This is a genomic window from Dietzia papillomatosis NBRC 105045 (assembly GCF_001570845.1).
Classification (GTDB): domain Bacteria; phylum Actinomycetota; class Actinomycetes; order Mycobacteriales; family Mycobacteriaceae; genus Dietzia; species Dietzia cinnamea.
In genome coordinates this window covers 1-49298 of the sequence record NZ_BCSL01000028.1, presented here as the reverse complement: position 1 = coordinate 49298, position 49298 = coordinate 1, and the positions used below count along the sequence as shown (strand labels likewise).

At 72.1% G+C, this 49298-nt stretch carries 45 protein-coding genes; 24 read left to right on the top strand and 21 right to left on the bottom strand.

Translation table 11 applies throughout. The features are described from left to right. The first annotated feature begins 118 nt into the window (after positions 1 to 118). Complete coding sequence (locus DPA01S_RS11025) at positions 119 to 376, top strand: HPr family phosphocarrier protein (RefSeq protein WP_007629212.1); 258 nt, start codon at positions 119 to 121, stop codon at positions 374 to 376. A gap of 173 nt (positions 377 to 549) precedes the next feature. Here the strand turns inward: DPA01S_RS11025 and DPA01S_RS11020 are convergent, their stop codons facing one another. Continuing rightward, entirely contained in the window at positions 550 to 1500 is a 951-nt protein-coding gene (locus tag DPA01S_RS11020; protein ID WP_232303109.1) for a dihydrodipicolinate synthase family protein, read from the bottom strand. Positions 1501 to 1857: 357 nt separating this feature from the next. Here DPA01S_RS11020 and DPA01S_RS11015 point away from each other — a divergent pair, with 357 nt between their 5' ends. Both DPA01S_RS11015 and DPA01S_RS11010 read left to right on the top strand, forming a co-directional pair. Beyond that, positions 1858 to 3303, top strand: coding sequence for a protein adenylyltransferase SelO (locus tag DPA01S_RS11015; RefSeq protein WP_061916212.1), 1446 nt, complete (start codon positions 1858 to 1860; stop codon positions 3301 to 3303). Positions 3304 to 3442: 139 nt separating this feature from the next. Continuing rightward, positions 3443 to 4279, top strand: coding sequence for a hypothetical protein (locus DPA01S_RS11010; protein ID WP_061916209.1), 837 nt, complete (start codon positions 3443 to 3445; stop codon positions 4277 to 4279). On the opposite strand, the gene DPA01S_RS11005 is transcribed toward DPA01S_RS11010, so the two are convergent. From DPA01S_RS11005 to DPA01S_RS10990, 4 genes are all read right to left on the bottom strand, one after another. Further along, a complete protein-coding gene (locus DPA01S_RS11005; protein WP_061916206.1) occupies positions 4251 to 5909 on the bottom strand; it encodes an FAD-dependent oxidoreductase in 1659 nt (552 codons plus the stop codon). The two genes, DPA01S_RS11010 and DPA01S_RS11005, sit on opposite strands and share 29 nt — an antisense overlap. Before the next feature lie 30 nt (positions 5910 to 5939). Further along, positions 5940 to 6935, bottom strand: a complete 996-nt coding sequence (locus DPA01S_RS11000; RefSeq protein WP_061228143.1) for an AurF N-oxygenase family protein — start codon at positions 6933 to 6935, stop codon at positions 5940 to 5942. Positions 6936 to 7101: 166 nt separating this feature from the next. After that, complete coding sequence (locus DPA01S_RS10995; RefSeq protein ID WP_153038721.1) at positions 7102 to 7755, bottom strand: TetR/AcrR family transcriptional regulator; 654 nt, start codon at positions 7753 to 7755, stop codon at positions 7102 to 7104. Then, positions 7752 to 8780: an AraC family transcriptional regulator gene (locus tag DPA01S_RS10990; protein WP_061916203.1), complete on the bottom strand. Its 1029-nt coding sequence runs from the start codon at positions 8778 to 8780 to the stop codon at positions 7752 to 7754. The genes DPA01S_RS10995 and DPA01S_RS10990 overlap by 4 nt, the downstream gene beginning before the upstream one ends. A gap of 90 nt (positions 8781 to 8870) precedes the next feature. Here DPA01S_RS10990 and DPA01S_RS10985 point away from each other — a divergent pair, with 90 nt between their 5' ends. Both DPA01S_RS10985 and DPA01S_RS10980 read left to right on the top strand, forming a co-directional pair. After that, positions 8871 to 10436 (top strand): flavin-containing monooxygenase, encoded by a 1566-nt coding sequence (locus tag DPA01S_RS10985; RefSeq protein ID WP_061916200.1) that lies wholly within the window; start codon positions 8871 to 8873, stop codon positions 10434 to 10436. Further along, positions 10433 to 11266 (top strand): SDR family NAD(P)-dependent oxidoreductase, encoded by an 834-nt coding sequence (locus DPA01S_RS10980; RefSeq protein WP_232303108.1) that lies wholly within the window; start codon positions 10433 to 10435, stop codon positions 11264 to 11266. Before DPA01S_RS10985 ends, DPA01S_RS10980 begins: the two co-directional genes overlap by 4 nt. Positions 11267 to 11320: 54 nt before the next feature. Here DPA01S_RS10980 and DPA01S_RS10975 read toward each other — a convergent pair whose 3' ends face one another. The 3 genes from DPA01S_RS10975 to DPA01S_RS10965 are packed head-to-tail and all read right to left on the bottom strand — an operon-like array spanning position 11321 to position 15014. After that, on the bottom strand, positions 11321 to 12388 hold the full coding sequence (locus DPA01S_RS10975; protein ID WP_061916194.1) for an ABC transporter ATP-binding protein: 1068 nt from the start codon (positions 12386 to 12388) through the stop codon (positions 11321 to 11323). After that, positions 12381 to 14009 carry an ABC transporter permease gene (locus tag DPA01S_RS10970; protein ID WP_061916191.1) on the bottom strand — a complete coding sequence of 543 codons (1629 nt, stop codon included), beginning with the start codon at positions 14007 to 14009 and terminating at the stop codon, positions 12381 to 12383. Before DPA01S_RS10970 ends, DPA01S_RS10975 begins: the two co-directional genes overlap by 8 nt. Then, on the bottom strand, positions 14010 to 15014 hold the full coding sequence (locus DPA01S_RS10965) for an ABC transporter substrate-binding protein (RefSeq protein WP_083961770.1): 1005 nt from the start codon (positions 15012 to 15014) through the stop codon (positions 14010 to 14012). A gap of 188 nt (positions 15015 to 15202) precedes the next feature. Here DPA01S_RS10965 and DPA01S_RS10960 point away from each other — a divergent pair, with 188 nt between their 5' ends. Further along, a complete protein-coding gene (locus DPA01S_RS10960) occupies positions 15203 to 15667 on the top strand; it encodes an SRPBCC family protein (RefSeq protein ID WP_061916188.1) in 465 nt (154 codons plus the stop codon). A gap of 409 nt (positions 15668 to 16076) precedes the next feature. Here DPA01S_RS10960 and DPA01S_RS10955 read toward each other — a convergent pair whose 3' ends face one another. Continuing rightward, positions 16077 to 16286 carry a hypervirulence associated TUDOR domain-containing protein gene (locus DPA01S_RS10955; protein ID WP_061228149.1) on the bottom strand — a complete coding sequence of 70 codons (210 nt, stop codon included), beginning with the start codon at positions 16284 to 16286 and terminating at the stop codon, positions 16077 to 16079. 273 nt (positions 16287 to 16559) lie between these two features. Here DPA01S_RS10955 and DPA01S_RS10950 point away from each other — a divergent pair, with 273 nt between their 5' ends. Together DPA01S_RS10950 and DPA01S_RS10945 are read left to right on the top strand one after the other, a co-directional pair. After that, positions 16560 to 16901 (top strand): transglycosylase family protein, encoded by a 342-nt coding sequence (locus tag DPA01S_RS10950; protein WP_061916184.1) that lies wholly within the window; start codon positions 16560 to 16562, stop codon positions 16899 to 16901. Positions 16902 to 17034: 133 nt separating this feature from the next. Continuing rightward, the gene (locus DPA01S_RS10945) at positions 17035 to 18420 is read left to right on the top strand and encodes an MFS transporter (protein WP_061916181.1); all 1386 of its coding nucleotides are present in this window, start codon (positions 17035 to 17037) and stop codon (positions 18418 to 18420) included. On the opposite strand, the gene DPA01S_RS10940 is transcribed toward DPA01S_RS10945, so the two are convergent. After that, entirely contained in the window at positions 18387 to 18875 is a 489-nt protein-coding gene (locus tag DPA01S_RS10940) for a dihydrofolate reductase family protein (RefSeq protein ID WP_439950982.1), read from the bottom strand. The two genes, DPA01S_RS10945 and DPA01S_RS10940, sit on opposite strands and share 34 nt — an antisense overlap. 248 nt (positions 18876 to 19123) lie before the next feature. Here DPA01S_RS10940 and DPA01S_RS10935 point away from each other — a divergent pair, with 248 nt between their 5' ends. Together DPA01S_RS10935 and DPA01S_RS10930 are read left to right on the top strand one after the other, a co-directional pair. Further along, a complete protein-coding gene (locus DPA01S_RS10935; RefSeq protein ID WP_061916176.1) occupies positions 19124 to 19618 on the top strand; it encodes a glutathione peroxidase in 495 nt (164 codons plus the stop codon). 81 nt (positions 19619 to 19699) lie between these two features. Further along, positions 19700 to 20968, top strand: a complete 1269-nt coding sequence (locus DPA01S_RS10930) for an alpha/beta hydrolase (protein WP_061916173.1) — start codon at positions 19700 to 19702, stop codon at positions 20966 to 20968. Positions 20969 to 21134: 166 nt separating this feature from the next. On the opposite strand, the gene DPA01S_RS10925 is transcribed toward DPA01S_RS10930, so the two are convergent. Continuing rightward, positions 21135 to 22367, bottom strand: a complete 1233-nt coding sequence (locus DPA01S_RS10925; protein WP_061228154.1) for a pyridoxal phosphate-dependent aminotransferase — start codon at positions 22365 to 22367, stop codon at positions 21135 to 21137. 96 nt (positions 22368 to 22463) lie between these two features. On the opposite strand from DPA01S_RS10925, the gene DPA01S_RS10920 reads away from it, so the two are divergent. The 4 genes from DPA01S_RS10920 (at position 22464) to DPA01S_RS10905 (ending at position 26765) form a co-directional block, all read left to right on the top strand. Continuing rightward, the gene (locus DPA01S_RS10920; protein WP_061228155.1) at positions 22464 to 23894 is read left to right on the top strand and encodes an aminotransferase-like domain-containing protein; all 1431 of its coding nucleotides are present in this window, start codon (positions 22464 to 22466) and stop codon (positions 23892 to 23894) included. A gap of 99 nt (positions 23895 to 23993) precedes the next feature. Further along, positions 23994 to 25454, top strand: coding sequence for an FAD-dependent oxidoreductase (locus tag DPA01S_RS10915; RefSeq protein WP_061228156.1), 1461 nt, complete (start codon positions 23994 to 23996; stop codon positions 25452 to 25454). Continuing rightward, positions 25451 to 26230 (top strand): Crp/Fnr family transcriptional regulator, encoded by a 780-nt coding sequence (locus DPA01S_RS10910; protein WP_063935576.1) that lies wholly within the window; start codon positions 25451 to 25453, stop codon positions 26228 to 26230. The genes DPA01S_RS10915 and DPA01S_RS10910 overlap by 4 nt, the downstream gene beginning before the upstream one ends. A 133-nt stretch (positions 26231 to 26363) precedes the next feature. Next, entirely contained in the window at positions 26364 to 26765 is a 402-nt protein-coding gene (locus DPA01S_RS10905; RefSeq protein WP_061228157.1) for a cupin domain-containing protein, read from the top strand. Positions 26766 to 26831: 66 nt separating this feature from the next. Here the strand turns inward: DPA01S_RS10905 and DPA01S_RS10900 are convergent, their stop codons facing one another. Together DPA01S_RS10900 and DPA01S_RS10895 are read right to left on the bottom strand one after the other, a co-directional pair. Continuing rightward, positions 26832 to 28781, bottom strand: a complete 1950-nt coding sequence (locus tag DPA01S_RS10900; protein WP_061228158.1) for a heavy metal translocating P-type ATPase — start codon at positions 28779 to 28781, stop codon at positions 26832 to 26834. A 238-nt stretch (positions 28782 to 29019) separates the two neighbouring features. Beyond that, the gene (locus DPA01S_RS10895) at positions 29020 to 29253 is read right to left on the bottom strand and encodes a heavy-metal-associated domain-containing protein (protein WP_007633765.1); all 234 of its coding nucleotides are present in this window, start codon (positions 29251 to 29253) and stop codon (positions 29020 to 29022) included. A 196-nt stretch (positions 29254 to 29449) separates the two neighbouring features. Here DPA01S_RS10895 and DPA01S_RS10890 point away from each other — a divergent pair, with 196 nt between their 5' ends. Together DPA01S_RS10890 and DPA01S_RS10885 are read left to right on the top strand one after the other, a co-directional pair. Then, positions 29450 to 30043 (top strand): class I SAM-dependent DNA methyltransferase, encoded by a 594-nt coding sequence (locus tag DPA01S_RS10890; protein WP_061228159.1) that lies wholly within the window; start codon positions 29450 to 29452, stop codon positions 30041 to 30043. A gap of 68 nt (positions 30044 to 30111) precedes the next feature. Next, positions 30112 to 31368, top strand: a complete 1257-nt coding sequence (locus DPA01S_RS10885) for a glutaminase (RefSeq protein WP_061228160.1) — start codon at positions 30112 to 30114, stop codon at positions 31366 to 31368. Between the two features lie 195 nt (positions 31369 to 31563). On the opposite strand, the gene DPA01S_RS10880 is transcribed toward DPA01S_RS10885, so the two are convergent. The 3 genes from DPA01S_RS10880 to DPA01S_RS10870 all read right to left on the bottom strand — a co-directional run bounded on the left by DPA01S_RS10880 (position 31564) and on the right by DPA01S_RS10870 (position 34341). Beyond that, positions 31564 to 32493 (bottom strand): patatin-like phospholipase family protein, encoded by a 930-nt coding sequence (locus DPA01S_RS10880; RefSeq protein ID WP_061228161.1) that lies wholly within the window; start codon positions 32491 to 32493, stop codon positions 31564 to 31566. Between the two features lie 184 nt (positions 32494 to 32677). Beyond that, positions 32678 to 33904, bottom strand: coding sequence for an alpha/beta hydrolase (locus tag DPA01S_RS10875; RefSeq protein WP_061916170.1), 1227 nt, complete (start codon positions 33902 to 33904; stop codon positions 32678 to 32680). 2 nt (positions 33905 to 33906) lie between these two features. Continuing rightward, positions 33907 to 34341, bottom strand: coding sequence for a pyrimidine dimer DNA glycosylase/endonuclease V (locus tag DPA01S_RS10870; RefSeq protein ID WP_061916166.1), 435 nt, complete (start codon positions 34339 to 34341; stop codon positions 33907 to 33909). Positions 34342 to 34443: 102 nt separating this feature from the next. Between DPA01S_RS10870 and DPA01S_RS10865 the strand changes: the two genes are divergently transcribed. Beyond that, positions 34444 to 35121 (top strand): DNA alkylation repair protein, encoded by a 678-nt coding sequence (locus tag DPA01S_RS10865; RefSeq protein ID WP_061916163.1) that lies wholly within the window; start codon positions 34444 to 34446, stop codon positions 35119 to 35121. A gap of 67 nt (positions 35122 to 35188) precedes the next feature. On the opposite strand, the gene DPA01S_RS10860 is transcribed toward DPA01S_RS10865, so the two are convergent. Then, positions 35189 to 36337 carry a glycosyltransferase family protein gene (locus tag DPA01S_RS10860; protein ID WP_232303107.1) on the bottom strand — a complete coding sequence of 383 codons (1149 nt, stop codon included), beginning with the start codon at positions 36335 to 36337 and terminating at the stop codon, positions 35189 to 35191. A gap of 59 nt (positions 36338 to 36396) precedes the next feature. Between DPA01S_RS10860 and DPA01S_RS10855 the strand changes: the two genes are divergently transcribed. From DPA01S_RS10855 to DPA01S_RS10830, 6 genes are all read left to right on the top strand, one after another. Beyond that, positions 36397 to 37272 (top strand): WcbI family polysaccharide biosynthesis putative acetyltransferase, encoded by an 876-nt coding sequence (locus DPA01S_RS10855; protein ID WP_061228164.1) that lies wholly within the window; start codon positions 36397 to 36399, stop codon positions 37270 to 37272. Next, positions 37269 to 38327: a glycosyltransferase family protein gene (locus tag DPA01S_RS10850; protein WP_061916156.1), complete on the top strand. Its 1059-nt coding sequence runs from the start codon at positions 37269 to 37271 to the stop codon at positions 38325 to 38327. Before DPA01S_RS10855 ends, DPA01S_RS10850 begins: the two co-directional genes overlap by 4 nt. Beyond that, positions 38324 to 39676, top strand: coding sequence for a glycosyltransferase (locus DPA01S_RS10845; protein WP_106386371.1), 1353 nt, complete (start codon positions 38324 to 38326; stop codon positions 39674 to 39676). Before DPA01S_RS10850 ends, DPA01S_RS10845 begins: the two co-directional genes overlap by 4 nt. A gap of 129 nt (positions 39677 to 39805) precedes the next feature. Next, complete coding sequence (locus DPA01S_RS10840; protein WP_061916150.1) at positions 39806 to 40921, top strand: glycosyltransferase; 1116 nt, start codon at positions 39806 to 39808, stop codon at positions 40919 to 40921. Beyond that, positions 40918 to 42009 (top strand): glycosyltransferase, encoded by a 1092-nt coding sequence (locus tag DPA01S_RS10835; RefSeq protein WP_061228168.1) that lies wholly within the window; start codon positions 40918 to 40920, stop codon positions 42007 to 42009. The genes DPA01S_RS10840 and DPA01S_RS10835 overlap by 4 nt, the downstream gene beginning before the upstream one ends. Continuing rightward, positions 42006 to 42854, top strand: a complete 849-nt coding sequence (locus DPA01S_RS10830; RefSeq protein WP_061228169.1) for a glycosyltransferase family 2 protein — start codon at positions 42006 to 42008, stop codon at positions 42852 to 42854. Before DPA01S_RS10835 ends, DPA01S_RS10830 begins: the two co-directional genes overlap by 4 nt. Before the next feature lie 126 nt (positions 42855 to 42980). Here DPA01S_RS10830 and DPA01S_RS10825 read toward each other — a convergent pair whose 3' ends face one another. From DPA01S_RS10825 to DPA01S_RS10810, 4 genes are all read right to left on the bottom strand, one after another. Then, complete coding sequence (locus DPA01S_RS10825) at positions 42981 to 43772, bottom strand: ABC transporter ATP-binding protein (protein WP_007631559.1); 792 nt, start codon at positions 43770 to 43772, stop codon at positions 42981 to 42983. Positions 43773 to 43774: 2 nt separating this feature from the next. Next, entirely contained in the window at positions 43775 to 44782 is a 1008-nt protein-coding gene (locus DPA01S_RS10820; RefSeq protein ID WP_061916147.1) for an ABC transporter permease, read from the bottom strand. Beyond that, complete coding sequence (locus DPA01S_RS10815; RefSeq protein WP_061228171.1) at positions 44779 to 45759, bottom strand: ABC transporter substrate-binding protein; 981 nt, start codon at positions 45757 to 45759, stop codon at positions 44779 to 44781. Before DPA01S_RS10815 ends, DPA01S_RS10820 begins: the two co-directional genes overlap by 4 nt. A gap of 116 nt (positions 45760 to 45875) precedes the next feature. Next, positions 45876 to 46679, bottom strand: coding sequence for a siderophore-interacting protein (locus tag DPA01S_RS10810; RefSeq protein ID WP_061916144.1), 804 nt, complete (start codon positions 46677 to 46679; stop codon positions 45876 to 45878). Positions 46680 to 46861: 182 nt separating this feature from the next. On the opposite strand from DPA01S_RS10810, the gene DPA01S_RS10805 reads away from it, so the two are divergent. After that, on the top strand, positions 46862 to 49288 hold the full coding sequence (locus DPA01S_RS10805; RefSeq protein ID WP_082767642.1) for an MMPL family transporter: 2427 nt from the start codon (positions 46862 to 46864) through the stop codon (positions 49286 to 49288). Positions 49289 to 49298 lie beyond the last annotated feature (10 nt).

Sequence of the window (49298 nt, the reverse complement as noted above, 5' to 3'; positions counted from 1 at the left end):
CCGGCAGTGGCGCCGGCCGCCGCGGCCGAGCCGGTCGCGGCCTGACCGCCCACCCTGCACGATGGCGGCAAGGCCCGACCCCCGCGCCCCCGCCACCCACCCCACAGGAGGAGACACCATGGCCAGTACCACCGTCATCGTCGGATCGGCCGAGGGCCTGCACGCCCGCCCGGCCGGCATCATCGCCGAGGCCGCCGAGAAGTACGACACGGACATCGAGATCACCTTCGACGGCGAGGAGGCCGACGCCGCTTCCGCGATGCTCATCATGGCGCTCGGCGCGGAGAAGGGCGCCGAGGTCACGGTGAGCGGCGACGACGCCGACGCCGTCGCCGAGATCGCCGCCCTCATCGAGCAGGACCTCGACGCCGACTGAGTCGGCGCTGCGCCCGCCCGGCGCTGAGCGTCGAGAAGACGGTTCCGCCCGTATCGCCCGAGAGGCGACGTGCGAAACCGTCTTCTCGATGAGGACGAGGGCCCGGCGCCGGACCCAGGCGACCTCCGGCGAGGGGACGGCTCAAGTATGAGCCCGCCGGGGTGAACCTGTCGTTATTTCGCGAGCGACAGTGCGGTGAGGACGGTCTCCACCTCGGCCCGGTCACGTCCCCGCAGACCCAGAAGTGGCCGGGGCAGGCAATGCCCCGGAGCCAGTCCGAGCAGTTCGGCGACCGCCGCCACCACCCGCAGGCTCCCGTGCCGGACGAACAGGTCCCACAGTAAGGCGAGCCGGTCCGACGCGGCGAAGGCCTCCCCGCTGTCGCCCGCCAGCGCCGAGCGGGCGATCTGGAGGGCAGGTCCGGGCAGGGTGCCGGCGAGGACGGAGTACCAGCAGTCGCAGCCACCGAGGAGCGCCGCGGCGGCCGAGGGATCGCCGGAGACCCCCAACCCGACGCGCGCGGGCACGGCCTCCCGGAGCCGCGCGATGTGGTCGCGCGCGGCCTCGGCGGCGGGCGGGGGCGGTGGGATCTTGATCGACGCGACCGCGGGAAGCTCAGTCAGACGAGCGTAGAGCTCGGGCGTGAAGTCGAACCGGGTGGTGCCGGGGTTGTCGTAGACCACCATCGGGACGGACAGCTCGGTCGCGACGTCGGTGTACAAGCCCACCACGTCGTCGGCGGTGAGCGGCTGGTAGCTCATGGGGGCGAGCATGACCGCGGCGGCGCCGGCCGCCTGCGCGTCGTGGGCGAGCGCCCGCGCGTGGGAGGTGCGCAGCGCGCTGATGCCGACGATCACCGGGGTTCCGCCCGCGTGCCGAACGGTCAGCTCGGCCACGCGGCGCCGCTCGGCCCGGTCGAGGTAGGCGTACGAGCCGGTCGAGCCCAGGGCGCCGATCGAGTCGATCCCGGCGCGCGCCAGCCGCTCGACGATCCCCGCGTATGCGTGCTCGTCGACACGGTCGTCGCGCAGCGGGGTGAGGGGGAACGCGCTCAGGCCGGTGGTCACGCCCGCGCCGACCGCCTCCGCGGCCGCGCGCGCCGCCCCGGCCCGGTCGGCGGTCACAGCCTCAGCACCCGTCCGCACACCACTGGGTGCACCTCGTCGCAGCACTCGGCGACGGTCTGGTTGAGCGCACCGAGCAGGTCCCATGCCGGGCCTCCTTCGTCGTTGTGGTGACCTGACTCTAGAGGGTCGCGGGACGTGTCGATCCCCTGATGGCGGCGCCCGACGGCAGGGTTTCCGGGCAGCAGTCGACAGGTGACGTCGTGACGGGCGGCGTCGGCGAGCGGGCCGGCGTGCTCGGGGAGCCCGGCGTGTGTGGGGTCCGTCGCCGCCGAGCCCGGTCCCGCTCAGCCATCGACGGCGGCTCCCAGTCCTTCTGGCCTGACGCGGAACCGCACACGGACGTACCGTCGGGGTATGACCCCGCAGGCAGCATCGCCCGTCTCCCTCGGTTCCCGGTACGCCACCGAGTTCCCCGAGCTCGGGGTGCCGTGGAAGGCGGCCGAGGCGCCGGATCCGCGACTCCTCGCACTCAACGAGCCGCTGGCCGCCGAGCTGGGACTGGACTCGGAGTACCTGCGCGGTGAGGAAGGGGTGCGCCTGTTCACCGGTAACCACGTGCCGGACGGCGCCACGCCCTTCGCCCAGGCGTACGCGGGCCACCAGTTCGGCGGATACTCGCCGCGTTTGGGCGACGGCCGCGCGCTGCTGCTCGGCGAGCTGCCCGACGGTCGCGACCTGCACCTCAAGGGCTCGGGCAGGACCCCCTTCGCGCGCGGTGGCGACGGCCTGGCCGCTGTGGGACCCATGCTGCGCGAGTACCTCATCAGCGAGGCGATGCACGCCCTCGGCGTGCCCACCACCCGCTCACTCGCCGTGGTGGCGACGGGCAACACCGTGTACCGCGAGACGCCGTTGCCCGGCGCGGTGCTGGCGCGGGTCGCCGCGAGCCACCTGAGGGTGGGGACGTTCCAGTTCGCGCGGTCGACCGACGACGGCGAGCTGTTGCGTCGGCTGGCCGACCACGCCATCGCCCGGCACCACCCGCACGCCGCGGACGCGGAAAACCCGTACCTGGAGCTGTTCACCTCCGTCGTCGGCACCCAGGCCGACCTCGTGGCGCGCTGGATGCTGCTCGGGTTCATCCACGGCGTCATGAACACCGACAACACGACCATCTCCGGCGAGACCATCGACTACGGGCCGTGCGCGTTCATGGACACCTTCGACCCGGCGACCGTGTTCAGCTCGATCGACACCGGTGGCCGCTACGCCTACGCCAACCAACCGCCGGTGCTGCAGTGGAACCTCGCCCGCTTCGCCGAGACTCTCGTGCCGCTCATCGATCCGGACCCGGAGGAGGCGGTCCGCCTGCTCACGGAGGTCCTCAACACCTCCCCGGAGAGGTACCAGCAGGCGTGGACGGCCGGGATGCGGGACAAGCTGGGACTGTCGGCCGAGGTCCCGGACGCCGAGGCGGACGACCTGATCGAGGAGCTGTCCCGGCTCCTCAACGCGACCCGGCCCGACCACACCGGCTTCTTCCACGCCCTCGGTGCGGCCGCGGCCGGGGACACCGCGCCGGTCCGCGAGCACGTCGGCACCCTGGCGGAGGGCTGGCTCTCGACGTGGCGGGCCCTCGGACCCGACCAGGGATCGATGGCCCGTGCCAATCCGCTGTACATCCCGCGCAACCACCTCGTCGAAGAGGCCCTCGACGCGGCCACGGCAGGGGACATGGGACCGTTCGAGGAACTCCTCGTCGTCGTCACCGATCCCTACACCGAGCGCCCGGGGCGCGAGCGCTACGCACAACCGGCCCCTCCGGACGCCGCGAAGCACGTCACCTACTGCGGAACCTGAGCCGGATCTCATTACCGTACAGGCGTCTTGACAGGAAACATTTACTTCGTGACCCCGCCGTTGGTCAGCCTTCCGTACGACACTGAGGTCGGTTCATCAATCTCGTGGAGCGCCGGTGGGGCACCCTGGGGGTCATACAGTGCGGATATTCATCGCGGACAGCGACGGCGGCTACCGGCAGCCCTCGCGGATACTCGGACAGTTCGTCGACAACCTGGCGGAGTGGACAGGTGCCCGGGAAGCCGTCAGGGTGCAGTGGCCCACCCCTGGGAAGGTGAACCCGCGACGGTCCCACACCTGGGAATCCGCGGCCGCCGCCGGCGTGGCCGACGTCAGCCGGCTCGTGCGCCTGCATCCGTCGGACCCCCTCGTGCTCATCGGGGTCTGCAGCGGAACGCGCGTCATCTACGACTGGATGGACGCCCACCCGGAAGACCTCGACCGCGTGGTGGCCGTCGGGATGATCGGCGACCCTCACCGGCCGTGTGACCGCTGGCTCGACGGCACCCCGGACCCCGGCGGGCAGGGCGTGGCCGGCCCACGACGCGGCCCGATCCCCGACCGCACCCTGTGGGTGTCCGTGCCGGGGGACCCGCTGAGCGGCGTGCTCCCGGACCGCCTCCTGAAGGGCGTCGTCCGCGCCTCCACCCTGGCCCCCGACCAGGTCTACGACGAGCTGCTCGAGGACCTGCCGGACACCCGGCCGCGCCTGGCCGCCCGACTCAAGCTGGCGCAGCAGCCCGCGCAGTGGTCGCCGCAGCTCCTGCGCAGACTCGACGCCGCCGTGGCCGTCCTGGCGACCTATCGGGAACGTGAGTACGCGGCTCTGTACGAGTCCGGTGAGGGCGGGGCGTCCCCGCTGGCGCGGCTCGGCGCGGCCATTGTCGACCGCGTCGAGGCGCACGTCCGCGAGGGCGGCGGCTGGTCCCACGGTGCGCGGCCGCAGCTCAGCGGGTACTCACCCGGGATGGCGTAGCGAACGGCCGGCTGCGGCCCGCGGCGCCTGCCGGGCTCCGCCCGCGGTCGCGGAGCAATTCCTCGAACGCCGCCGCGGACCGGGGCGTGGGGAGCAGCCCCCCGTTGGCGTCGGCGAGCAGTGAGTTCACGGTCTCCCGCGCGCACGTCTTGTTGGTGCCGAGGAACCCGCGCGGGCCGCGCTTGATCCAGCCCACGACGTACAGGCCGGGGACGACGCTGCCGCCGACGGCGTCGAGGACGCGGCCCTCGCGGCTGGGGATCGTCGCGGTGTCCGGGTCGAACGGCACGCCCGGCACCTCGACCCCGCGGTAGCCGACCGAACCCAGCACGAGACCCGCCGGGATCGTCTCCTCCGAACCGGGCCGGGGCACGGCGCGGACCCGGCCCGTCTCGCCGCCGACGAGGTCCGTGCGCACCACGCGCAGGCCCTCGGCCCGCTCCGTGCCCACGACCTCGACCGGGGCGGTCTGGAATCGCAGGACGATCCGGCGGCGCCCGGTGTCGCCGGTGTCGCCGGTGGCGGCGGTGACGCCGGGGCCGCTGGTGCCGTCCGCGGGCACGGCCTCTCCGGCGGGGCGGGCCGCGATGCGGGCCAGGTACTCCGCCTTCAGCCGACCCTGGCGGGTGGTCGCGGCGTCGGGGTCGATGCCGTCCGGGGCGTCGACGCGCAGGTCGATGTCGTCCCGCGCGGCGAGTCCGACCAGCTCGGGCAGCGTGAACGCGGCGTGCTCCGGGCCGCGGCGGCCGAGCACCACGACCTCGCGGACCCGGCTGTTTCGCAGCGCCTCGAGGGCGTGGCGGGCGATGGAGGTGTCGGCGAGCCGCTCCGGGTCGGTGGCGAGGATGCGCGCGACGTCGAGGGCCACGTTGCCGTTGCCGACGATCACCGCGCGCTCGTGGTCCAGCGGGACGTGGGCGTCCGCGTGGTCGGGGTGGTCGTTGTACCAGGCCACCACTTCCGTGGCCGACGTGCTCCCGGGCAGATCGGTGCCGGGGATGTCCAGCGGGCGGTCCGTGCCGGCGCCGGTCGCGTACACCACCGCGTGATGATGGGCCGCCAGTTCCGCGGCCGTGACGTCCTCGCCGACGTGCACCCCGAGGCGGTACCCGAACCCGGGCTGGTCTTCGATCGCCCGGAACAGGTCGGCGACCGCGCGCGTGCTGGTGTGGTCGGGCGCCACCCCGTGCCGGGCCAGGCCGTGCGGCACGGGCAGGCGCTCGAACACCGTCACCTCCACCCCGGGCTGGCGGAGCAGCTCGTCGGCGGCGTACAGCGCGGCCGGGCCGGCACCCACCACGGCCACCCGCACGGCCGTGCGCGTGGGGCCGAGGCGCACGAGCGTGGGGACGCGCGCCTGCGGCCGGGAAGGGCGGTCGTCACCGGTCAGGTCGGCGTTGATCTGCAGGAAGGCGCGCTGCTCCGGGGCCAGCTCGGTGTGCGGCACGATCGCCCCGACCGGGCACGCCCCCACGCACGCCCCGCAGTCCACGCAGGACACCGGGTCGATGTAGAGCATCTCCGCCGTGGCGAAATCCGGCTCGTCGGGCGTCGGGTGGATGCAGTTGACCGGGCACGCGTGGACGCAGGAGGCGTCGGCACAGCAGGCCTGGGTGATGACGTGGGGCATGGGTGGGCGCCTGTCCGGGAGGGGGTGTGGTCAGTCGCGGAACGCCACGGGTGGTTCGCCCCGGTACCGCGAGGGTCGTCCGTCGATCTTCAGGGCCTTCCACAGCCGGCGGGACGTCCGGTTCATCAGTCCAGACTCCTCGGCCAGCATCCGGACGTCACCGAAGAGGTCGGACAGGAACCGCCGCGACTCGGGGTTGTCCCAGTAGAGTTCGCGGACCACCTCGTCGGGGATGTCGAAGGTCTCCCGGAACTCGCGGGTCGGCTTGAGGATCGCGTCGCACAGCACCCGCATGATCACCGGGAACGCCAGGGAGACGAGGTACGCGTCCCGGCGGGACAGCTTGGGGGCGTTGCGCGCGACGTAGGTGTGCGCGAACGAGATGTGGCGCGCCTCCTCGGCGATGTGGATCTCCATGATCCGCGACAGCACCGGCGGCAGCGAGTCCGAGTTGCGCAGGACCTGCTTCTGCGTGTGGTCGATCGGCTCCTCGCCGGCCAGTACGGCGATGAAGAAGGCGACCGGGAAGCGACCGGCGGCCAGCGGGAGGAGCGGTGAGAGTCGCCGCAGCCAGCGCGGCATGCCAGGGACGTCCGCCCCGATCTGGTTGACGCCCTGCTGGAACATCTGCGTGTGGTGGCATTCCTCGGTGGCCTCGTGGGTGAGGTACCGGAATTCCGCGGAGCCGTTCTCGGCCGTGAAGACGTACTGCATGATCCCGCGGATGAGGATGTTCTCGAACTGCAGGCCCACCTTCATGATGTTGGCCTGACGCCACAGCCCGATCTCGATCTGCTTCTCCAGCGGCTGGGACTTGTACCAGGGGTGACCGCCGAGCGGATCGAGCCCGGCGGGCAGGACCCAGCGCTCGTCCGTGGGGTCCACGGAGAAGTCAGGGTGGTCCCAGGCGATGTCCTTGAACGGGTCGAAGCTGCGGTGCACGGAGGCGTGCGACAGGCGGCGGAGCGTGTCCTCGTACTCGTCTGTGCTCGTCGTGGGGGCGGGTGCGGGTGCGGCTGCGGACATGATCTTCCTTCCGGTCACCGACCCGGCGGGTCGGGAGGCGTGGAATCCAGCGGATGAGACAGAGAGACATCCGCGATCTATTTGTCCCTGACGCTAGACACAGGCCGTCGATTCGTCAAGCAGTCATGGGGGGATTGTCAGCTCTGCCGGCGCGCACCGCGCGGGATCAGCGCTGCGGGTGCGCACCGAGGAGGGGGCCGAGGTGGTTCCGGGCGAAGCCCCGCGCGACGGTGGGGTCGTCGAGGTCGATGGTCGTCGACGGCGTGAGGACGAAGGAGACGACCAGTCGGGCGGTCAGTTCGGCCACGACCAGCACCTCTTCGTCGCTGCGCGGCTCGGGGGCGGCGCGGCTGATCTCCGCGGCGAGGAAGTGAGCGGCGGCGGTGATGAGCGGCGCGCCCTGGACGGTGAAGTGGGGGACCGTCGCCTCGGGCTCGGTCTCGAGGAGGCGGTTGAGCAGGTCGTGGTCGCGGAGCGTCTGCACAGTGAACGCGAAGCCCTCGGTGAGTTTGTCCTCGATGGACTCGTGCGCGTCGAGCTCCTGCTGCAGGTCCGCGAGGAACCACGACGCCTCCCGCAGGAGCGTCGCCTCGACGAGTTCCTGCTTGTTGGCGAACCTGCGGTACAGGGTCATCCGCGCCAGGCCCGCCCGCCGGGTGATGTCGTTCATCGTCGACCGGGCGATCCCGACACTCTCGAACTGCGCGGCGGCCGCGTCGAGGAGCTGTTCGCGGATCGGGTCGTCGACCTCGACGGCGTCCGGCAGTCCGCGTCCGGAACGGAGCATCGCCAGGGGGTCGGACGACGGGTTCTCGCTCATGGGGTCGATTGTCCCACCCCGCCGCGGCCGTGCCGGACCTCGCGCGCGGTCATGCCCCACCACCGGCGCGCGTACTGGCTGAAAGTGGTCGCGTCGCCGAGGTCGAGGGCCGAGGCGATCTGGTACAGCGGGATCTCCGTGGTGGTGAGCAGCCGCGCGGCGACCTCACGACGGACCTCGTCGCGGACCGCGGAGAAGCTCGTGCCCTCGCCCGCCAGGCCGCGCTGCAGCGAGCGGGGTGACATGGACAGCAGCCCGGCGATCCGCGCCAGGGACGAGGCGCCGGCGTCGAGGGACTGCTGGAGCGCCGCGCGGGTCCGGTCGGTCAGGCTCCGGCGGTCGGTGGGCACGTGCTGCTCGAGGTACCGCAGCGCCAGCTGTTGCACGGCGTCGTCGCCGCCCGAGATCTCCCGGCCCAGAAGGTCGGACGGCACGCGCAGGACGGCGGACGGGGTCGACGGCGTGACCGGCGCGCCGAAGAGGGCCTCGTACTGCGCGGCGTGGGTGTTGAGCGGGCCTGGGAGCTCGACGGAGAGCAACCCGTAGTCGCCGCCGAGCACGGTGCGCATGGCCCGGTGCAGGAAGAGCAGCACGAGGTCGACGGCCTGGGGCGGGATGAGCTGGGCGGGGTCCCGGTAGCCGAACCGCACGCCCAGCACGTCCGGCTCACCGCGCGGATCGGGGACGACGGTGATCTCGATCGACCTCGAGTGGAAGAACAGGTACTTGGAGGTCATCTCGAGCGCCTCGGTGGTGGTGCGCGCGTTCTTCACGACCACCGCGACAGGGCCGAGCATGTCGAGGTCCTGGTGTTCGGCCACGCGCAGACCGAGGTCGGGGCATCCGAGTTCGGCGGCCGCGGTCTCCAGCAGGAGCGCGATCGCCAGGTCCTCGACCAGCATCTCGTCGCTGTCCAGGGCGCCGTGGGGCAGGCCGGATCGCCGCGCGAGGTCGTCGGCGTCGCCGCCGAGCCCGGTCACGACGGCGCGGACGCCCCGCAGTCCTGCGGATCGGATGAACGCCATGGGAGCACTCTGGGCGACGTGGCGCGAAAGAGCAACTTGTTGGCGCGTTACGGAAACCATCGCTCGCTGCGGGCGGTTACGGTACGTGGCATGACTGGTAGCACCCACCTCCCGGACGGGCCGGGCACCGAGCCCGCCGACCCGCTGGACCTGCTCATCGTCGGGGCGGGGATGTCGGGGATCGACCTGGCCCACCACGTCCACCGCGCCTTCCCCGACTGGCGCTGGGAGATCCACGACGTCCACGACGACCTGGGCGGGACCTGGCACACCTTCCGCTACCCGGGCATCCGCTCGGACTCGGACATGGCGACCTTCGGCTTCCCCTTCCGGCCCTGGCCCCACGACTCGACGCTCGGCAACGGCGAGGACATCAAGGAGTACATCCGCGACACCGCCCGCGAGGCCGGCGCGCTCGACCGTCTCCACCTGGGCTCGTGGGTCGCGGACGCCGACTGGCGGAGCGACGTGCAGCTGTACCGGGTGACCTGCCGGAACGACGACGGCGAGCGTATCGTGTGGGCCCGCCGCGTGCACTTCGGCTCCGGCTACTACTCGCACTCCGAGGGATTCCGCCCGGAGTTCCCCGGCGAGGAGGACTTCCGCGGGCAGATCATCCACCCGCAGCAGTGGCCGGAGGACCTCGACTACGCCGGCCGACGGTTCGTGGTGATCGGCTCGGGCGCTACCGCGGTGACGCTGGTCCCGGCGCTGGCGGAGCTCGGCGCGGACGTGACGATGCTGCAGCGCACCCCGAGCTACATCGGCCCGCTGCCCGGGAAGGACGTCATCAGCGCGGTGTGGAGGCGGTTGCTGCCGGCGCCGTGGGACCACCGGGTGGCCCGCCTCAACCACGGCGCGCGCGACACCGCGCAGTTCGTGATCGCGCAGCGCCTGCCGTGGTTGTTCAAGGCGGCGCTGCGGGTGATGCAGCGACGCTACCTGCCGGCGGAGGAGATCGACCGGCATTTCACGCCGCCGTACCGGCCGTGGGACCAGCGCGTGTGCAAGGCCCCCGACGGTGACATCTTCCGCGTCATGCGCCGTGGCGCCGCGCGGGTGGTGACCGGGCACATCGACCGGTTCACCGAGAGCGGCATCCGCCTCACCACGGGCGAGCACGTCGACGCGGACGTCATCATCACCGCGACGGGCCTGCGGCTGCAGGTCTTCGGGGGCGGCACGCTGAGCATCGACGGCGAGCCGCTCGACGTCCCGTCGCTGGCCACGTACCGCGGCATGATGCTGGCGGGCGTGCCCAACGTCAGTTTCACCGTGGGCTACATCAACTCGTCGTGGACCCTGCGCGCGGACCTGGTCTCGCGCTACATGGTCCGCCTGTGGGGGTCCGGTGAGGAGGTCTACGCGCCGCGAATGCCCGACGGCCCGGCCGATCAACTCCTGCTGGACTTCGACGCCGGCTACATCCGGCGCGACGGCCACCTGTTCCCCAAGCAGGGCGCCGCGCGGCCGTGGCGCTACGTGCAGAACTTCCTGGTGGAGATCCCCGAGCTCGCGTTCGGTGACCAGCGCCGGGAGATGGCGTTCGGGGAGGACGTGGTCCTGACCGGCGCCCGCCGCGCGCCGGGCACCGGTGGTGCCGCCGTGCGTGAGGTGACCGAGATGAGCGACGACGACGAGGTGGCCCGATCATGACCCGTTTCCTTCCACGCCGGAGTGCCGGACTGTCCGGGCGGCCCGCCTCCGACGGGCCGGGCAGACGCGTGCTCATCACCGGGGCGGCCTCAGGGCTGGGCCTGGCGCTGTCCCGGGAGTATCTGGCGCTCGGCGACGAGGTGATCCTCACCGACGTTCACGCCGACCCGCCCCCCGCCGTGCAGGGGCTGCCCGGGCGGTGGACGTACCGCCGCCTGGACGTCACCTCCGACGCCGACTGGGCGTCGGCTGCCGAGGACATCGACTCACTGGACATCCTGGTCAACAACGCGGGCATCGCGGTCGGCGGATCCCTCGAGACCACGTCCATGGAGTCGTGGCAGCGGATCGTGGACATCAACCTGCTCGGCGTCGTGCGGGGTTGTCGCGCGCTCGCGCCGAAGCTCGGCCGGGGCGGGCGCCTGGTCATCACCGCCTCGGCGGCGGGGCTCGTCCACGCGCCGAAGATGGGGGCCTACAACGCGACCAAGGCGGCCGCGGTCGCGCTGGGGGAGACCCTCGACGCCGAGCTCCGGCCGCGCGGGGTCTCCACGTCGGTGATCTGCCCCCAGTTCTTCCGCTCGGGCCTGGCCGACTCGCTCTCCGGCGACGACCCGAAGGCGGACGAGATGGCGCGGAAGCTTCTCACGCGGACGCACCTGACGTCGGAGATCATCGCCCGGCGGTCGGTGCGCGGCATCGAGGCCCGCCGGGTGGTCATCACGCCCGACGCCCTGGCCACGTTCTTCTGGTACTCCAAGCGCTTCAGCCGCGTGCCGTTCCTCGCCTCGACGCGCCTCATCGGCCGGGCGGTGGCGCGCCAGGGCTGACACCCCGGCGGGCCGCGCGCCGAGACTGGTGCGGCGGCTGCGCTCGCGCCGGGATCAGTTCCTCGGGTAGACGAAGCCGCGCCGGACGTCGACGCCGACGGGCTCGCCGACCCGGCCTGGCACCGCGGTCCCGGCCGGGGCCAGGACCCTGAGCTCGGTGTCGCCGTGGCGGCAGATGACCGTTTTCCCGCTACGACCGTAGAGGGAGGTGACGAACTCCGCGCCGATGCGTCCCGGAGCCCTTTCGGGCGCGGCGAGCTCGAGTCCGCCGGGGAGCAGGGCGAGGGTGGCGGGGCCGGTCACCGTGCCGGCGGGCCCGGTGAGGACGTCGGCACCGAGCGTGATGCCCCCGTCGTCGGAGCGGAACCCGTCGCCGTCGACCGTCCCGTCGACGAGGGTGGCGTCGTGCAGGAACCCGGCGACGAACGCGCTGTTCGGAGCGGCGTCCAGCCGGTCGGGCACGTCGCACTGCACGAGTCGTCCCCGGTGCAGCACGGCCACCTCGTCGCCGAGCGCGAGTGCCTCGCCGCGGTCGTGGGTGACGTGGACCATCGTGAGGTCGTGTTCGGCGGCGAGTCGGCGCAGGACCAGCCGGAGCGAGGCGCGCAGCGGCTCGTCGAGCGCGGACAGGGCCTCGTCGAGCAGCAGGACGCCCGGTCGCGCGACGACGGCCCGGGCGAGCGAGACCCGCTGACGCTGCCCACCGGACAGGGTGTCGGGCCGCCGCCGGGCGAGCTCGCCCAACTCGACGGTCTCGAGCGCCTCGGCGACGAGCGCGCGTCGGCGTGCGGCCGGCACCTTCGCACGGCGCAGCGGGTAGGCGACGTTGTCCGCCACGCTGAGGTGGGGCCACACGGCGTGGTGCTGGAAGACCATGCCGAGCCCGCGTTCCTCGGGCGGGAGGTGTATCCCGTCGCCGACGAGGGTGCGGTCGCCGACCCGGATCGTGCCCGCCGAGGGGCGTTCGAACCCGGCGACGGCGCGGAGGAAGGTGGACTTGCCCGAGCCGGACGGGCCCACGAGGGCGAGGATCCGGCCCGAGTCCACGTGGACATCGAGGTTCTCGAGGGCGACGGTCTCGCCGAAGCGGACGCTGACGCCGCGGGCGTCGAGTTCAGGCACGGATCCTCCCGGATGCGGCGTCGGACCCGGTGCCGGGTCGGGTGTAGCGGGCGCCGAAGGCGGCCAGGACGAGCAGGCCCACCGCCATGAGCACCACGGACAGGGCGGAGGAGGCGTTGTAGTCCCCGGCCCGCTGGTACTGGAAGATCACCACGCCGAGCGTCTGGGTTCCCGGGGCCACGAGTAGGACGGAGAGTGTGAGCTCCCGCACCGCGGTGACGGCGACCATGACCGAGCCGATCCCGGCGGCGGGCAGGGCCATGCGCACGCTCGTGTCGATCCGCGAGCGTAGAGCCCTGGCACCGCCGATGCGGGCGGCCTCCTCCATCGACGAGTGGATCCCCGCCAGTGGGCCGCGGACGGTCTGCACCACGATCGCGGTGAAGGCGGTGACGTACGCACCGAGGATGACCCAGCGGGTGTTGAACAGCCCGGTGTAGCGGCCGAGGATGAGCCACCCCGTGGCGATCACGAGGCCGGGGACGGCCTGCGGCAGCAGCACCGACATGAGGAGCGGTTCGCGGTCGGGTCCGGCCAGGCGGGTGGTGAACAGTCCGACGAGTAGTCCGAGGACGCCGCAGATGAGCGCCGCTCCGAGCGCGAGGACGACGGAGTTGGTGACTCCGTCGATCGTGGTGGAGGCGGTCAGCGCCCGCCGGAAGTTGTCCAGGGTCGCGGTCTCCAGGGTGAGGGGCACGCCCGGTGCGGGGAGGAGGGCCCGGACCGCCAGGCCGACGAGCGGGGCGAGGGTGACGAGGACGCTGACGGTCCACGCGATCACCGCCAGGGGCAGCCGAGACCGGCCGAGGGCCTGGGGCGCGGCGGGCCGTCCGGTGCCGCCGAACTCGACCGACCCCTTGGTGACCTGCCGGTCGAGCAGCGTGCCCAGGACACCGATCAGAAGCAACACCACCCCGATCTGGGAGACGGTCTGCAGTGGTGAGGCCACGGATCCGGATTCGAGGAACCGGTAGACCATCGTCGACAGCGTCTCGAACCCGGCGGGCAGACCCACGATCACGGGGATACCGAAGTCGCCGATCCCGCTGACGAAGGTCAAAGTGAACGCCGCCGCCATGGCGGGCCGGATGAGGGGCAGGGTGACGTCGAGATGGGTGCGCGTCGGGCGGGCACCGGAGAGGCGGGAGGCCTCCTCGAGTTCTGCGGGGATGCGTCGCAGCGCGGCCGCGACGACGAAGTACGCCATGGGGTAGGCGTGCAGGGTGAGCAGGAAGATGACGCCGGGCCCGCCGTAGAAGTTCCAGGGCGCGAACCCGATCAGTCGGTCGAGGAGTCCGCCGTCGGTGAGCAGGCCGCTCCAGGCGATGGCCCCGATGAAGGGCGGTATGAACAGAGGCGTGAGCAGCAGCAGGCGCAGCGCCCCGCGGCCCGGCAGGTCGGTGCGGTCGAGGCCGAACGCCATCAGCGTGCCGATGATGACGGCCCCGACCGCCGAGAGCAGAGAGCTGACGAGGCTGTTGGCGGTGGCCGTGAGCAGACCCTGGTCGATGAGTTCGGGAAGGTGGTTGGCCCCCAGCGCCAGCGAGACGACCAGGGCCAGGGGCAGCACCATGACGCCCGCGAGGGACGCCCACAGGGCCAGCCTGAGGGGGAGCGTCACCTACCTGACGGCCGCGTTGAAGGCGGCCACGGCGTCGTCGCGGGAGGCGGCGATCGCCTCGAGGTCCTGGTCGAAGAGGGCGATGTCGCCCAGCGCGGGGGCGCCCTCGGGGCTTCCGGCGTCCTCGCGCACCGGAAGGTAGTTCTGGTCGACGGCGAGCTCCTGGCCCTTCTTGGAGACGAGGAAGTCGAGGAAGAGCTTGGCGGCCTCGGGGTTGGGTGCGTCGGCGAACACGGCACCGGGCTGGGTGATGTAGGGGACGCCCTCATCGGGATAGCTCACGGCGATGGGCGAGCCCTGGGAGGCGAGGTCGCGGACGAGGTAATCCACCACGATCCCGACGGGCCGGGAGCCCTCGGCGACGGCCTGCGAGACGGGCCCGTTGGACTCCGCGACCTGCGGGTTGTTGGCGCCGAGCTGTTCGATCCACTCCTCGCCCAGGTCCGGCTGCAGGCTCCACGCCGCGGCGTTGAATGCGGCCGCGCCGGAGACGTCCGGGTTGGGCAGGATGATCCGGTCGGCGTACCCGGGCTCGGTGAGCTCGGCCCACGAGGTCGGCGGCTCGGTGATCTCGTCGGTGTTGTAGGCGATCACGGTGGGGATGATGCGGGTGCCGACGTAGAACCCGTCGGGGTCGATCGCCACGTCGGACAGGGCGTCGGCCTCGCTGGGCTCGAACTCCTGGAAGAGGTCCTGGTCCTTGTAGTCCTCGAAGGTGGGCACGTCGGCGGCGAGCAGGATGTCCGCGGCGACCCCGCCGGTGGTCTTCTCGGCCTCGATGCGCGCCTTGAGGTCGCCGGTGCCGGCGCGGAAGACCTTCACCTCGATGTCCGGCTGCTCCTCGTTGAACGCGGCGATGATCTGGTCGATCTTGGCCTGCGGCTCCGAGGTGTAGAGGGTCACCTCGCCGGAGGCCTCCGAGGACGTGGTGCCCTCGCCGGATCCGGGGGCGGCGGGTTCGGAACACCCCGCGAGTCCGAGGGCCCCGGCGGCGAAGACCGCCACCGACGCCAGTACCGCTCGACGACCAACAGACCGCGACACGCGACCACTTCCCATCTGCACCATGAAACGGACACTCCATCCTGGCACCCTCGTCGGTCCGGCTCGGGAGTACGGGGTGAACCCACGGTGAATTCGGCGCCGATCGCTGACCGGATGCGCCCCGCCGCGGCGGCGGGCACAGTGGAGTCATGACTGATTCCAACGCCATCACCGTCGAGCGCGTGATCGACCACTCGGCGGCTGCGATCTTCGATTTCCTCTCCAATCCGGAGAACCACGCCCGCCTGGACGGCTCCGGCTTCGTGCGCGGCGACTACAAGACCGACCGCATCCAGCGGGTCGGGGACGTGTTCGCCATGGATATGGAGGGCGATCACATGGGTGGCGAGTACCGCACCGAGAACCACGTCACCGGCTTCGCCAAGGACAAGTTGCTGGCCTGGCAGACCGCGCCCGCGGGCACCGAGCCCAAGGGCTGGGAGTGGGTCTGGGAGCTCGAGGCCCAGGGCCCGGACTCCACGCTGGTCCGCCACACCTACGACTGGTCCAAGGTCACCGACAAGGACCTGCTCAAGAAGGTGTCGTTCCCGCTGGTGTCGGAGAAGCAGCTCGAAGATTCGCTGAGCAACCTCGCCGCGGCCGTCGCCGGCTGAGCGGGCGGCCCGGCCGGGCCCGCCGCCTGCCGCCCGACGATCGGCTCCTCGCCCAACGATTGGCTCCTCGGATCTCGATCCGCCCCCGGAACTACGGGGGCGGATCGCAATCGGAGGGGCGGATCGCCGCTCCTGCAGTCGCGCGGCGGGCCCGCTGCCGCATCACGTCCGCAGCCTCGCCGAGTCTGCGGGCACATCACCTGCCCGCGCCGCGCCACCTATCTGATCGCGCGCCGCCTATGGGGTCCCGTAGGCGGTGCGCGATCAGATGGGTGAGCTGTCGCGCGTGCGCTCAGAGCCGGGCGTGCCGCCGACGTGGATCGCGGATTGCGCCCCTGCCCCGAGCGCCGCCCCCGCCTCGAGCGCCGCCCCCGCCTCGAGCGCCGCTCGCGCCCGGCCACGTCCCGCTCTAGTCGATCTTCTTCAGCGCTGAGCCCTTGTGCATGGCCATGTGGCCGGTCCTGTCGCTCTCGATCTCGTACTGCGGCTCGTCCTTGCTGCACCTCCGCATGCGTCCCTTGAACTCCACGTCCTCTGTGTGGATGTCGCGGATCACTCCGCGCACCATCCCGGCCTCGGAGTTCCACTCGACGTGGTCGCCCTTCTCGAAGTCGCTCATGACACCAGTATGGGCGCCGGACGACGACGAGGTGAGCCATCTCACGCACTCGATCCCGCCCGCCGTCTGATCAGCGGGGCCTGCGCCGTGACCTGCATGCCTGCACGTCAGCGGTCGCCCAGCGCACTGGCCGGTCGGGCCCCGGATCCCGCTCCCGGGGGTTGCGGGGCCCCTCCCGGCTCTTCGTAGTCTCGGCGACCGTCCGACAGACGACGTCGAAGCAGACGAACCAGTCGTAGAGCACGACACGAGACCTTCAGGAGGTCACGAGGGATGCAGAAGAAGCTCGTCCGAACCCTGACCGGTGCGATGTTCGCGGGAGGCGTGGCCGCGGCCGGTGTCTCACTCGCCGCCCCGGCGGCCCACGCGGCCCCGGCCAGCAGCTGGGACCAGGTGGCCCAGTGTGAGTCCGGAGGCAACTGGCAGATCAACACGGGGAACGGCTACTACGGTGGCCTGCAGTTCTCCGCGCAGACGTGGAGCGGGTACGGCGGTGGCGAGTACGCCGCTACGGCCGACCAGGCCACGCGTGAACAACAGATCGACATCGGCGAGCGGGTGCTCGCGGGTCAGGGCGCGGGCGCCTGGCCGAACTGTGGTGGGCCGCTCGCCTGATCCGAGCGCCGCACACGAATATGCGCACGACCGGCGCCGGGGCGATCCTCCGGCGCCGGTCTGACGTCTCTCCGCCGGCGGCCTGGGCGGGTGGCGGAGTGGTAGACGGCGGAGGCGGCTAGTCTTCTGAACGGTGACCACCGCCGATCGTGTCTACTCCCGTCTCGTCACCCGCTCCGTCGACGCGGAACACGAACTCCCCGAGCCCGTCCGACGCGACCTTCCGCGCAACGGCCTGCGCCTCGTCGCCGCCAACACACTGCAGTCGTCGGGGGACCAGACCGTCAACGCCTCCACGGTACTGCCGTGGCTGTTCCACGTCCTCGGCGTGCCGGCGGCCTTCGTGGGCCTGCTGGTGCCGATCCGAGAATCAGGGTCGATGCTGCCGCAGGCGTTCCTCACCCCGCTCGTGGTGCGGGTGCGCCGCCGGAAGTGGGTCTTCGTCACCGGCGCGGCCGTGCAGGCGGTGTCGGTGGCGGTGATGGCCGCGATCGCCGCGCTCGGACACGGGACGGCGGCGGGCGTCGGGATCCTGGCCGCGCTCGTGGTGTTCTCGCTGGGCCGGTGTCTGTGTTCGATCGCGTCGAAGGACGTGCAGGGCCGCACCATCCCGTCTGGGGAGCGCGGGCAGATCGTCGGTCTGGCGACGTCGGCGGCCGGGCTGGTCGCCATCACCCTCGGCGTGCTCATCCGGATGCTGGGCGGCGAGGATCTCGACCACACCGCGCTGGCGATCCTGCTGGCCGTGGGCGCGCTGCTGTGGACGCTGTCGGCGTCGGTGTACGCGCGGGTGCGCGAGCCGGCCGGCGAGGCCCGCGCTGCCGACGAACCGGAATCCGTGGCGGAGGCCCCCGCGTCCGACGAGTCGTCACCCTCCTGGTTCGCGGACGCGGCGCGGCTCTTCCGCGAGGACGCCACGTTCCGGAAGTTCATCTCCGTGCGCGGTCTGCTGCTGGTGTCGTCGCTGAGCCCGCCGTTCATCGTGACGATGTCGATCGCCTCGGGAACGGGCGCGCTGGCCGGGCTCGGCGGCTTCATCCTCGCCTCCGGCGTGGCGTCGCTGATCGGCGGGCGCATCTTCGGCCGGATGGCCGACCGGTCTTCTCGCCTGCTCATGGCGGGCGCGGCGACGGCGGCGTCGATCGTGGCGGTGGCCCTGGTGCTGATCGAGTCGATCCCGGGCTTCGACGGCGGCTCACTGGTCGGCGCCGCGGTGTTCGTCGGCGCGTACTTCCTGCTCACGCTCCTGCACTCGGGCGTCCGCGTGGGCCGCAAGACCTACGTGGTGGACGTGGCGGAGGGCGACACCCGCACCGCGTACGTCGCGGTCGGCAACACGATGATGGGCGTCATCCTGCTCGTGGTGGGAGGCGTCAGCTCGGCGCTGGCGGCGGTGAGCGTGGACTGGGCGCTGGTGTTCCTGGCGGTGCTCGGCCTCATCGGGGCGGCGTCGGCGGTCTCGATGCCCGAGGTCTCCCGCGGCGCTCAGGCCTCGGGGTCGAACCCGACCACGTCGTAGATGAGCTTCTGCACGCCGTTGCCGTAGGCCTCGCTCTCGACCAGCTCGAGCTTCTGCCGCGGCTTGTCGGTGTCACTCCACATGCGTTTGCCGGCGCCGAGGATCCACGGGAACACCAACAGGTGGTAGCGGTCGATGAGGCCCGCGTCGGACAGGTTCCGGGCCAGCGTCGCTGATCCGTGCACGAGGATCGGCGCGCCCTCCGCCTGCTTCAGGGCCGCCACCTCGTCGAGGTTGCGCAAGATCGTCGTCGTCCCCCATCCCTCCACCAGGTCGCCCTCGGCGAGGGTCGTCGACACGACGTACTTCGGCATGGCGTTGTACTTCGGGAACTCGTCGACCATCTGCGGCCACACAACGGAGAACGCCTGGTAGCTGACGCGGCCGAGCAGCATCGCCCCGGCCTCGTCCTGCTCGCGGGCCTTGAGGCCGTACGCCTCCTCGAGGAAGTCCACCGCGAACGTCCAGCCGGTGTTGCGGTACCCGGGCTCGCCGCCGGGGGGCCTCGACCACGCCGTCGAGCGAGACGAACGCGGTGTAGATCAGCTGGCTCACGGCGGCCTCCTCACACGGGTGTGCCAGAGTACGCCCGCACGTGCGGCCTGGGAACAGTGACAATGGCAGCGGCGGGTGTCACCGCGGTGCCGCCGGTCCCGTATGACAGCGGCGTGTACGACGACGAGTACGACGACGAGGAGTTCTCATGCCCGACGACCAGACCACCCTCGCGGACTTCGAAGCCAGCCTGCTGGACGGGAGCGAGAAGGACCTGTCCGACTACCTGGGGCAGGTCGTCCTGGTGGTCAACACCGCGAGCAAGTGCGGGTTCACGCCGCAGTACAAGGGGCTGCAGGCGCTCTTCGAGGAGTTCCGCGACCGCGGCTTCGTGGTACTGGGGTTCCCGTGTGACCAGTTCGCGCACCAGGAGCCGGGCACGGACGAGGAGATCGGCGCGTTCTGCGAGCGCAACTTCGGCGTGGAGTTCCCGCTGTTCTCCAAGATCGAGGTCAACGGGTCGGGCGCGCACCCGCTCTACGACTGGCTGAAGTCCGAGAAGTCCGGTGTGTTGGGCGGGCGGATCAAGTGGAACTTCACCAAGTTCCTCGTTGGCCGAACCGGTCGGGTGATCGACCGGTTCGGGCCCGCCCGCAAGCCCGAGGACCTGCGAGACGCCGTAGCCGACGCACTGCGGGGGTGAACGGAGCGGTGCGCGGTTAACACCCCGAACTCAGTCGGGATTAAGGTTCCTCAGACACTTCTCATCACTCTTTGGAGCCACATGTCTTCCGGACTCCGTCGCGTCGCCGCTGTCACAGCCGGCGCACTCGCCGTCGCGCTGACCATCGGGTCGGCCTCTCCCGCTCTCGCCCAGACCGCGAGTATCGATCCCTCCACGCTCGGCCAGGACGATCTCGAGTCGATCATCGACGCCGTCGGCTCGGTGCCGCTCGGCTCCACCGCCGGACTCATCGGCTCGGTCGGCTCTGCCGACATCCCGCTCGACGCGGGATCGACCGAGAAGGTGGGGACGCCGACCCCGGTCGACCCCTCGATCACGAAGACCGAGTTCCGCGGCGTCGAGCGGTACCGGAAGGACGAGGCGGGCAACGCGCGGGCCTACGAGTACTGGACCGTCGCCTCGAAGGCCATGCAGCGCGAGATCACCGTCGAGGTCGTCCCGTCGCGTGGTGAGGGCGCCGCGCCGGTCCTCTACATGCTCGACGGGGTCGGGGCGCCGATCGCCAGCACCGGGTGGGCTCACCAGGCGGAGATCGCCGACCGTCTCAGAGACGAGAACGTGCACGTGGTGAACCCGGCGGGCGCCTACGCGTCGTACTACACCGACTGGGAGGAGACGGACCCGACGCTCGGCCACAACAAGTGGGAGACGTTCCTCACCGAGGAGCTCCCCGCCGTCGTCGAGCAGCAGCTCGACACGACCGCCAAGGCCGCCGTCGGGGGCATCTCGATGGGCGGCCAGGCCGCGATGCACCTCGCCGCCGCGCACCCCGATGTCTACGACGCCGTGATGTCCTTCAGCGGCTTCTACTCCACGATGGACCAGCTCGGATACCAGACCGTGCGTCTGAGCGTGGAGACCCGCGGCGGCGATGTCGAGAACATGTGGGGCCCGCACCGCAGCAAGCGGTGGGCGGAGAATGACACCATCTCCCACCCGGAGGGCCTGCGCGGCAAGGCCGTCTACTTCTCGGCCGGCAACGCCGAGATCGGTGAGGCCGACCTCAAGCAGTACGGCGCGAACTACCAGAGCCTGCTCATCGGCCTGGTGCTGGAGAAGGGCGTGTACGAGAACTCCAAGGCGTTCGAGAAGGCCCTCGATCGCGCCGGCGTCGAGCACAGAGTGGACTTCTCCGACACGGGCCTGCACAACTGGCCGAACTTCCTCAAGAACTTCGACTCCGGTTGGGACCACATCAAGCCCGCCCTGTACGGCGGTGATGTCGAGTCCGGAACGGGGACCCCGGGTACCTCCGGTTCCGTGGGCTCGGCCGGGTCGTCGGGCTCGTCGAGCTCGTCCGGTTCCTGACCGACCGCTTCCGCGCGCGTGTAACCCCGGGCGTGTAACCCCGGGCGTGTAACCCATCGAGAAGACAGTTCCGCACACCGCCTCTCGGCCGATACGCGCTGAACTGTCTTCTCGATGAGGGCGGGGCCGTGCGGCCGCGGCGGTGGGCGGCGCTGAACCCGGCCCCTCACGACACCGCGACCGTCAGCCTGCTCTCCAGATGGCGGGCGATCGCGCCGACCGCGCGCTCCAGCACACCGGCTTCGGGCAGACAGACGATCCGGAAGTGATCGGGGTCCGGCCAGTTGAAGCCCGTGCCGTGTGTCACGAGGACGTGTTCCGAGCGCAACAGGTCGAGAACGAACTCCTCGTCGTCGTCGATCCCGTACATCTCCCGGTCGATCCGCGGGAAGCAGTACAACGCTCCGCGCGGCGCCACGCAGCTCACGCCGGGGATCGCGTTGAGCCTCTCCGCGGTGAGGGCCAGCTGCCGCTCGATCCGGCCGTCGGGGTCCACGACCTCCGGTCCCCACGGGGAGTCCTCGGCCAGGGCGACAGGGATCGCGAACTGGCCGGGCACGCCGGGGCAGACCCGCATGTTCGACAGCAGCGTCAGCCCCTCGAGTAGGTCGGTGGCGCGGTCGAGCGGCCCGGTCGCCACCACCCAGCCGGCGCGGTACCCGCACACCCGGTACGCCTTGGACAGTCCGCCGAAAGTCAGGCACAGCACGTCGTCGCCGGCCGCGAGCGCGGCGTGGTGGTGCACGGCATCACCGAAGACCAGCTTCTCGTAGATCTCGTCGGACAGCAGCACCAGTCCGTGCCGGCGGGCGATGTCGGCCATCCCGCGGACGGTCTCTTCGCTGTACACCGCGCCGGTCGGGTTGTTGGGGTTGATCATCACCAGCGCGGTGGTGCGCGGGGTGATGCGGGACTCGATGTCCTCGAGGGACGGGTTCCAGCCGTTCGCCTCGTCGGCGAGGTAGTGCACGGGCATCCCGCCGGTGAGGTTCACCGCGCCGGTCCAGGTGGGGTAGTCGGGTGCGGGGACGAGGATCTCGTCGCCGGGGTCGACCATCGCCTGCAGGACGAGGGTGATGAGCTCGCTGACTCCGTTACCGCAGAACACGTCCGCCGGCGAGACCCCGCGGACGCCGCAGCGGCGGTAGTAGTCCGCGACGGCCTCGCGGGCCGCCGGGATGCCGCGCGAGTCGGAGTACGCCTGCCCGTCCTCGAGGCCTCGGGCGACGGCGTCCACCAGCTCGGGCCGGGCGTCCAGGCCGAACGGGCGCATGTTGCCGAGGTTGAGCCGGAGGACGTCGTGCCCCTCGGCCTCGAGGCGCATCGCCTCGGTGAGGATGGGGCCGCGCACGTCGTACCGGACGTCGCGGAGTCGGCGGGACTGGCGGTAGGTCTGCATAGCCCCCATTCCAGCCCGGAAGTGGCGCGGGCAGAAGATCCACTTAGCACATTTCCGCGGGACCACTTCTCGCCTGCCTCGCCTAGGCTGAAGCGCATGGCCCGTCCCACCCGCCCCGTCTCGCTCGTCGTGGGCGAGGTGGTCGGCGCGGCCGACCTCGTGGACGGGATCATCGACCGGATCGCGGAGGGGGCGCTGGCCGACGGCGACCGCCTGCCCTCGACCCGCGCGCTCGCCGAGCAGACCGGGCTCTCGCGCGGCACGGTGGTCCGGGCGTTCGACGAGCTCGCGGCGGCCGGTTTCGTCGAGTCCGCGCACGGGTCGGGGACCCGTGTCAGCGCCGGTGCCGGGCTGGCCGCGCGGGCGGGCGCGCGCACCCGGGGGCACGCCGACCCCGTCGCGTCGTCGGCCCCCGAGCCCCGCCGGGGCCGCTCGCCGCGGGACCTCCGGCCCGGCATCCCGGACGCCACCCTCGTGGATCAGCGCGCGTGGCGGGCCGCGGTGCGGGCGGCCGCCGCGCAGGGGCTGGCCGGCCTCAACCCGTGGGAGGAACCGAGCCCGTCCCTGCGGGCCGCGCTCGCCGGGCACCTGCGTCGTCACCGCGGCATCGCGGGCGCGGAGCCCCTGCTGTTCGACAGCTCGCGCTCGGCGATCGCGGCCCTGTGCGCGGCGTTCACCGCCGCGGGCCCCGACCGGCCACCCGCGGTGTTCCATATGGAGGACCCCGGTTACCGCGGCGCGCGACTGATGGCCCGCGAGCAGGGCCTCGAGGCGCGCCTGCACCCCGCCGAGCCGGGCGGCCTCGACGCCGCGCGTCTGGGCGCCGAGCGCGCGATCGTGTTCACCACGCCCGCGCACCAGTTCCCCCTCGGGCACCGCATGAGCGTGGACCGGCGGGTCGCGCTGGTGGAGTGGGCGCGCAGGACAGGGTCGCTGGTGATCGAGGACGACTACGACGGCGAGTTCCGCTACGGCGTCGCCCCCCTGCCGGCGCTGGTCACGCTGCCCGGCGCGGCGGATCACGTGGCGTACGTGGGCACCTCGTCCAAGTCGGTGGCGCCGGATCTGCGTGTGGCGTGGTGTCTGCCGCCCGCGTCGTTGTGGCGTGAGGTCGAGCGATGGCTGGTGGTCCACCGCCGGGGCCCGTCGTCGTTGCCGGCCGAGGCGCTCGCGGCGTTCCTGGAGTCGGGGGCGATGGACCGGCACCTGGCCCGCGCCGCGCGGGTCTACGCCGACCGCCGGAGCCGCCTGGTGGCGGCGCTCGCGCGCGAGTGTCCGGGCCCGGAAGTGACGGGTGTCGAGGCGGGCCTGCACCTGTGCGTGGTGCTGCCCGGATATGACGACGACGAGGTGGTCCGTGCCCTCGAGGAGACGGGGTGGCGCACCCGCTCGCTCAGCGGGCAGGCGGAGAGCCACGCGGTGGCGGGGCTGGTGCTGAGCTACTCGAGGCTCGCTGCGCGGGACGCGGCCGAGTTCGCGTCGGACCTGCGGCGGGTGCTCGAGAGGCTCGGTTCCGGTTACTCCTGAGGCCCGTACCCGCGCCCACCGAGCGGGTGCGGGTACATACGGCCTGTCTTACAGTGAGCGCCAGCGACATCCGCGGCGAGAGCTCAGAGGAGACGCACCATGGGCACATCATTCTGGCGACGCACGACGATCGACCCCCCGGCGACGGAGTTCCCCGAGGACGAGCACGTGGACCTGGTGATCGCCGGCGCGGGGTTCACCGGCCTCATCACCGCCCTCATGGCGGCCGCGCGAGGCAAGTCCGTCGTGGTCCTGGAGGCGCACACCGTCGGCGCCGGGGCGAGCGGCGCGACCACGGCCAAGGTCTCGGTCCTGCAGGGCACGCGACTGTCGACGCTGCGGTCGAGGCACGGGCTCGAGACCGCCCGTCATTACGCCGAGGCCCATCAGTACGGGCTGGACTGGTGGGCGGAGTTCTGCGAGACGCACGGTGTGCCCGCCCAGCGCAGGCCCGCGCTCAGCTACTCGCGCGGCGCCCTGGGGACGGCATCGTTGCGCAAAGAGAAGCAGACGATGGACGACCTCGGTATTCCCGCCCGGTGGTACGATCGACTGGATGTCCCGTTCCCCGCTCGATCGGCGGTGGAACTGCCCGACCAGCTGCAGATCGATCCCGTCCAGGCGCTGGCCGCGCTCGTCGAGGCCGTGGACGCGCTCGGGGTGCGCATCGTCGAGCAGTCCCGCGTCACCAAGGTGACCCCGCGCGGCGACGGCGCCGACGCCCATGCCGAGGTACGCAGTGACCGCGGGATCCTCACCGCGCGTGACGTGCTCCTGGCGACGTCCGGGCCGTCACTGGACCGCGGCCCGACGGTGGCGACCATGGAGGCCGAACGCTCGTACCTATGCGCTTTCGAGTACGACGGCGGACTGCCGGAGGGCATGTACGGCTCGGTGGAGACGCCGGTGCGCTCGCTGCGGACCGTGCCGACCGAGAACGGGGAGGTACTCTTCGTGGGCGGCAACGGCCACCGCACCGGAACCGTCGCCCCGACCGGATCCAAGATCGAGTCACTGCGGGAATACGCGGAGAAGTACTTCCCCGGTGCGCGGATGACCCACGGGTGGTCCGCGCAGGACTTCCACCCGGTCGAGATGGTCCCCAGGTCGGGACCGCTCCCGTGGGGGAGGGGCCGCGTGCACTACGCCGGTGGCTACAGCAAGTGGGGGGTCAGCGGGTCCGCCGCGGCGGCCGGGATCATGGTCGACCGGCTGGAAGGGCTCGACCCACGCGTGTCGTTCGGCAAGCCGACGCTGACCGGCGTGATCAAGACCGCGCCGTCGATGTACGCCGACCTGCCCGTCCACATGGCCGCCGCCGCGGCGAAGTCGGTGGTCCGGCGCCCGCGGCCGAGCGTCCGACCGAGGGGCGAGGCGACGGCCGACGACGGCGAGAGGTGCACTGTCGGCCTGCTGTGCCCGCACATGGGCGCCGTGCTCAGCTGGAACGACGTCGAGCGCTCGTGGGACTGCCCCTGGCACGGGTCCCGCTTCTCGGCATGTGGTGAGCTCATCGAGGGCCCCGCCACGAGCAACCTGAAGCGCCACGATACGACGTGACGGCGATCCCCGGACGCCGCCGGACACCGCTGCGACCGACCTGCGCACAACCTCACGCCTGCTCGATCGACGTGCGGCTCGCGGTCCTGCACCGCACTCCGTTTTTCGCCGACCTCGACGCCGACGGGATCGCTGAGGTGGACCGGCGGGCGGTGTCCCTGTCGTGGGGCTCCGGCGACGCCGTGTATACCGAGGGCGAGCGCTCCGGCTACCTCTACGTCATCGCCCACGGTCGCGCCAAAGCGTACCGGAACTCCGAGGACGGCAGGACCGTCGTCGTCGACCTGCTCGCACCGGGTGATTTCGCCGGTGGTGTCGACTCGCTCGGCACGCCGCGGTACGGCGAGACGGTCGAGGCGATCGACACACTGTGCGCGCTGCGGATCAGCGCCGAGGACTTCCGCGACCTCCTCACCCGATTCCCGCAGGTGGCGCTGCGCGTCGTCGACCACCTCACGGGGCTGCTCGAGGACGCGCGGACCACGGTGACGCACCACGCCACCCGTACCGTGTCGCAGCGGGTGGCCGGGACACTCCTGCGTGTCGCCGACAAGTTCGGTGAGGCCCGCTCCGGGTTCGGCGACGGCCGCGCGGCGGGAACGCTGCTGGAGCTACCGCTGACGCGATCCGACCTGGCAGGGATGACCGGGTCCACACCCGAGTCGGTGTCACGGGTGATGAGCAGGCTCCGGCGGGAGGGGATCATCGATTCCGGTCGCCGCTGGACCGCCGTGCTCGACCGCGAGCGACTGGCCGAGATCGCCGAGCCGCGCTGAGCGCCCGCGAGCGTTCGCGGGGCGTTGCACAGCCTGTCCTTGGTTGAAAGTGGCCCGGGAGTGACCGAAACTCGGGAGGACAACATCGGCCGCCGGCCACAGTGTGTACCCGCCTACGGAAGCAGGAATATCGATGAGCCCCACTGACCAGGGTCCGAACCCGTTCGTCGTCGACATCGAGGAGGCCACCCTCGCCAACGACAACTACCGGACCACCCTGTGGACGGGATCGCACATGCAGCTCACCGTGATGAGCATCCGCCCCGGGGACGACATCGGTCTCGAGGTCCACGACGACCACGACCAGTTCCTCCGCGTCGAGGCCGGCACGGGTCGGGTCGAGATGGGGCCGGCGAAGGACCAGCTCGACTTCGTCCGCGAGGTCTCCGACGACTGGGTCATCCTCGTGCCCGCCGGGAGCTGGCACAACGTCACCAACATCGGTGATGACGACCTCAAGGTGTACTCGCTGTACGGCCCGCCCGAGCACGAGCACGGCACCGTTCATCAGACCAAGGCGGACGACGACCACTGATCTGACGAGACACCGCGGGCCCGGTCCGGTCGATCTTCCGGTGCGGGCCCGCGATGTGGTGTCAGGTCAGGCCGAGACCGCCTCGCGGTGCCGCCCCCGGCGATCCGGGTCGGCGACGGTGCGGTGGACGTCGACCCGCCGACGCAGGAGACGCATCGCGTTGACGATGACCACCAGGACGGACGCCTCGTGAACGAGCATTCCGATCGACATGGTGACCCCTCCGGCGAAGACACCTGCCAGCAGCGCGGCCACGGTGATCATCGCGACCGCGATGTTCTGACGCATCACCGACACGGTGCGCTTCGCCAGACCGACGGCCTCCGGCAGCTTGAGCAGGTCGTCACCCATGAGTGCGATATCCGCGGTCTCCACCGCCACGGCTGACCCGGCGGCGCCCATCGCGACACCGATGTCCGCGGTGGCCAGCGCGGGAGCGTCGTTGACACCGTCGCCGACCATGGCCACGGTGTGGCCCGCCCGCTGCAGCTCGGTGACCGCGTGCAGCTTGTCCTCCGGCAGCAGCCCCGCCCGGACCTCGTCCACCCCGGTGGCCGCGCCGACCGCCTCCGCGACCAGCGGGACGTCACCGGTGAGCATGATGACCTTCTCGACACCGGAACCGTGGAGCCGGGCGATCATCTCGGCCGCATCGGCACGGACGGTGTCGGCCACCGCGATGACGCCGGCCACCTCGTCGTCGACGGCGATGATCATGGGGGTCTTGCCGTCGCGGGCGAAGTCGTCGGCCGCCCGTGCCGCGCCGCCGTCGTCGGCGATCCCGAACTCGTCCAGCAGCGCCTGGTTGCCGATCAGGACGCGATGCCCGTCCACCTGCGCGGTCAGACCCTTGCCCGCGATAGGCCGGACCGATTCGGGAGTGTCGTAGGCGACCCCCTCGGCCGAGGCCGCCTCGAGGATCGGCCGGGCCAGCGGGTGTTCGGAGCCCGCCTCGCCGCCTGCCGCCAGGGCCAGCACGTCGGCGCGGGACCTGTCAGGGGCCAGCACGAGGACGTCGGTCAGTTCGGGTCGTCCCTCGGTGAGGGTTCCGGTCTTGTCCACCGCGACGACGTCGATCTTCGCGGAGGTCTCCAGGTACTCCCCGCCCTTGATGAGGATGCCGTTGCGGGCCGCCCTGCCGATGCCGGCGACGATCGCGACCGGGATCGAGATGACCAGCGCACCGGGGCAGCCGATCACCAGCAGGGTCAGCGCCAGCACCACATCGCCGCTGATCAGGCCGGCGACCAGCGCCAGGACCATGATGCCCGGGGTGTACCACGCGGAGAAGCGGTCGATGAAACTCTGGGTACGCGCCTTGGCGTCCTGCGCCTCCTCGACGCGGTGGATGATCCGCGCCAGGGTGGTGTCGGCACCGATGCCGGTCGCCAGGACGTGGAGGAATCCCCCGCGCGACACGGTGCCGGCGAACACCTGGTCGCCCTCGGACTTCTCCACGGGAATCGACTCGCCGGTGATCGAGGCCTCGTCGAGCGCACCGGAACCGGCCACGACCTGGCCGTCGACGGGGACCTTGGCGCCGTTCTTGACCAGTACGATCTCACCCTCGCGGACCTGGCCGGCCGGGACCTCCACCTGTTCGCCGTCACGCATCACCACCGCGACGTCCGGTGCCACGGCAACCAGCTCGGCCAGCGCGGAGCGGGTCTTGTTGAGGGTGGCCGACTCGAGGGCGTGACCGATCGCGAACAGGAAGGTGACCGCGGCCGCCTCCCAGTAGTTGCCGATGATGATCGCGCCGATCCCCGCGACCGACACCAGCAGATCGATGCCGATGTGGCGGATGAGCAGGGCATCGACCGCCTTCTTGACGATGGGGGCTCCCGCGACGACAGCGGCGGCGAGCATCAACACGTCGGCGAGGACCGCGTTGTCCTCGAGCCCGCGGAAGTCCGAGCCGGCCACACCGGATGCGATGAAGGATCCGATGATGAGCAGCCCCGACAGGATCGGGACGAACCAACGCCCGTATATCCATTTACGGATGGTATTCATGACCTACTCCTCGATATCCGGGTCCAAATTTCGGTGCGGTGTTTCCGACACATCTCCTCGACCCGTCGGAATTACCATAAGAGCGTTCCGGTGAAGCGACCATGACGGTGATCAATTAACCGCACGATCGGATACGGCAGGCCCGGCGGTGGGGGAATGTCCGGAAAACGCGGCTCCGCCGTCCCGGGCGAATCGGCGCGCGGGACGGCGGAGGGCAGGTGAAGGGTCACCGGTCCGGTCAGAAGGCGCTGGGACGTGCCCTGTAACCGGCCTTCGCCACGGCGGCCACGAGGTCATCGACGCTGGACACCCCCGGGTCGTGGTCGACCTCGATCCGCGAGGAGGCGAAGTGCACCTCCACCTTCTCGACACCCTCGAGTCGACCGACCTGCTTCTCGATCTTGGCCACACAGGACGGGCAGGAGAACCCCTCCGCGCGCAGGATGCTGTGAATGACATTCTTTACGGCCATGACGTTGTCATTTCCTCTCGGTCCCGGTCGGCACCCGCCGCCGAGTAATTCCCACGATAGAGACGGGCCGCTGCCGGAACATTGACGCGGATCACTTATCCGCACAATTCTTTCCGGTCGTGTCGCGGGGACTATTTCGAGGCGTGGTCCGCGTTGATCGACATGAGAGCAAAGGAAAAAGGGGGGGATCCGGAACATGACATATGAGGACATCCCGAGCGCGTACGTGGCGCGGGCGGAGGTGCTGGCGGGCGTGCTGGGCAGGGAGGTCGCCCCGGACGATCCCGACCGCGAGGTCATCGAGGCGTGGGCGGGTGGTGTCCCCGGGCGCATCCTCGACGTCGGCTCGGGCACGGGACGGTGGGCCGGGCACCTGGCGGCGCTGGGGCACACGGTGGACGGGATCGAACCCTCCGGCCCGTTCGTCGACATGGCCCGGGAGAGCTTTCCGACCGTGGCGTTCCGGCACGGCGCGATCTCTGATCTGGACGGGACGCAGGAGCGCTGGGCCGGCCTGTTGGCCTGGTACTCGCTCATCCACATGGATGGACAGGAGCTCCCCGTGGCGCTGGCGACCCTCCACCGGGTTCTCGAGGCGGGCGGGCAGCTGCTCCTGTCGTTCTTCACCGGACCCTGTCACGGTCCGTTCGCCCACCCGGCGGCCACGGCCTACCTCTGGCCGATGGACTGCATGGTCACCGCTCTGGAGCGCGCGGGCTTCAGGGTGACGGGCCGGCGTACGCAGCCGGGTGCGCCGCACGCCGTCGTGACCGCGCGGTCCGCCGCCTGACGGGCATCGCAGGCCCCGCGCCCGGGACTGATCGGCCCCCGCGCGGACGGTCATGACACTCTGGTGGCGTGAAGACACCGGTACCTGATTATCTGCTCGAGATCCGCGACGCCTGCTCGGACGGCGGGGAGGGCCGGCTCGCGGACTACATCCCCGAACTCGCGGCCGTGGACCCGGACCGGTTCGCGGTGGCCGCCTGCATGATAGACGGGGTCGTCTACACAGCCGGCGACGCCGACGCGGAGTTCACGATCCAGTCGATGAGCAAGCCGTTCGTCTACGCGCTGGCCCTGCGCGACCGCGGGATCGAGGCTGTCCTGGAGAAGGTCGAGGTGGAGCCGTCCGGCGACGCGTTCAACCAGATCTCCCTCAACCGGGGCACCGGCCGGCCGCGCAACCCGATGATCAACATCGGGGCGATCGCCACGCACACGCTCGTCGGCCCGCCCGGCGCCTCGGAGGACGAGCGCAACACGGTCATCGCGGACGGGTTGTCGGCATTCGCGGGTCGGCGGCTCGAGGTCGACGGCGCCGTGTGCGAGTCCGAGCTGCGCACCGCGTTCCGCAACCGCGCGATGGCCAACCTGGTCCGCGCCGGCGGGATCATCGACGGCGATCCCGACGAGGCCTTGCGCGGATACACGCGGCAGTGCGCCTACCGGGTTACGGTGCGGGACCTCGCCGTCATGGCCGTCACGCTGGCCACCGGCGGCGTCAACCCGGTCACGCGCGAGCGGGTGGTGTCGGCACCGGTCGTGAGGCAGGTCCTCGCGGTGATGACGACGTGCGGGATGTACGACGCCGCCGGCGACTGGATGTCCACGGTGGGGATTCCGGCCAAGAGCGGGGTGTCCGGAGGGATCCTCGGCGCGCTGCCCGGTCAGGTGGGGCTGGGGGTGTTCTCGCCGCGGCTCGACGAGCACGGGCACAGCGTCGAGGGCGTACGCGCCTTTGAGCGGCTGTCGCGGGAGCTCGAGCTCCATCTGATGAACACCACGGTCACCGAGGTCGAGGCCGTGCGATCCGTGCGGTTCGACGAGATCTCCGGGCGCCGGACGTTCCGCCTGCAGGGCCCCATGACCTTCGCCAGTGCCGAGCAGGTGCTGCGGCGCCTGGCCGAGATCCCCGAGGGGCCGGAGGAGGTGACGCTCGACCTCAGCCGCGTGTCCTCGGTCAACGCGAGCGCCCGGCGGATGTTGCTCGAGGCGATGCGGCGGTTGGCCGATGACGGGCACACCGTGGGCCTGGCCGACCCGAGCCGGCGCCTGCCGGAGCCGGACCTCGGCGACGGGACCCGCCCGGTCACGCGCCGCGCGGCGCGCTGACTGTCCCCGTGGTGCTCACCCGCCGTTGAGCCCGCTGACCGGGGCGAACTCGTGCCCCTCGCCGCCGGCGCGCGATGTTCCAACGTCCCGTAGCGACTAGCGATCACCAGGGGGTCGTGACGCGGACGCGGTCGGGGGATAGAGGGTGACAGCCGACGTCGAGAGGTCCAGTCGCATATCGCTGAGTCGGCTCAGTCACACCCCGGCCCCGTTGGCGGCGAGCGCCGACCGGACTGTCGCGGGAGCGGTGGTCATGGAGTGCTCGAACGCCTGCGTGCGGCGCGCGCCGTTCATGAAATGCGCGCTCAGGCCGGCGAGATCGGCGGGGGTCGGCAGGATCGGCACGACGGTCGTGCCGCGGGCGCGGACCGTGTCGATCTCGGCGTGCAGGACGGTCGACATCGGGCGGCGGATCATCCGGTACTCGAGCGAGCCACCGGGGCCGGGGATGCGGACGCCCGGTGCCGACGCCATCGGGGCGATGACGTAGATGAGGTCCACCTCCTCCGGACCGATGAGGTCGACCGAGGCGGTCGAGCCCATCCCGCCGTCGACGAAGATGCGGTCCCCGATCGGCACCGGCGGCATCCAGCCGGGTGTCGCCCAGGACGCGCGCAGCGCCTCGCCGACGGTCGCGTGAGGCGACCCGGGTGCGCCGAACACGACCCGCTCCCCGGCGCGGACGTCGTAGGCCACCATCCGGGCCGCGGGGTGGGGGAGCCAGGCGCCGACCTCGAACTGCTCGGCGAGTCGCTGCAGCCACCGCGCGTCCGCGCGTCCCGTGGGGGCGATGCCGGTGAGGCCCGCCAGCCCGGTGCGCTTGCGCAGGAGGCCCGGGTTGAGCAACGGAAGCCGCGGCAGCGGCGGCACGCTGGGCGGAGTGGAGGCGATGTGGTCCCGCAGCCTCGGGTCGGTGGCCCGGCCGTACTGCATGTCGACCAGTTCGGAGACGGAGACGCCGCCGGCGAGCATGGTGACGAGTTCGGCGCCCGCGGAGGTGCCGAGCATGACGTCGGCCTCACGCGGGTCGAAACCGGTCTGCTCGCCCAGGGCGTGCATGGCCGCGATCGCCCAGGCGGCCCCGATGGTGCCGCCGCAGCCGAGCACGATCGCCGTCCTGCTCATGCGTCGGACTCCTGAGGTCTGCGACTCACGTCCGCGCCCACCATTCGTCGCGCTCGGCGCCGGTGACCTCGCGCGCGGTGTAGTCGCCGACCCGCGGGGGTTCGTATCGTCCCGTCAGCGGCATGGAGTCTCCTCGGATCGGCGATGTCCTGACCGTGAGTGGAACCTTACGCGGCCGGAGCACTCAGGCGTAACGGTCCGTGAACCGGGCGACCGCGTCGACCACCGCGAGGTACCGCGGCGAGCACACCACGTCGAAGCCGTGCTGCGCGCCCGGCAGTTCGGCGTAGATCACCGGGTTCGGCGACCCCGCGCGCAGGTGCCGTACGAGCCGCCGCGAGCCCTTGACCGGCGTGTACGTATCCAGCGTGCCGTGGATGATCGCCACCGGCGGCGCCCCGGACGCCGGATGCCGCACCGGGTCCGAGACGTCCCTGGTCGCACTGCCCAGCCGGCCGTAGTACCCGTAGAGCCCGACCGCCGCGGCCAGCGTGGTGTCGACGTGCTCGAACCCGGGCTGGAACCGGGGATCGTTCGCGGTCAGCGCGGTCATCATCGCGATGTGGGCGCCTGCCGAACTGCCCGCGACGACGATCGGCGCATCGGCCGGGATGCCGTGCGACGGCCCCTCGACGCGGATCCAGTAGAGCAGCCGCTTGATGTCCACCAGGTGCTGCGGGAAGCCCGCCTCGGGGGTGGGCGACAGGGTGTAGGTCGCGCTGATGGCGGCCCAACCGCGACGCGCGTGGTCGAACAGCATCGCGCGGGACTCGCGGCTCGGTGCGCCCGCGCGGAAGTGACCGCCGTGGATGTGGACGAGCACGCCGCGGACCCCGCCCACACCCGCGCCGAACTCACCCGCACGGGACCCGGCCCCGCCGTCGCCACCAGGGCGGAGGTCTGCACGGGTGTAGAGATCGAATCGGTTCGCCACGGGGTCCGGACCGTAGACCATGCCCCGGCGGGCCCGCACCCCGTGCGGAGGCAGCGGCCACGGACGGGCCAGCACCGTCGGCCAGGGCGTGCGGTGGGGTGGGGTGGAGCTCGTCGTCGTCGCCGTCTCGCGGCCCTCCGAGCCGTTCCGCGGCGCCCCCTCCCGCAGCGCCCGGTCCAGGGCGGGCCGCGCGGCGAGGTGGCGCGCGAGCACAAGCCCGAGCCCCGCGCAGGTCAGCGCGGCCATCCCCGCGCCCACCCCGTCGGACGGTCGGCGCTCTCGGCGGCTCAGCGCGGTGGCGGTGGCCGCGCCGACGAGCGCGCCGATGTGCAGCGGCACCTCGAGCGCCGGCAGGCTCACCACCCACCCTGCGGTGGCGGCGGCGAACGGCCGACGGATCGGGCGCAGGGCCAGCGCCGTGGACACCGCGGCGGGCGCGACGAGCGCGGGCAGCGGGACGCGGATGGGTCGTGGCACGGTCACTCCTCGGGCAGGCCAGCGCGTTCCCAGGCCGCGACCGGGCCCGGGATCAGGTCGAACATCGGGTGCGGCCGCGGGGCGACGAGCCGGTCCAGCCACGGCGGGTCACGCTCGATCACCTTGGCCCGCAGGTGCGCCCACTCCAGCGCGAGCTGGCCGTCGGTGAGCGGCAGGCGCTCGGGCCCGGGCGGCAGGACGACGCGCGTGCGGTCGAAGCGGTAGCCGCGCGCGTCGGCGGCGTCGGCGAGACCGTGCAGCCATGTGGCGATCCCCGCGACCGGGTCGGCGAGCGTGCGGAACCGCTCGAGCTGGGGATGCGCGCGATAGCCCTTCGTCATCCCGCGGAGTACCTTCTGGGCCAGGAGCCCCTCGCGCCAGCCGGCGACGAGCGCGGCGCGGTCGAGCAGGTCGGGATGGATGCTCCACAGGCGCACCCCGGCGAGTATAGGGACGCGCCGCGTGGCGGGGGCCGGCGCGCGTGGCGCCGGGCCGACAGGTGGCGCGGCGGGCGCGCCCGGAGGGGAAGGGACGAGACCATGACGACGACGACAACGCCGACGCTCGACGAGGTGATGGCCGAGCTCGCCGGGCTCGAGGACCCCCGGATCCGGGAGGTCAACGCCCGGCACGGGGACGATCACGGGGTCAACCTCACGGCGCTGCGGGCGGTGGCCAAGCGGGTGAAGAAGAACCAGCCCCTGGCGGTCGATCTGTGGGCGACCGGCGACTCGGCCGCGCGGCTGCTGGCGATCCTCGTGTGCCGGCCGAAGGAGTTCTCCGCCGACGAGCTCGATGCCATGCTGCGTCAGGCCCGCACCCGGAAGGTCCACGACTGGCTGGTGGGCTACGTGGTGATGAAGGGCCCGCACGCCGAGGACCTGCGCGTCGCGTGGCTCGACGATGCCGACCCGGTCGTGGCCTCCGCCGGCTGGGCGCTCACCGCCGACCGCGTGGTCAAGAAGCCCGAGGGGCTGGACCTGCCCGGGCTGATGGACGTGATCGAGGCCGAGATGGCCGACGCCCACGAGCGGCTGCAGTGGGAGATGAACACCTGCCTCGCGCAGATCGGCATCCACCACCCGGAGCTGCGCGCGCGGGCGCTGGAGATCGGCGAGCGGCTCGGGGTGCTGCGCGACTACCCGACGCCGCGCGGCTGCACCTCGCCGTACGTGCCCGAGTGGATCGGCGAGATGGTCCGCCGGCAGGAGGGCTGACGCCGCGCGCGTCCGCTTCGCCCGCTCTCACCTCCCGGCGAGTGGTCACAAATGACGATGTCCGGCGTCAGCGACCAGGGCGAATGTGACCGGGTGTGACCATTCGCGGAGCGGGGTGAGCGGGGTGAGCGGGACGCTCGGCGCTGGCCAGCGCTGCGCGGTAGATCGCTGCGTGGGTGGCCGCGACGGCGGCGTCCTCGGCGTCGGGCGCCCGCTCGGGGACGGGCGGGCCTCCGAGCGCGGTGCCCAGTGACTCCCGGAGTTCGGCGGCGTCGGGTGAGGCGGGGTCGTACGAGGCGACGGCGTGCCCCCACTGCTCGACCAGGCATCCGATGCGGGGGACGACGGGCGGCAGGCCCAGGTCGCGGCAGAGCTCCAGCCACCCCGAATGCGTCCCGTGCCGGTGCGGGAGCACCAGGGCGTCGAACCCGGCGAGCGCGGCGCACAGCTCGGACTCCGGCAGGTGGCCGTGCGGCCGCACCTCCACCTCGGGGCGGGCCGCGAGGCGGTCCAGCGCCAGCGCGACCCGGTGCCGGGGGTGGTCGGACTCACGGGCCGCGGCGAGGGCGTCGGCGCGGATCATCACGACCAGCCGGGTGTCCTGCGGCAGCGCCTCGGCCAGCGCGGGCAGCAGTTCCTCGGCCGCGACGCCCGCCCGCAGGGTGCCGAGCACTACCCCCACGGTGCGGCGGGACCGCCCGCCGACCCGCTCCCGGCGCAGCGGCTCGGTGACCCCGGCCGGTACGAGGCGTGGATGCGGGATGACCCGGGCGTCGACGCCCCACCGCTCCCGGATCTTCGCGGCGGCGCCGGCGGTCAGAGTGAGGACTGCGGAGGCCCCGCGGACGAGATGACCGGTGCGCTCGAGATGCGCGGCGGGGTCCGGTTCGTGGGGGTTGGTCAGGTCGTGGACGGTCACCACCAGCGGCATCGCCCGGGCCCGGAGAGCCGAGACGAACCCCGCGACCTGATCGGGCGTGCGGTGCTCGTACCCGAAGTGCAAGTGCACCAGGTCGGCGCCGTCGAGGACCTCGGGCCGCTCGGCCGCCTCCAGCGCGGGATGCGGCCACCACCGGGAGGGTTCGGCAGGGTCGAGCACCGGGTCGTCGAGCGCGACGACGTCGGCGGCGCCTCCGAGGGAGTGGCGGACGTAGTCGTGCCCGGCGGGCACGGAGCGGACCCGCATCGTCGGGGCGGGGGAGGCGCCAGAGTTCACCTCGTCACCGTGCCATGCGTCCCCGGCGCCGTGACCCGGGGCCTACTACTGTCGACGCGGTGAGCACCCCCGACCGGCCGACCGTCATGGTGATCGGCAACTGCCAGGCCGACGTCTACCGCGACCTGCTGCGCTCCTCGGACGAGGTCCGGGTCGTGGACGTGCGGCCGGTGTACGAGATGACGGCCGCCGACCTGCCCGGCCTGCATGCCGATCTCGCGCGCACGGACGTGCTGATCGTCCAGCCCGTCCGCGACGACTACCGCGACCTGCCGCTCGGGCACCGCCAGCTCGCTGCGCATCTGCCGCCCTCGGCGACGGTCGTCCTCGTCCCCGTCCTGCGCTACGCCGGCCTGCATCCGTACCAGGTGCTGGTCCGGCCGCCTCGCGACCGGTCGCTGACCCCGCCCCTCGCGCCGTACCACGACCTGCGCACGATCCTCGCCGCCGCGACCGGCGACCGCGGCGTGCTCGAGGCCGTGCCGACCGCCGAGCAGGCCCGGACCGCCGGCCGCGAGTCGGTCGAGGCGCTGCGGGTCCGCGAGCAGGCGCACGGCACGCTGACCGCCTCCGACCTGCTCGACGTATTCCCGCGCTGGCACACGATCAACCACCCCGACCGGCACACGCTGGCCACGGTGTTCGAGCGCATCCTCGAGCGGCTGCCCGCGGGGGTGCTCACCGACCCGCCGCGGATAGGTGACCGCGAGCCCCTCGGCTCCACACGCGCACCCGTGGAGCCTGCCGCGGCCCGCGCACTCGGCGTGACCGGATTCGATGGGACCGCCTCGGGCGACTGGCTCGTCGACGGCGTGCCGGTGCGCACTCGGGAGATCATCGACGCGCATCTGGCCTGGTATACGGCCACGCCGGGCGTGGTCGAGGAGGGCCTGCGCCGCCACGCCGACCGCATCGACCTGCTGGGGCTGCGATGACGGCCCCGGGCTCCGCCGCTCCGAGCCCCGGCGCCGCGGATCCCGCCCCGGACCCCGGAGCCCCGCTGACCATCGCCCTCGGCCCGCCCGAGCACGGGGTGACCCGCTTCGCCGTGGACAGCGCGCGCGCCGCGGGCACGCCGGTCCTCGAGGTCCGGGAGGTGGCCGCGCTGCCCGCCGCGCTGGCGGGGCGGGGGCGCGGACCAGTGCACCTGCACATCACCGACCCGCTGTTCGGCCGCACGCCCGACGAGGCCGCTGCGGCTGTGGAGGCACTCGCCGCGGACCGGCCCGTCAGCGTGACCCTCCACGACGTGCCCCAGCTCGCGGAGGGTGCCGAGCGGTGCCGCCGCCGCACCCGGGCCTACCAGTGCATCGCGCGGGCCGCCGGGCTGGTCGTGGTGAGTTCCGAGCACGAGCGGCGCCTCTGCGCGGACGCCGGCATCGCCGTCGACGCCGTCATCCCGCTGCCGGTCCCGGCCCTCGGGCCGCCCGCCGACCTCAGCCCTGACGCGCGGTCGGTCGGGGTGTTCGGGTTCCTGCACCCGGGCAAGGCCGTCGACGTGGTCGCCGAGGCCGTCGCCGCCCTGGCCGCTGGGGGTGACGCCGACATAACTCTACGGCTGTTGGGCGCCCCCGCTGACGGGCACGACGACTACGTCGACGCCGCGCTGCAGACCGTCCGCGCCGCCGGTGGGCGCGCCGAGGTGACGGGACGGGTCGACGACGAGGACCTCGCCCGCGTGCTCGGCGAGGTGACGGTGCCCGTCGCCCTGTTCCGCAACGTGTCGGCGTCCGGGTCGCTCGGCACGTGGGCCGCGGCCGGCCGGCGCCCCCTGGTCTGGGACTCGGACTACATCCGCGAGATGGAACACGACCGCCCCGGCTCCCTGCTCATCACCGGCGGCACCGACCTCGCCGGCGACCTCCGGCGACTGCTCGGCGATCCCTCGCCCACACGCATCCCGCCCCCGCCGCCGGGGATCGAGGAACTCGGACGCGCGTACCGCGCGGCGTGGGCGCAGTGGCCGACGGGACCCGGGGGGCTCGCATGACACGGAGCGTCCCCGTGCGCGGCGGCATCGACGTGGTCATCCCGTACTACCGCGACCAGCGCATGCTCGACCGGATCCTCGCCGCCCTCCGCGGCCAGACCGGACTCGACCACCGGGGCACGCTGCGGGTGATCGTCGCCGACGACGGCTCGCCCACCCCGCCGACGGTCCCGCCCGACGTCACCGTCGTGCGGCAGGACGATCGCGGTTTCCGTGCCTCCGCCGCACGCCACCTGGGTGCGGAGGCCGGCGACGGTGAGCTCCTGCTCTTCCTCGACGGGGACACGGTCCCCGGGCCCGGTTACGTCGCCGCGATGTGCGAGGCGCTGGAGGGCCGACCCGATCTGCTGGTGGTGGGGCGGCGTCGGTACGGGCGCTTTCCGCACCCCACAGAAGAAGTGGAGCCCGCCGAGATCCTCCCGGACCCCGAGTGGCCGGCCGCCTACTACGCCGAGACCGCGAACCTCACCCGGGGCGAGGACCTGTGGCGCGGCGTGCTGTCCGCCGTGTGCGGCCTGCACCGCCGCCTCTACGACCTGGCCGGCGGTTTCGATCCAGACATCGTCGGCTACGGCGGCGAGGACTGGGACCTCGCCTGGCGCTGCCAGCAGGCCGGCGGCCACCTGCTGTACGTCCCCGACGCCGTGGCCTGGCACGACGGCCTCGACTGGTCCGGCCGCGCCGACACGGCCGAGCGACCCGGGGACGACCGCGCCGACGCCGGCCGCCGCCACGACGGCTCAGCCCACCTCGCCCAGAAGAACGCCGAGACCGCTCGCCTGGCCCCGCTCATCGCGTCGACGCTCACCCGACCGGCCGGCGGGATCTACGCGCTGCCCTCGATCGCCGTCCACGTCCACGCCGCCGATCCGGCGTTCGGCGGGACCGGCACGGCCGCCGCCACCTGCGCATCCCTGCTCACCTGGGGTGATGTCGCGGTGACCGTCGACCCCGCCACATCCGACGCCGCCGTGATCGCCGAACTCTTCGCCGACGACCCACGCGTGGACCTCCGCCCGCGCAGCCCGTGGTGGCTCCCCGGGACGCCGGGGGCGGGTCCTCGTCGTCGTCCCCCCGTCCTCGTCGACATCCACCGTCCCTGCGCGCTCGGGGCGCTCGACGCGCGGCGGCTGCGCGCCCTGTGCCCACCCGAGGGGAGCGTGACCCTGGACGACGACGAGGGGCGCACCCTCGCGCGGATCCGCAGCTCCCGGGCCCTGGCGCGCGAGCAGGAGTGGGGCGAGCGTCCTCCCGTGGCGCAATCGATCACCGCGGCGGGCGTCGGGGTCCGCAGCCTGGGAGGCGACGGCGACGGTGTGCGGCTCGAGCGGATCATCGCGGGCTGGTGACGGTCGGATGGTGCGACGGGGGTGACCCGCCGGTGCCGCAGCGGTGGCGCGGGGGCCCCCGACAGGACACTATTTAATGTTCTGGCAGCGCCCGGACCGGTCGGGTGCCACGAGAGGACGAGGGGGGCTGTGGACGACCGTAGCGAGCAGCGTCTGGACATCGCCGTGATTGGGCCGTCCCGGTTCCCCATACGGGAGCCGTACGCCGGTGGGCTCGAAGTGGTCGTGGCCAAGGAGGTCCTGGCCCTGCGCGCCCGCGGTCACCGGGTGACCCTGTACGCCGCCGCCGACAGCGACGGGCACGACCCGCGGTTCGAGTTCACCGCCATGGCCACCGCGGCCGGCCGCGGCGACAGCTACTACCCGCCCGGCGGCTACGAGGCGGACTCCCTCGAGTTCGAACGACTCATGGACCACGTCGCCGTGGCCGGCTACGACGTGGTGCTCAACCACAGTCTCAGCCACGTCCCGCTCGTACGCGCCGCCGAGATGGGCACGCCCATGATCACCACGCTGCACTGCCCGCGGCTCGAGCCCATGCAGGAGGCGTTCGACCAGCTCGGTGAGGCCACCGGCCACGTGCTCGCCGTGAGCCGATCCGTCCTCGGCACCTGGCGGGTCCCGCAGGGGGCCGACGTCCTGCCGAACGGCGTCGAGCTCGTGACCTGGCGGCCCCGGGAGACCGGGTCCGACTCGCGGCGGGGTGCGGCGCCCCGCGCGGTGTGGACCGGCCGGATCGTGCCCGAGAAGGGCCCGCACCTGGCAATCGAGGCAGCGCGGCTCGCGGGGATGCCCCTCGACCTCGCCGGCCGCGTCGGTGACGACCGGTACATGCGGCGCGTCCTCGGACCCCGGCTGAGCGAGGCCGGTGACCTCGTGCGCTACCACGGTCCGCTGGGCCGCGACGCGCTGGTGCCGCTGGTCGCGAGCGCGGCCGTCGCCCTGGTGACCCCCTGCTGGGAGGAGCCGTTCGGACTGACCGCCGTGGAGGCGCTCGCGTGCGGCACCCCGGTCGTCGCCCTGGCGCGCGGCGGCATCCGCGAGATCATGCGCGGGCAACCCGGCGTGATCCTCGTCGACCCCGGCGACGACCCGGCGTCCGCGCTGGCCGCCGGCATCCCGGCCGCGCTCACCCTCGACCGGGCCGCGACCGCCCGCGCCGCTGCCGCCGCGTTCTCCCACGACGCCCGCATCGACGCCCTCGAGGAGCGACTCCGGGCACTACTGATGGGCGTGGCGTCGTGATCGGGATCTACGCCCACCACCACGGCAGTGGGCACGTGCAGCGGGCGCTGTCGGTGGCCGCCGCGCTCGACGACGAGGTCACCATCCTCACCTCCGCCCGCGTTCGCGACGATGCTGTTCCCGATCCCGGGCGCGTCCGGGTCGTCTCGCTGCCGTTGGACGTCGGCGGGTCAGGAGACGGCGCGGGGCCGGACCCGACCGCCGGGGGGCGGTTGCACTGGGTCCCGCTGCGCCACGACGGGTTGCGCCGCCGGATGGCCGTGCTCGCCGAGTGGATCGACCGCCACGCGCCGACCGTGTTCTGGTCGGACATCTCCGTCGAGGTCACGGTCGGCGCCCGGCTCACCGGTACGCCAGTGGTCTCCACCGTGCTGCCGGGCCGCCGCGACGACGCCCCGCACCTGCTCGCCCACGGGGTCTGCTCGGCGTTGGTCGCCGGGTGGCCCCGCGCGGCCGGCGCACCCGTGCCCGCCGGGGCCACGCGTCCGCTCGTGCCCGTCGGCGGCGTCTCACGGTTCGCCGGTCGGGACCCGGGCGCCGGTCCGCGTCCGGGCGAGCGCCACGGGGAGCGGCCCCGCGTACTGCACCTGCGCGGTTCCGGCGGAGGCGGCCACGATCGACGGTGGGACGCCGTGCGCGACGAGCTCGGTGAGGTCGACTGGATCTCCCTCGGCGGTCCCGGCGGCCGCTGGGTGGCCGACCCGTGGGACGAGCTGTGCCGCGCCGACGTGGTGATCAGCGCGGCCGGGCAGAGCTCGATCGCCGACCTCGCCGCCGCCGACGCGCACGTCGTCGTGGCACCGGAGGAACGGCCCTTCGGCGAGCAGGACGCCACCGCCGCGACCCTCGCCCGGCTGGGCCTGGCCGAGGTCGTGCGCCGCGATGACCCGGTCGACCAGCTGGTGGGAGCCGTCCGGCGCACCCTCGAGGTCGCCCGCTCCTCGTCGGGCGCGGGGTCCGGGCTGCGCGAGACGTGGGAGGTCGACGGCGCCGCCGAGCGGCTGGCCGGCGTCCTCGAGGCGGTGGCCGAGGGGCGGGAAAACGGAGTCGAGCGGCCCGCGGAGCCGACGGTCGGAGCGGCGCGATGACCACCGCGGCGTCGATCGCCGTGGTGACGGTCTGCACGCCGGGCCGCGCCGAACACCTGAGGTCCCAACGCCGCGCGATGGCCGCGCACCTGCCCGGTGCCCGGCACGTGGTGGTGTTGCCCGACAGGCCCGGCGGTCGGGATCTGGCCGCCGAGCTCTCCGCCGAGGGCGTCGAGATCGTGGAGTTGCCCGCCGGCCCCGACCTGCCGATCGCCCGCAGCCGCAACCTCGGTGGCGACCGGGCGGCCGAACTGGGAGCCGACCTGATCGTCTTCCTCGACGTGGACTGCATGCCCGGCCCCGAGCTGGGTCGGCGGTACTCCGAGATCCCCGACGGCGCCGTGGGACTCGGGCCGGTGACCTACCTTCCGGAGTCCGCCGGAGCGCCCGATCCGGCCGACCTGCCCGCGTTCACCAACCCGCACCCGGCCCGACCGTTCCCCTCCCGCGGCACGCGGCGACTGGAGCCCGACGAGTTCGGGATGTTCTGGTCGCTGTCGTTCGCCGTGCGGCCGGGCCTCTGGCTCCGGTTGCGCGCGGACTTCGGTGGGTTCGACGAGGCCTTCACCGGGTACGGCGCCGAGGACACGGACTTCGGCCGCAGGCTGCTCCACCGGCGCGTGCCGGTGATCCTGGTGGCCGGCGCGCACGCGTACCACCGGTGGCACCCGGTGGCTGATCCGCCGGTCGACCACCTGACCGACCTGCTGCGCAACGGCGCGCACTACGCCGCGCGGTGGGGGAGCTGGCCCGCGCCGGGCTGGTTCGAGAAATTCGAGCAGATGGGCCTGGTGCGCAGAGTCGGCGACGGCTGGGAGGCCGTGCCCGGCGCGACCGGTGACTGAGCGGCGCGGGCGCGGGGCAGCGCGACGAGAAGAGCGTCCCGCACACGATTCCCGAGTGGGGGTGTGCGGAACGCTCTTGTCGATGGAGTGGGCCGGCGCGTGGCGTCGGCGTTCCACGCGGGTGGCTCAGCCGAGGAAGGCCTGATCCGACAGGGTCGCGCCCTTGATGTTGGTGAACTCGCGCAGCAGGTCCTGCACCGTGAGCTTGGATTTGGTCGCGTCATCGGCCTCGTACACGATCCGGCCCTCGTGCATCATGATGAGCCGGTTGCCCAGGCGGATGGCCTGCTCCATGTTGTGCGTGACCATGAGCGTGGTGAGGCCGCCCTCGCGGACGATGCGCTCGGTGATCGACGTGACCAGCTCCGCGCGCTGCGGGTCGAGGGCCGCGGTGTGCTCGTCGAGCAGCATGATGCGCGGCTGCGTGAAGCCCGCCATGAGCAGCGACAGTGCCTGCCGCTGACCGCCCGACAGCAGCCCCACCTTGGCGGTGAGACGGTCCTCGAGGCCCAGTTCGAGCATGGCGAGCTGCTCGCCGAACCGCCCGCGCCGCTTCTTGCTCAGCCCACGCCCGAGACCGCGACGCTGACCGCGGAGCAGCGCCAGCGACAGGTTCTCCTCGATGGTGAGGTTCGGGGCGGTCCCGGCGAGCGGGTCCTGGAACACGCGGCCGATGTACTTGGCGCGCTTGTGGTCGGGCAGACGGTTGACGCGCACGCCGTCGATGTCGATCGCGCCGGTGTCGACCGGAAGCTTGCCCGACACGGCGTTGAGCAGCGTCGACTTGCCCGCGCCGTTGGAGCCGATCACGGTGACGAAGTCGCCCTCGCCGAGCGTCAGTGTGAGGTCGTTGAGCGCCCGGCGCTCGTTCGCGGTGCCCGGGAAGAAGGTCTTGGACACTCCGGTGACGGACAGCATCGTCAGACCTCCTTGGTGCCGGGGGCGGTGGAGTCGGGCCCGGCGGACCCGGTGGCGGCGGCGTCGGCAGCCGCGCCGGGGCCCGGATCGACCGCGGCACCGACCCCGGCCACGGCCCGCTCGTTGGCCGCGACCGGGGTGGTCGGCTTGCGCCCGAACCGGCCACCCACGGACTTCCAGCGAGGCAGCAGCAGCGCGATGACCACGAGCAGGGCGGTGATGGCCTTCATGTCATTGGGGTTCAGGCCCACCTCGAGCGCCGCGAAGATGATGAGGCGGTAGAGGATCGCACCCACGACTACGGCGAACACGGCCAGCCACAGGCGACGCTGGCCGAGGATCGCCTGACCCAGGATGACCGACGCCAGGCCGACGAGGATGAGGCCGATGCCCATCGAGATATCGGCGAAGCCCGAGTACTGCGCGATGAGCGCGCCGCACATGCCCACGAACCCGTTGGACAGGGCCAGCGTGAGGGTCTTGGTGAAGTCGGTGGAGACTCCGAACGACGAAATCATCGGCCCGTTGTCACCGGTCGCCCGGATGGACAGGCCGAGGTCGGTGGTGAGGAACCACAACACGACCAGGCCGAGCAGGATGACGGCCACCGCGAGGACGGCGACGCCGCCCCAGGTGCCGAGGATGCCGGCCTCACGCAGCGGCGTGAACGCCGTGTCCTGCCGCAGCAGCGGGACGTTGGCCCCGTCCATGATCCGCAGGTTGACGGACCACAGGGCGATCATGGTGAGGATGCCGGCGAGTAGTCCGTCGATCCGACCCTTGGTGTGCAGCAGGCCGGTGACCGTGCCGGCCAGGAACCCGGTGCCGAAGCCCGCGAGGGTCGCGAGCACCGGGTTCCAGCCGGCGAGGAGCCCCATCGCCGCGGTGGCGGCGCCGGTGGTGAAACTGCCGTCGACGGTGAGGTCGGGGAAGTTGAGGACGCGGAAGGTCAGGAAGACCCCCAACGCCATGACCCCGTAGATGAGGCCTACCTCGACGGCCCCGATCACTTGCGATCAGCCTCGGCGAGGATGTCCTCGGGGATGGTCACGCCCTGACGCTCGGCCGCGGCCTCGTTGACCACGTAGGTGAACTCGGTCGCGGTCTCGACCGGCATCGTGGCCGGGTCCTCGCCGTCGCGCAGGATGCGCAGCGCCATCTCACCGGTCTGGCGGCCCAGCTCGGTGTAGTCGATGCCCAGGGTGGCGACGGCGCCGCCCTCGACGGTGCCCTCCTCCGCGGCGATCACCGGGATCTGCTTGTCCTCGGCGACCTGGACGAGCGAGGCGATGCCGGCCACGACCATGTTGTCGGTCGGCACGTAGATCGCGTCGACGTCACCGAGCGCCTCGACGGCCTGCTGGATCTCGTTGACGGTGGTGACGGTCTGGGTGACGATCTCCAGCCCCAGCGGACCGGCGGCCTCCTCGGCCTGGTCCACCTGGACCTGCGAGTTGACCTCGCCGGAGGCGTACACGACGCCGACACGCTCGGCGTCCGGGACGAGCTGCTTGAGCAGCTCGAGCTGCTCTTCGATGGGAGCGGCGTCCGAGGTGCCGGTGACGTTGGAGCCCGGCTCCTCCATCGAGTCGACCAGCTCGGCCGAGACCGGGTCGGTGACCGCGGTGAACAGCAGCGGGATGTTGATGATGTTCTGGGCCATCGCCTGCGCGGCCGGAGTGGCCACCGCGAGGGTGAGGTCCAGGTCGTCGGCGGCGAACTGCTGGGCGATGGTCAGCGCGGTGGCCTGCTCGCCGTTGGCGTTCTGCTCGTCGAACTCGACCTCGACGCCGGCCTCGGAGAATGCCTCCTTGAACCCGGCCGTGGCCGAGTCCAGAGCCGGGTGCTGGACGAGCTGGTTGATGCCGATGCGGTAGGACTCGCCACCATCGCCGGAGGCGTCGTCACCGCCGCCCGAGCAACCTGCGAGGACGAGAGCCGAGGTGGCGACCAGTCCGGTGAACAGCTTCGCGCGTGTGAATGCCATGTGCCATGCCTTGTCTGTGCCGTCTGGGCCTCCCGGGTGGGTACGCGAGGGGCCGGATGCGTGAACGGTGCTGGCACATGAGGGTACCGGGTCGCCCCGACACGATGAGCCCGGACTCACCTGACGGGCTGCGGGCCCTCCTCCGACTCGGCCAGTTCGCGCTTCCAGGTGCGGAAGCCCTCCTCGGTCCGGCCGCGCCGCCAGTAACCGGAGATCGACGCCCGGGCGGCGGGCACGCCGCGCTCGCGTCGCAGGTACGGCCGCAGGTGCTTCATGACCGTCTCGGCCTCGCCGTGGACGAAGACCTGCACGTCGCCGCCCGGCCACGGCAGGTCACGCACCGCGCCGACCAGCGGAGCGTCGCCGTCGATCAGCCCCGGGCCGGCGTCCGTCGAGGGGGTCCCGCGGTGGATCCAGGTGACCTCCACACCCGCCGGCGCGACGAGGTCGACCTCGTCGTCGTCGCCCCCGACCTCCAGGAACACCGCGCCCACGGCGTCCTCCGGCAGCGACTCCAACGCCGCGGCGACGGCCGGCACCGCCGTCTCGTCCCCGGCCAACAGGTGGAAGTCGGCCTCCGGGTCCGGACGGTAGCCGCCGCCCGGGCCGCGCAGCGCGACCTGCGTGCCCGGGGTGACCGAGCACGCCCACGGGCCGGCCACTCCGGCGTCACCATGAACGACGAAATCGATCCAGACCTCCCGCGCGACCGGGTCGCATCGCCGCACGGTGTACGTCCGCACGACCGTCTCGCCTGCGTGGGGCAGCTCGATCTTGACGTAGCTGTCCGTGTCGGCGCGGGCGGCGAACGATTCGAAGCCCTCGCCACCCAGGACCACCCGGACGAGATGGGCGGTCACCGTCTCGGTGCGCAACACCGTCAGGACGGTCGGGGCGGGGGGCTGGCGATCGCGGGCCACTCATACTCCTTCGACGGGGGTTAGGTGACCCTATCCTCCCAGAGAGTCGCCCCGTGCGGCCGGGGACGACCGCGCGGGGTGTCGTCCGCCACACAACCTTGCACGGGCTGTGCAATCGTGCAGCGTCCGTGCAAAACTGCGGGGGTTCGCGAGTCGCACCCACGCCCCGAGGAGCCAAGCGCATGGCGTCATTTCTCTACCGGATCGGCCGATCGGCCTACCTGCACAGGTGGAGGTTCATCGTCGCGTGGTTGCTCATCATCGCGGGCATGGGCACGGCCGCCGCCACCCTGTCGCAGCAGACCACGAGCAGCTTCGAGATCCCCGGCCTCGAGTCGATCGAGACGCAGGAGGCGATCCAGGAGCGGTTCCCGGGTTCGCCCAGCCAGCTCGACGCGCCGACGGGCACCGTCGTCATCCGGGCACCCGAGGGCAGCACCCTCACCGATCCGGCCGTCGCGGAGGACGTCGACGCCTTCCTCGCCGAGGTGCGGGAACTGGACTTCCTCACCGGCACCGAGGCGATCGTCAGCCCGGTGATGGCCGCCGAGGGCATGCGTCAGCAGATGACCGAGGCCAAGGCCGCGCAGGGCATCCCGCAGGAGCAGATCGACGCCGACCTCGCCGCGCTCAGCCCGCTGAGCGAGGACGGGACGACCGGCACGCTCCAGGTGCAGTTCGACGCCGAGACCACGATGAACGTCGAGGCCGAGGACCGCGAGGCCTTCGCCGACCTCGTCGCGGAGCATCAGGACGGCCTGACGATCGCCTACTCGGGTAACGCGTTCCAGACCTCCGAGATCAGCGCGACCGGCGAGATCATCGGTATCGCCGTGGCCGCCGTCATCCTCACCATCACGTTCGGCTCGCTCATCGCGGCGGGCCTGCCCCTGCTCGTCGGCGTGGTGGGTGTGGGCATCGGCATCGCCGGCATCTTCGCCGCCACCTCCTTCACGGACACGATCAGCAACTTCACGCCGACCCTGGCGTCGATGATCGGCCTCGCCGTGGGCATCGACTACGCCCTGTTCATCGTCTCGCGCTTCCGCACCGAGCTCGTCAAACACATCGGCGGCAACGACCTCGAGCCCAGGGAGCTGGCGCAGCAACTCAAGACCATCCCGTTCCGCGAGCGCGCCCACCTCGCCGGGCTCGCGGTGGGCAAGGCCGGTTCCGCCGTGGTGTTCGCCGGCCTGACCGTGCTCATCGCGCTCGCCGCGCTGTCGATCATCAACATCCCGTTCCTCACGGCGATGGCGCTGTCCGCCGCCGCGACCGTCGCGATCGCCGTCTTCGTCGCGATCACCCTGCTGCCGGCCGTCCTCGGCGCCGTCGGCACCAAGGTCTTCGGCGCCCGCGTCCCGGTCGTCAAGGCGCCGGACCCGGAGGACGAGAAGCCGACGATGGGCCTGACCTGGGTCCGCCGCGTTCGCAAGCACCCGATCCTGCACGCCGTGGTCGCCGTGGTGCTCCTGGGCCTGCTCGCGATCCCGGCCGCGCAGCTGCGGCTCGCCATGCCGTCCGACGGCACGATGTCGCCCGGCACCCCCAACCGCACCGCGTACGACCTCACGGCCGAGGCGTTCGGCCCCGGCCGCAACGCGCCGATGATCGCCCTCGTCGACACCCTCGAGGTCCCGGCGGAGGAGCGTCCGGCCGCGTGGGCCACCGCGGTCGAGGACATCCAGGCGGTGGACGGCGTCCGCAACGCGCAGATCATCGAGTCCAACGAGGCCGGCGACGCCGCTCAGGTGCTCATCACGCCCGAGTACGGGGCGACAGACGAGCAGGCCGCCACGGTGCTGGACAGCATCCGCGCGGGCATCGGCGAGTTCGAGGAGCAGACCGGCGGCACCTACTCCGTCACCGGCGTCACCCCGATCTACGAGGACATCTCCGAGCGACTGTCCGAGGTGCTCCTGCCGTACGTCGGCATCGTCCTGGCGCTGGCGTTCATCCTGCTCATGCTGGTGTTCCGCTCCATCTGGGTGCCGCTCATCGCGGCGCTGGGCTTCGGCCTGTCGGTGGCCGCCACCTTCGGCCTCACCGTCGCGCTGTGGCAGGAGGGCTGGGGCGGCATCGTCTCCGACCCGCAGCCGATCATCAGCTTCCTGCCGATCATCCTCATCGGCATCGTGTTCGGCCTCGCGATGGACTACCAGGTCTTCCTCGTCACCCGCATGCGCGAGGGCTGGGTCCACGGCAAGACCGCGCAGAACGCCGTGTCCAACGGCTTCAAGCACGGTGCGCGCGTGGTCACCGCGGCCGCGCTCATCATGACCAGCGTGTTCGCCGCGTTCATGACGATCGACGAGCAGTTCATCAAGGTGATGGGCTTCGCGCTGGCCGTGGCCGTGCTGTTCGACGCCTTCGTCGTCCGAATGACGATCATCCCCGCGGTGATGTTCCTGCTCGGGGAGAACGCGTGGAAGATCCCGCGCTGGCTCGACCGGATCCTGCCCTCGGTGGACGTCGAGGGGTCGGCTTTGGAGGACGTCGGCGCGGACGGTCCCCGCGGAGCCGGGGACCGCGCGGGATCCGGTGACGACGACGAGGTGGTCCACGCCGACGCGGTGGCCGCGGGCCGGTCCACGAGGTCCGATGCCTAGGAGCATGGGT

Coding starts and splice junctions, on each gene's coding strand:
- DPA01S_RS10850 (WP_061916156.1), top strand. CDS start 37,269: ATGACGGCCCCGGGCTCCGCCGCTCCGAGCCCCGGCGCCGCGGATCCC.
- DPA01S_RS10980 (WP_232303108.1), top strand. CDS start 10,433: ATGACCCGTTTCCTTCCACGCCGGAGTGCCGGACTGTCCGGGCGGCCC.
- DPA01S_RS10830 (WP_061228169.1), top strand. CDS start 42,006: ATGACCACCGCGGCGTCGATCGCCGTGGTGACGGTCTGCACGCCGGGC.
- DPA01S_RS10805 (WP_082767642.1), top strand. CDS start 46,862: ATGGCGTCATTTCTCTACCGGATCGGCCGATCGGCCTACCTGCACAGG.
- DPA01S_RS10915 (WP_061228156.1), top strand. CDS start 23,994: ATGGGCACATCATTCTGGCGACGCACGACGATCGACCCCCCGGCGACG.
- DPA01S_RS10950 (WP_061916184.1), top strand. CDS start 16,560: ATGCAGAAGAAGCTCGTCCGAACCCTGACCGGTGCGATGTTCGCGGGA.
- DPA01S_RS10900 (WP_061228158.1), bottom strand. CDS start 28,781: ATGAATACCATCCGTAAATGGATATACGGGCGTTGGTTCGTCCCGATC.
- DPA01S_RS10865 (WP_061916163.1), top strand. CDS start 34,444: ATGACGACGACGACAACGCCGACGCTCGACGAGGTGATGGCCGAGCTC.
- DPA01S_RS10960 (WP_061916188.1), top strand. CDS start 15,203: ATGACTGATTCCAACGCCATCACCGTCGAGCGCGTGATCGACCACTCG.
- DPA01S_RS10815 (WP_061228171.1), bottom strand. CDS start 45,759: ATGGCATTCACACGCGCGAAGCTGTTCACCGGACTGGTCGCCACCTCG.
- DPA01S_RS10890 (WP_061228159.1), top strand. CDS start 29,450: ATGACATATGAGGACATCCCGAGCGCGTACGTGGCGCGGGCGGAGGTG.
- DPA01S_RS10925 (WP_061228154.1), bottom strand. CDS start 22,367: ATGCAGACCTACCGCCAGTCCCGCCGACTCCGCGACGTCCGGTACGAC.
- DPA01S_RS11025 (WP_007629212.1), top strand. CDS start 119: ATGGCCAGTACCACCGTCATCGTCGGATCGGCCGAGGGCCTGCACGCC.
- DPA01S_RS10995 (WP_153038721.1), bottom strand. CDS start 7,755: ATGAGCGAGAACCCGTCGTCCGACCCCCTGGCGATGCTCCGTTCCGGA.
- DPA01S_RS10985 (WP_061916200.1), top strand. CDS start 8,871: ATGACTGGTAGCACCCACCTCCCGGACGGGCCGGGCACCGAGCCCGCC.
- DPA01S_RS10990 (WP_061916203.1), bottom strand. CDS start 8,780: ATGGCGTTCATCCGATCCGCAGGACTGCGGGGCGTCCGCGCCGTCGTG.
- DPA01S_RS11005 (WP_061916206.1), bottom strand. CDS start 5,909: ATGCCCCACGTCATCACCCAGGCCTGCTGTGCCGACGCCTCCTGCGTC.
- DPA01S_RS11000 (WP_061228143.1), bottom strand. CDS start 6,935: ATGTCCGCAGCCGCACCCGCACCCGCCCCCACGACGAGCACAGACGAG.
- DPA01S_RS10920 (WP_061228155.1), top strand. CDS start 22,464: ATGGCCCGTCCCACCCGCCCCGTCTCGCTCGTCGTGGGCGAGGTGGTC.
- DPA01S_RS10955 (WP_061228149.1), bottom strand. CDS start 16,286: ATGAGCGACTTCGAGAAGGGCGACCACGTCGAGTGGAACTCCGAGGCC.
- DPA01S_RS10935 (WP_061916176.1), top strand. CDS start 19,124: ATGCCCGACGACCAGACCACCCTCGCGGACTTCGAAGCCAGCCTGCTG.
- DPA01S_RS11015 (WP_061916212.1), top strand. CDS start 1,858: ATGACCCCGCAGGCAGCATCGCCCGTCTCCCTCGGTTCCCGGTACGCC.
- DPA01S_RS10930 (WP_061916173.1), top strand. CDS start 19,700: ATGTCTTCCGGACTCCGTCGCGTCGCCGCTGTCACAGCCGGCGCACTC.
- DPA01S_RS10905 (WP_061228157.1), top strand. CDS start 26,364: ATGAGCCCCACTGACCAGGGTCCGAACCCGTTCGTCGTCGACATCGAG.
- DPA01S_RS10880 (WP_061228161.1), bottom strand. CDS start 32,493: ATGAGCAGGACGGCGATCGTGCTCGGCTGCGGCGGCACCATCGGGGCC.
- DPA01S_RS10845 (WP_106386371.1), top strand. CDS start 38,324: ATGACACGGAGCGTCCCCGTGCGCGGCGGCATCGACGTGGTCATCCCG.
- DPA01S_RS10895 (WP_007633765.1), bottom strand. CDS start 29,253: ATGGCCGTAAAGAATGTCATTCACAGCATCCTGCGCGCGGAGGGGTTC.
- DPA01S_RS10825 (WP_007631559.1), bottom strand. CDS start 43,772: ATGCTGTCCGTCACCGGAGTGTCCAAGACCTTCTTCCCGGGCACCGCG.